The organism is Clostridium sp. AF28-12 (assembly GCF_003435225.1).
GTDB classification, from domain to species: domain Bacteria; phylum Bacillota; class Clostridia; order Lachnospirales; family Lachnospiraceae; genus Pilosibacter; species Pilosibacter fragilis.
Map to the genome: position 1 here is coordinate 57,672 of NZ_QWGJ01000013.1, position 51,852 is coordinate 109,523.

A 51,852-nucleotide genomic window follows, 5' to 3' on the forward strand; every position below is an offset into this window, starting at 1 on the left:
CCTGCTGCCCGGCATGGTCCATGATGGCGAAAAAACTGTTCCCGGACTACGCGAACTGTATCTCCATGGCGCTGACGCCGATGACGCTCACCGCGCGACTCATCAAGAAGAAGCATGAGAAGGCGAAGGTGGTCTTTATCGGACCCTGCGCGGCGAAAAAACTGGAAGCTATGAGAAAAACTGTGCGGAGTGAGGTGGATTTCGTCCTGACCTTCGAGGAGATGGCGGGAATCTTTGACGCGAAGCATGTGGATATCGAGAATATCGCGGAGGATGAGGGCGGAGTCAGCGCGGCATCCAGGGACGGAAGAAACTTCGCGGTTGCCGGCGGCGTCGCGAAATCCGTGGTGGACGTGATCGCCCAGATGTACCCGGACAAGGAGATCAAGGTGGCGAACGCCGAGGGCTTAAAGGAGTGCAAGAAGCTGTTACAGCTCGCCAAGGCAGGAAAGTACAACGGATACCTGTTGGAAGGAATGGCATGCCCGGGCGGGTGTGTGGCAGGCGCCGGAACGATGCAGCCGGTGAAGAAATCCCAGACGGCGGTCTCCTTATATGCCGCGAAAGCCGGTCATGTGACCAGCGACAGGACGGAATATGTAAGCGAGCTGGAGAAACTGGTGGACTAAGTGCGTGGCAGCTTGTTCTGCCGGTTCAGAATGCAAAGCAACAGATTAAAGAGTTATCAAATAAAAGCGGCTTCCTTGACGGAAAGCCGCTTTCATTGTAAAATACGTACTTGACGCGTCTTTTCGTGGAAAGATCCAGCAAAGACATGTCACAGTGAGCAGGAAAGGAGGAACTTTAAGATGGATCAGAAGATGGGAAGAAATAAGAACAAAACAGGACTTGTGCTGGAAGGGGGCGGTATGCGCGGCATATACACGGCGGGAGTTCTGGACGTATTTCTGGATGAGGGCCTTACCTTTGACGGGGTGATCGGCGTTTCGGCGGGAGCGGTTCATGGGTGCAGTTTCCTTTCGGGACAGAAGGGAAGAAGTATCCGGTATTATAAAAAATACTGTGCGGACAAGCGGTTTATGAGCACCGAAAATCTGATCAGGACAGGAAATTTTGTGGATGCTGATTTCTGCTACCACGAACTTCCAGAGATCTTGGATGTTTATGATTATGACATGTTTAATAAAAATAAAGAACACACCGATTTCTACGCGGTCTGCAGCGATGTTGAGAAGGGAAAACCGGTCTACGCGAAGCTTCACGATATGAAACGTGATATCGACTATATCCGTGCATCAGCGTCGCTTCCATATGTGTCAAAGTTTGTGGAGCTTGACGGCAGAAAACTGCTTGACGGCGGATGTACGGACAGTGTACCGGTGGAAACATTCCGGAAACTGGGATATAAGCGCAATGTTGTGGTCCTCACGAGAGATTCAGGGTACCGGAAAAAACCGGAAAATCCCTGGATGGCGGATATTGTGTACCATAAATATCCGAAGTTCGCAGAGGCGCTTAAGAACAGGGCTGTTGAGTACAACATGAGTATCCGAAATATTGAAAAGCTGGAAAGGGCGGGCGAAGTTTTCGTGATCCGTCCGAGCGTTCCTCTTACGATCCCGAGGATCTGCAAGAGCGCCGAGGAGATCGAAAAGACATATCAGATCGGTGTCATGGACGCGAAGAAGATGATGGCGGATCTGAGAAAATGGCTGGAAACGTCAGATGGATCAGAAGGGTGACGGAGCAGTCATGAAATGGTGAAGCCACCAGAGAAAAATAATTATGCGGGAGCGCCCGGTCTGCTTTATGGGCAGATGACAGAGTGGAAAACAGACTGATAAGGGGGAGAAAGATATGGCAGCAGGAAAAAAAGAAAATCAGAACGCGGACCATATGATCCGACCGGTGGCGTATATCCACACGGATTTCCCGACAAAATTCGGAATTCCGAGACAGAGCGGCCTGACGGGTGATCTGGAGGCGAAGATCGTTTTTGAGCCGGAATTTTCCAATCCTGAGGCCATCCGGGGAATCGAAGAGTTCTCCCATCTCTGGCTGATCTGGGAGTTTTCGGAGAACGTCAGAAAGCCGGGAAACTGGTCAGCGACGGTGCGTCCGCCGAGACTCGGGGGAAACATGAGAGTCGGTGTGTTTGCCACGAGATCCCCGTTCCGTCCGAATCCCCTGGGACTTTCCGTCGTGAAGCTTAAAAGAGTGGAATACCTGGAAAACGGCGCTCCGGTCTTAGTTGTCACGGGGGCGGACATGATGGATGGGACGCCTGTCTTTGACATCAAGCCCTACGTCCCCTTTGCGGACAGCCACCCGGAAGCGAAGGGCGGCTTCACGGACCAGACGAAAGAGTACGGGCTTGCGGTGGAGATCCCGGAAAAACTTCTGGAGTTCCTGCCGGAAGAAAAGCGGGATCCGCTCCGCGCAGTTCTGGCCCAGGATCCCCGCCCGTCCTACCAGGAGGATCCGGACCGGGTTTATGGCATGGAATTTGCCGGATATGAGGTGAAGTTTACCGTGTCGGAGAAGGTTCTCCATGTGAAAAGTGTGGAGAAATGTACTGTTTGAGCAGTGCAGAAAAATGATTTAGAAGAAAAAAGTTATGGACAATGATCGTGATGACGATCTTTGTTGTCGCCATCGGTTCCCTTGGAATCGCAGGTATCCCTGGAACAGCGACCATGGCTGCTTCCGTCGGACTTTCCGGTGTCGGCATGGGCGCCCAGTTCGGTATGGTCAGTCCGATCTTAGCCATAGACCCGATCATCGACATGCCGAGAACCATGATCAACGTCACCGGTTCCCTGACGAATGCACTTGTTGTAGATAAGATGATGGGAAATCTGAATCTGGATGACTACAATGATATGAGTTTAAATACTCTGGACAGCAAAGCAAACAAGGAAAGCGCAGAGAAATAAAATAGCTGCAAAGAAGCGTAAATTCCCCGTGTGTATCTGTAAGGCAGGTATGCGCGGGGGATTTTTTGCGGAAAAACAGTGGTGATTTCCGTAAAATGGGCATTTAAGTATGAATTTAACATGCAAAAATGTTAAATTCATAACTATATCCGCTAAAAATTCGAAAAAACTGGACAGTCTCATATTTTCCTGTATAATAAATACTCGTGGTCTTTTTTCGGGACCAGACAGTTACTTTTACACACACAGGTAAGAAAAAGGAGAATATTGAGTATGGAAAAAATACGTCCAATGTTGTTCACAACATTGAAGAAGTATTCCGGTGCCCAGCTGATGTCTGATGTGGTAGCAGGTATCATCGTAGCCATCATTGCCCTTCCGTTGTCCATCGCGCTGGCACTGGCGTCCGGCGTAGGTCCGGAGCAGGGAATCTACACGGCCATCGCGGCAGGCTTCGTGATCTCATTCTTAGGCGGCAGCCAGGTACAGATCGCAGGTCCGACAGCAGCCTTTGCTACGATCGTAGCCGGCATCGTGGCGAGAAGCGGCGTGGAAGGTCTGGCAGTCGCAACGATCCTGGCAGGTATCATCCTTGTTATCATGGGATTCTGTCAGCTTGGTTCCTTGATCAAATTTATCCCGTTTACGATCACCACCGGATTCACCTCCGGTATCGCGGTGACCATCGTGATCGGACAGTTAAAGGATTTCTTCGGTGTCACATACCCGGCAGGTATGGAGACCATCGAGACCATGCAGAAGTTAAAAGCTTTTGCCGCAGGTTTCGGAACCATGAATGTTCATGCGTTGATCGTAGGTCTTGTCTGCCTGGCGATCCTCATCGTAATGCCGAAGATCACGGAGAAGATCCCGGGATCCTTAGTGGCAGTCATCGCAGGTATCGTGATGGTAAAATTCCTTCCGTTACAGGTCAACACGATCGGAGATCTCTACAGCGTCAGCAATGCACTTCCAGCCTTCCATATGCCGGCCTTCAGCTATGACGTGATCCAGGGATCTTTATCCGACGCATTCACGATCGCGATCCTGGCAGCCATCGAGTCCCTGCTTTCCTGCGTTGTCGCGGACGGCATGATCGGCGGAAAGCACCGCTCCAACACAGAGCTTGTGGCCCAGGGTGCAGGAAATATTGTTTCTGCTTTATTTGGCGGAATCCCGGCAACCGGTGCGATCGCACGTACAGCGGCAAACATCAAGAACGGCGGACGCACTCCGGTAGCCGGAATGGTCCATGCTGGCGTTCTTCTTCTGATCCTTGTGATCCTGATGCCGTACGCAAGCTGGATCCCGATGCCGACCATCGCGGCGATCCTGTTTATGGTTGCCTACAATATGTGTCAGTGGAGAACATTCGCAAGACTCGCAAAGACGGCTCCGAAGAGCGATATCGCAGTTCTTGTGATCACATTCTTCTTAACAGTAGTCTTCGATCTTGTCGTAGCCATCGAGGTGGGCATGGTGCTTTCCTGTCTGCTGTTCATGAAGCGCATGAGCGACGAGATGGGAGTCAGAAGCTGGCTCCATGTGGAGGAACTTGAGGAGCAGAAGCGCGAGGAAGAGGAAGCTGCCAAAGGCGCGAAAAAGGCAAATGCGATTCCTTCTGTAGAGGAAGCGCAGCTGAAGGCGGCGGCAGAGGAGATCAACCCGGCAGATTTACGCCAGATCCCGATGGAGCTTGCGGTCTACGAGCTCACAGGACCGTTATTCTTCGGCGCGGCTGACCGCATCAACCAGATCACAGTGGGGGAAGGCACAAGATGCCTGATCCTGCGCATGCGTGCGGTTCCGGCAGCCGACAGCACAGCCATGAACTCCATGACAGCCCTCTATGAGCGCTGCAAAAAGAACGGAGTCACCCTGATCCTGTCCCATGTCAACGAGCAGCCGATGCGCGCAATGGAGAAAGCCGGATTCGTGGATCTCGTGGGAAGAGAAAATTTCTGCAGGAATATTGAGGAAGCCCTTGACCATGCGGACAAGATGCTTGAGAAGTAAATAAGGACGCGGAGGAAGATTTTTCTGCGCAAAGCTGAAAAGAGCTGTGTGACTATATTTGGGTCATCAGCTCTTTTTGGCATATGTAGGGAAGCATAGACTGCAAAAATTAAATTATATTTTTGAAAAAGTCTGTTAAGATGACGCAAAACGCAAAAAATACATACAAAAGTTACAAAAATCCTGACGAAATATATTGTACATGTTATTTGCAAAATTTGTGTTAAGGAGAAAAAATAAGCGATTAAGCGGCGGCTAAAAAGCAGGTAAAAAGGTAGCGGGGATAAAAATTCTGTGATATATATGGTTCGACTTAAAAACAGGAGAGAAATTTCATCCTGTCAGATTAAAACCATCCCGAAAAAGAAATTTGGCAAAGATTCTTTGCAGGAAACAAAAGCGGGGTGGATATAAAAGAAGAGTTTGGGAGGTCTATATCATGGCTAATTTATTTTCGATCCTTTTCATCATCCTTGTTGCGATTGTAGGCGGTATTCCGACCATCGTGATCACGGGTTATATTCCGGTCATGATCGCTCAGAAGATTTATAGAAAAGTGAAGTACGGATATTCTTTATATCGTTAAAATAAAGGGATGGTTGACTGGCTGTTTGAAAAAACGGCAGTGAAATCTGAACAAATATCATTAAGACGGGTGACTTTTCGGGAAATTATCTGCAATCTTAACACGATTTTAGCAGAAATTATGTTATAATGAATCCAAAAGAAGAATAAGTGATAAGAATGGCAGCAGTTGTTCTTCATGGATCATAAAAAAACCGGAGGTTCCCCTATGAGCACAAAAGTCAGATCAGTGTTAAAGAACAGCGGGATCGCGTTCGGGATCCTGGGAATCGCGACGGCATTTTGTTTTCTTGTCCAGCGGATCTCAGAATCAGACACGCACGTCCCGCTGTTGTTCGTTTTGGCGGTGCTGTTTGTGTCCCGCTTTACGGATGGATATGTTTATGGAATCGTCGCATCGATCATCGCTGTGTTCGGCGTGAACTATGTATTTACGTTCCCGTATTTCAAACTGAACTTTGCGATCACAGGATACCCGCTGACCTTCGTTGCCATGCTGGCTGTGGCCTGCAGCGTCAGCGCCCTGACGACCCAGATTAAGAAACAGGAGCAGATGCGGCTGGAGGTTGAGCGGGAAAAGATGCGCGCGAACCTTCTGCGGGCGGTCTCCCATGATATCCGCACCCCGTTGACGTCGATCGTCGGCTCCGCGTCCGGGATCATCGACAACTATGACGCGCTATCGAAGGAAAATATCCTGGAACTCCTTGAGGACATGAAATCCGAGGGTCAGTGGCTCGTCCGGGTGGTGGAAAACCTTCTTTCCATCACGAGGATCGGGGATGGAACCGCCAGGATCGATAAGGAAGATGAACTGGTGGAGGACGTGATCAGCGGAGCGATCACGAAATTCAGAAAACGATTCCCGGATATCGAGGTAGTCCCGAAAGTGCCGGAGGATGTCCTGTTTGTGCCTATGGACGCGATCCTGATCGAGCAGGTGATCGTAAATCTCCTGGAAAACTGCGTGCTCCACGCGGACGGTATGACAAAGATCTGGTTGATCGTGACGGAGGACGGGGACCAGGTGAAATTCTCTGTTGAGGATGACGGTGCCGGAATCAAGGAGTCCGCTCTTCCGAGAATGTTCGACGGAAGTTTCCAGTCGGAGGACGGAAAAGAGAGCGATTCCAAGCGAAATATGGGAATCGGACTTTCGGTCTGCATGACCATCGTAAGAGCCCACGACGGAATCATGAAAGCAGAAAACAGAAAAGAAGGCGGTGCCAGAGTGATGTTCTGGCTGCCGAAAGGAGTGGACACGGAATATGGAGATTAAAGACAGAGTGCTGGTCGTGGAAGACGACAAGAGGATCAGCAATTTCATCAAGACAGTGCTGGAAGCGAACAATTACGATGTGATCGTTGCGCAGACGGGAGCGGAGGCATACAGCATGGTGACCTCCCAGTGTCCGGACGTGGTGATCCTGGATCTCGGTCTTCCGGATATGGACGGCATGAAGATCCTGCAGGGCGTGCGGGAATGGTCCGCGATGCCGGTGATCGTTGTGTCGGCGAGAACCCATGAGAGGGATAAGGTGGAGGCACTGGATCTCGGAGCCGACGATTACATCACGAAACCTTTCGGAACATCCGAGCTTCTCGCGAGGATCCGCACTGCGATCCGCCACACAAGGTCTGGGATCCCGAATCAGCCGGGCGGACAGACGGGAGTTTTTAAATCCGGCGGATTGACCATCGATTATGACAAGCACCGCGTGTTTATCGACGGTGTGGACGCGGGGCTGACCCAGAACGAGTATAAGATCGTGAGTCTTCTTGGAAAGTATGCCGGGAAAGTCATGACTTATGACTATATTATCAAAGAAATCTGGGGACCGAACATGAAGAACGACAACCGGATCCTGCGCGTCAATATGGCAAATATCAGAAGAAAGATCGAGAAGAATCCTGCGGAGCCGCAGTATATTTTTACAGAGGTCGGCGTCGGATACCGGATCGTGGAGCCGGATTAGGACAGGATGGCGTGTTGCAGCGGAAAGTGAATAAGCTATGGTAAAACACCTGCTGTGTCCTCTGTAAATTTAGAGGGCAGCAGGTGCTTTTTGTGTAATAGGAAATTCCGAGGAATTCCCTATTACACAAAAGGCACTAACGTGCCAATGATGCGCATTCTATTGTGTGGCAGCAGCCTTCTGGACAAGTTCATCCAATGTCCCGAACCGGTAGCTCATCTCCTCCCACTTCGTCAGCAGCTCATCGAGGATCGCCGCGTTTGTGGAGGAAGTACTGTGCAGAAGCACGATGGCACCAGGATGGATGCGCCCGAGAAGCTTTTTGAATGCTTCCTCCTTTGTGGGCTGTTTGTCCTGATACCAGTCCACATAGGCGAGACTCCAGAAGAAGGTCTGATAGCCGAGAGCTTTTGCCATCTGAAGATTCGCTTTGCTGTACTTTCCCTGGGGCGGCCGGTAGTATTTCCGCATGTTCTCTCCTGTGATCTCTGTGTAGCTTGTTTCGAGGCTTGAGAGCTCTTTCGCGAAGCTTTCCGGATCGCTGATCTTCGACATGTCCGGGTGGTGGTATGTATGGTTTGCGACAATATGCCCCTCGGAGACCATGCGTTTTACGAGGTCCGGGCTGGTCTCCAGGTAGTTTCCGACGACGAAAAACGCGGCGGGAACCTGATGCTTTTTCAAGGTGTCCAGGATCATGGGGGTATTGCCGTTCTCATATCCGGCGTCGAAGGTCAGGTAGATGACTTTCTCGCCGGAAAGATCGGCGTACCAGGCATTGTACTGCTTTAATTCATCTGCCGTGGCGTTAGCGACAGGCGGCTTTCCCTCCTGCTGGAATGAGAGGCCCCAGTTTCCGTCCGCAGATGCCGGGACTGACGGAATGACGGTGGCGGCGAAAGCGCCGAGGACGTAGGAGAGGGGGAGTAGGATGAGAGCCAGAAGAAGTGTGGCTGGACGGCTTCCTGCGAAAGCCTGGTCATGATCGCGCGGGAATTCTTTTAAAAGACAGAAAAATGGAAATTTCATGAAATGATATCCTTTTCAGGTGGTTCCAGAGACGTGCAGATGTCTCATGGAATTGCTTTTTATAATATATTCCACCCCGGATATTTGTATTCCATCGCAAAATGTGGTAAGATGTGTTGGTGCGCGTAAAGCTGCCGGTTCGGCAGTATGAAAGGAGAGAAAAAATTGAAGATCAGGATCCGGAGGATTCTTTTTCCAATACTGTTCTGTCTGGCGGTAGCATGTATCATTGAACTTCCACTTGCGCAGACAACGATTTTCGGGGACGACGTGATCTTATGGGATACCTTGTTCCGCTCAGTCATCGCGGTTCCGATGCTGGTACATCTTTATAGAGAGGATTCGGTGTTCAGGGGAAAAGAACACTGGAACGGAAAAATCGCGGCTGCGGCATTTTTCAGTGGCGCAGGAATATCCCTGGCGTTCGGCCTTGCGGTGAGAGCGCTTCAGATCTCTGGCGCGGCCCTGGCAGATGAGAGCCTGTTCACAGGAAATCTGTGGCTGGAGGCTGTGGTGCTTTTGGCGGCATCCCCGATCCTTGAGGAATATTTTTTCCGCGGCGTTCTCTATGGAAGATGCAAGGAGCTTGTATCCGCCCCGGCGGCAGCATTTATGACCGCGGCGTTTTTCGGTGTGTTCCACTGGGACCTTGTGCAGGGAATCTACAGCTTCTTTATGGGGCTGCTCCTGGCATATCTTATGGAAAAAACGAACACGGTGAAGGCACCGGTGGTGTTCCATTTCGCGGCGAATCTGGCGGCACTTGTTCTGGAGGTTTTTTAGCATGACGGAAAGAGTGTGCTTATATTTTGTATCAAAATCGGTCGGTTCCGGCGGTCCTGATGCCGCAAAGATGGCGAAAAAGGCGGCAGATTGCCGTAAAATCGTAAGGGAATCGTAATTGAATCATCAAAACCCAGATGATAAAATAGTTTAGGCAAAAAAGAAAGGCGGGAAAACGACATGAAAAAAAGAACATTATTCCGCAGCGGTGCGGCGTTTCTTATGGGACTTCTGATGACCGCGGCGGTGGGATGTTTCACAAGCTTTGCTTATGACAGCGCAAGGCTGAAGGCTTGTTCAGTAGAGAACGGAAACAGCATTTCCGTCACAGGAACAGCCACGGCCGGCGCTTTAAATGAGGGGGAAACTCCGGATGATGGCTATTATTATCTGTTCGAGCTTCACCCATATGAGTCTGAGATAGGCTCCAGAACGGACTACATCGCATGGAGCAACAAATCCGACAAGTTAAAATTCACCTTAAAATACAGCGGTGATTCCACGGATACGATGCTCTATTCCAGATTCGTGGTTGCGTTAAAGACCGGCAGCACCTACACCCCGATCAGCAATGCGATCTATGTGACGAACCCGGGCGATGTGGCAAAATATCGCGAGGATTACCCGGAGCCGATGAGCAAAAAAGGACTTCTGATCCAGCTCGATATGCTCGGCGACGCGCTGAACCTGGGCGTAAAGCACACGACGGTCAATATCCCGTATCACCAGCTTGTGGGCGGTAATTTAAAATACAAATACAACGGAAAGACCTACAACTTCAACGGTGATCTCATCAAGGATTATGATAAGATGATCAGTGCGTTCTCCGCGAAAGGAATCGTTGTGACGGCGATCCTTTTAAACGGACGGAACGACAACTACCCGGAGCTTCACGAAGCCGGGCTTGCGAAGAGAAAGGAAGCTTTCTACTACGGTTTTAATGTCTCCACGGAGCAGGGATATGAGACGACCCGCGCGCTGCTCTCCTTTATGGCAGAGCGCTATTCCGGTGCCCACGATGACTATGGCCGTGTCAGCAACTGGATCGTCGGAAATGAGATCAACAACAACTTAAACTGGAACTACACCGGTCCGATGGACATTGATTCCTATACAAAGCTCTACTCAAAGGTATTCCGTGTGGCCTACACGGCGATCAAGAGCCAGAGCCGCAACGCGCGGGTCTTCTTCTCCACGGACTATGAGTGGAAGCGCGCAAACTCCAACCTGATGTATGGCGCAAAGGACTTTATTGACCGCTTCAACGCCGATATCCGTGACGAGGGGAATATCGAGTGGGGACTTGCCTACCACCCGTACCCGCATCCGATGACGGAGCCGGAGTTCTGGGATGATGATCAGACGGGAGCTGTCAATAATACCGAAGATTCACCGGTCGTAAACTTCAAAAACCTCAACGTCCTGACGGATTACTTCCAGAAGGATATCATGCGCGATGCAGGCGGAAATGTCCGTCATATCATTCTCTCTGAGGAGGGCTTTACATCAAAGAGCGCGACCCGGGGAGATGTCTATGATATCCAGGCAGCCGCTTTCGCGTATGCATATTATCTTGTAGATAATAACCCGTATATCGACGCGTTTATCTTAAACCGTCAGGTCGATGCGGTGATCGAGGTAGAGCAGTCCTGCTCATTCGGCCTCTGGACGGTGGATATGTCAAGTCCGGATCGGGTGATCGCTGTTATGCCGAAGAATATTTACAACGTATTCAAATATATTGATACAAATAAATCTCTGAAGTATACGGAATTTGCGAAGAAGATCATCGGAATCAACAAGTGGAGCGATGTGATCCCGGGATTTAAGCTGCAGGAATAATTCAAAAAATAAAGCTGGTATTTTGATTCGGCAGGATACTTTCGGATATGTGTTCTGCCGGATCTTTTTTGCTTACAAATACCAGTTTTACGGGATTTTATTGACAAAATCCTAACGAGGGCTTATAATGCGCTATGACGATTATTTAGTACGACAACTCAGGAAATGACAGGAAAACAGTTTTGTGTGTCAACATTTTTCAGGAGGATATCATTATGGCAAAGAAGAATCCAATCGCAGCCGCAGCAAAGAAAATGGCTGCAGCACCGGTTAGCAATAGCACTGTAGAAGTAAAGGCAGCAGAGACAAAGACAGTAAAGGCAGAAGCAAAGGCAGAGGCTCCGAAGGCAGAAGCTAAGAAAGCAGAAGAGCCGAAGAAAGAGACAGCAAAGAAAGCTCCGGCAAAGAGAACAACAGCAAAGGACATCAAGACATCCGTAGTTGTACAGTTCGCTGGCAAGGAAGTTACAGAGAAAGACCTCATTGCAGCTGTTAAGAAAGCCTACACAAAGAAAGGCAACAAAGTCGGCGATATCAAGACCATCGAGATCTATGTAAAGCCGGAAGAGAGCGCTGCTTACTATGTAGTAAACGGTATCGGCGCAGACGATTACAAGATCGAGCTGTAAGTTGAGATGATAGTTTAGCTATGTCCGGATGGACATATGGCTGGGCAAATGTGTTTAGACACAGTCTTGCAGATGGATATATCCTGGATGTGTCGCCTGCAAAAGAACAGAAACTAGGACTTTAGGAACTTGAGCGCCCGCTGGGATCATCCCCGGCGGGCGCTTTTGAGATCAGGAGATTATGGAAAAAGAAACGAAGAGAGAGCTGCCGGAAGCGTTCGTGGAGAAGATGAAAAAGCTTCTCGGCAGTGATGCGGAATCATTTTTTAAAAGCTACGACGCGGAGCGGAAATTCGGTCTGCGGGTCAACCCATTAAAGCAGAAGAGCGGGGAGATGCCGGAGGAAGGAGAACCCCTTGGAGATTACCTGAAGGGACTCGCAAGAGTTCCCTGGGCAGAAGAGGGATTTTACTACGAGGCAGACATGCGCCCGGGACGCCACCCGTTCCACGAGGCTGGGGCATACTATATCCAGGAACCAAGCGCCATGTCTGTGGCAGAAGTACTGTCTCCAAAGCCCGGGGAGCAGATCCTGGACCTCTGTGCGGCGCCGGGAGGGAAATCCACTCATCTTGCCGGAAAAATGGGAGGACATGGGCTTTTAGTCTGCAATGAGATCCATCCTGCCCGCGCAAAGATCCTGTCCCAGAATATTGAGCGCCTCGGTGTGGAGAATGCCGTGGTGACGAACATGGATCCGTTCCGGCTTGCCCCGGAGTTTCCGGAATTTTTTGACGGGATCGTGGTGGATGCCCCGTGTTCCGGCGAAGGAATGTTCCGAAAGGATGAGAATGCCAGAAATGAGTGGAGCCCAGATCATGTAAAACAGTGCGCGGGGCTGCAGGACGGGATCCTGGACTGTGCGGCGGCGATGTTAAAGGGTGGCGGGCGGATCGTTTACTCTACCTGCACATTTTCGCCCGAGGAGAACGAGCAGAGCATAGCAGGATTCCTTGAGCGCCATCCGGAGTTTTCAGTGGTGCAGCCGGAGCTTGCAAAATATTTTTCCGCCGGTCACCCGGAATGGGCAGATGGGAACGAGGAGCTGAAAAAGACCGTGAGGATCTGGCCGCATCTTGCGGACGGAGAGGGGCATTTCCTGGCGCTGCTTGTGAAAGGTGAGAGATCCTGGGATGCTGTGGAACGTACAGAGAACGCAGACGGAAAGAAAAACAGCAAAAAGGGCGGACGTAAAAACGGACGTGCGAAAGAGGATGCGGCGCTCACGGAAGCGGTCGCTGCGTTCCGGGCATTTGAAAAAGAGAATTTGAAAGACATGGAACATCTGGAAAATGGAAAGAAATTTCTGATGTTTGGAGAGAACCTGTATCTCGTCCCGGAGGTGATGCCGGGTCTTATGGGGCTTAAGGTATTGAGACCGGGCCTGCACCTTGGAAGCGCGAAAAAAGACAGATTTGAGCCGTCCCATGCGTTGGCTCTGGCACTGAAAAAAAGTGATGTGAGACAGAGTGTGGAGGTCGGATCGGAGGATCTTGCGCTGCGGTATCTCCGTGGAGAGACATTGCGGGCGGAGGATCTTGAAGAACCGAACATCCCGGCAAAAGGCTGGGTTCTTGTGACTACCGGCGGCATGTCACTGGGGTTTGCGAAGGCGGCTGGCGGGATGCTGAAGAATCACTATCCGAAAGGACTTAGGATTCAGGGTGGTTGATGATACGCATTAAGAGATAAGTTTTTGCTTTTACATTACTGTAAAAAGGATATAGAGCCAGAAAAGAACCGGACATGGAAACAAGCGAAAACACGCTTCGCGAGTTTCCCCTTGTTATCGCGACAGTCGCCAAGGTCCCGCGCATGCGCGGACTTTGGCTCGTTGTTCGCGTAAATAAGATCCGCCGGGATCTGCCTTAATAAAAGACAGGACCTGACGGATCTTTTATGTTTGGAAACAGTTTCCTCATGTCCCCCGGCAGCGGGGCGGAGAACTCAAGCTTTTCTCCGGTCACCGGATGGGAAAAGCTTAAATATGTGGAATGGAGCGGCTGACGGTCGATAAAACGGTAGTCCGGGCAGTAGAGAAAATCCCCTGGCAGCGGATGCCCGATGGCTTTCATATGGACGCGGATCTGGTGTGTCCTTCCTGTCTCCAGGAGGAGGCGGATGAAGGAGAGGTCAGCGTTCTTGTTGTAGGCAAATGTCCGGTAATGGGTTACAGCGGTCTCACCCCGCTCTGGATCCAAGACCCGCTCGATGGTGGAGCCGTCCTTTCTTGCGATCGGAAGATCGATGGTGCCGGATGCGTCCGTCTTCCCGGAGACGATGGCGGCGTACTCCCTGTGAATCGTGTGGTCCTTCACGGCATCAGAGAGAACGCAGGAACTGTAGGGATTCTTTGCGAGAAGCACAAGCCCTGATGTGTCCCGGTCCAGCCGGTTTACGGCCCGGAACACGAAAGGAGACTCCTCATTCCTGTAATACCATGCAATCCCGTTAGCCAGGGTATTCTCATAGTGTCCCTGGGATGGGTGGACCGGCATTCCGGCTGGTTTATCGACCACAAGAACATGTTCATCTTCAAAAACGACGGAGAGTTCCATGGGAACAGGAACAATCTGGTCAGAAATTTTTTTCTCTGTAACATGGACGCGTAACCGATCTCCCGGCTGAAGGACTGTGTTGGAAAAAACAGTTTTTCCGTTTAGGAGAAAACTGCCCTCGGTGTTCCGAAGATGAACCACCAGGCGGGAAGAATAGCCGGAATCCAGGAGAAAGGCGGCGATGGAACGGCCGCTCTCAGCTTCTTTAATTGTGTAAATTAAAACTATATTCATGAAAAATCCCTTTTTATTAAAAAATAATAATTCAATACGCTAGATGCCCGCAGATATTTCGGCTGCATAACACCGCGGACATGTAGAAATGATCTCTAAAATTATTTCAGCACCTTTCATTGTATCATAGGAAAAATTGTCCGGCAAGTCTCAGAAAACATCCGCATATGCTGTTACAAATATGCGGCGGAAGTTCTGAAAAATGTGGAAAAATAAAAATATAGCAGGAATGGTGCTGGCGCGGCTCAGTGAATGGACCTTGGGGAAAGAAAAGGAAAAACGCAGACCCGGACCATCCCCGATTCTGCAGTTGTGCCTGGGGGGACTCCTGCTTTTGGCAGCGGCAGTTCCCGGAGATCATTTATACAGGGAAAGCAGCGGGCTGCAGGCTGCACAGGATCCGGTCGTATCGGTGATCCGGTCCGAGAATGGGGAGACTCTGGAATCAGCGGTGGTGCGATCGAAGGTGAAGACCGATCCGCTGAACCTGAATTCTCACTCCGCTGTCCTGCTTGACGGCGATACAGGGCGGATTCTGTACGAAAAAAACGAGATGGAAGTCCTTCCCATGGCCAGCACCACGAAGATCATGACCTGCATCCTTGCCCTGGAGAATGCCGGGCTGGACACGGAAGTCGGGATCTCAGACCGGGCGGCGACCATGCCGGAGGTGAAGCTGCATGTGAGAGAAGGGGAGAAATACCGACTGGAAGACCTTCTTTACTCCCTGATGCTGGAATCCCACAATGACACCGCAGTGGCCATCGCGGAAGCGGTCGGGGGCAGCGTGGAAGATTTCGCGGACATGATGAACAGGAAGGCAGCGGAACTTGGCTGTGATGATACATATTTTCTGACGCCCAACGGGTTGGATGCGGAGGATAAGGAGAGTGGGAAGATTCATTCCACCACTGCGGCAGACCTGGCGCGGATCCTCAGATACTGCATCGTGCTCTCCCCGGCAAAAGAAGAGTTCCTTGCCATCACAAGAGCACCGTCCCACGCCTTTTCCGACCTTTCCGGGATACGGAGTTTCTCCTGCGTCAATCATAATGCTCTCCTGACATCCATGGAAGGTGCGGTCAGTGGAAAGACCGGATTCACGGGAAAGGCTGGATACTGTTATGTTGGTGCAGTGAAAAAGGGGAAGAAGCTGTTCATAGCGGCGCTTCTGGGCTGCGGGTGGCCGCCCCACAAGACCTATAAGTGGCAGGATGTGCGGAAACTTGTGACATACGGGGATAAAAACTTTGAGTATAAGGAGATAGAGAAAAAGGGACTCGGGGAGGAAACTGCAGTTCCGGTGGAAAATGGCGTGGGGTACAGGGTTAAGGTAGAGATCGGGACTGAAAACGCGGATAAGACCCCTCTCCGTGTTCTGCTGGGAAACGATGAGAAGGTCCAGGTAAGGACAAAGATCGCAAAATCGCTCCATGCTCCGGTCCGGGAAGGAACGCCGGTGGGACAGCGGGATTACATGGTCGACGGGATCGTCATCGACAGTGATCCGGTGGTGACAGCCGGGAATGTTGAACTTTGGGACTTTGAGTATGCGGAGAAGATCGTGATGGAAAAATTCTGGATGTAGAGGTCTATTTTTCCAGACATGAATCGATGAATGGGCCTGTTTTAAAATGTTATAAAAATCCTACTATCATACTTGAATTATAGGAATATTCTGTTATACTGATAAGAAAGATAATTGGTAACTATGAAGGTACATATCAGTTACAGAAAATTTATAAGTACGGAGGCATAAAATCATGCAGACAAAACTGACGAGAGAGGACGCCATCGCGCTCCTCAGAAAATACAACAAAGAGCCATTCCATATTCTCCATGGCCTGACTGTCGGGGGCGTTTTAAAATGGTACGCGAATGAACTCGGATACGGAGATGAGGCCGGATTCTGGGAAATCTGTGGAATCCTTCATGATATCGATTTCGAAGAGTATCCGGAAGAGCACTGCCTGATCGCGCCGCGTCTTTTAAAAGAGGGCGGAGCCGAGGATGAGGTGATCCATGCGGTCTGCAGCCACGGATACGGAATCCACGAGTGGATCGACGCGAAGCCGGAGCACGAGATGGAAAAAGTCCTCTTCGCGGCAGATGAGCTGACCGGTCTGATCTGGGCGGCAGCGAAGATGCGCCCATCAAAGAGTACGAAGGACATGGAAGTGTCCAGCTTAAAGAAGAAATTTAAAGATAAGAAATTTGCTGCAGGATGTTCCAGGGACGTCATCACAAAAGGTGCCGGGAATCTCGGCTGGGAACTGCCGAAGTTAATGGAAATGACGATCCTCGCCATGAGATCCTGCGAGGATTCCGTTGCGGAAGAGATGAAGAAGATGGGGTTGGCGGAGTAAGAGCGTATTGCTGACCAGTATAATAAAAACCTGAGGAGCTGTGTTGAGACCTCTCAGGTTTTTTGCCTTCCGGCTTATGTTTTCTTACAGTCAGCGCAGTAAGTGCGCAGACCTGCAGAACAGTCACAATTTCAGACTAATTGTTCAGCAATTTTGCACGCTTACCGCACTGACTGCACTGTCTATTTTCTGCTCTTGATCTGTGCCGTCATCTTATTGGGCAGGCAGACGATGATCTCGCCGTCCAGATGGATCTTTCCCTGGTGGACACAGATCTTGTCGGGGCATGTGGCCTCGGAGACCCACGCCTCCCTATCTTTGATGATCAGGTGGTTTGTGCCGCCGGACACGCTGTCTATAGTGAGTTCCTGATCTTTTGCGAGATCGAGGGTTTCGACTACTTTTCCATCGACGGAAACTTCAACGATCTCCGCAGGGCTTTTATGCATCAATTTTGCCCCGAGAAAAAGAAGAACGGCTGCCGCAAGTATTACGGCGATCAGGATCATATCCTGTTTTTTTAAAAGTTTCTGTTTCGTATCTTTGCTTTCTGTCATAAAAAATCCCTGAAAATAGTGTAATGGTAATTGTTTTGTGTTTTGCATCAGCGCCGGGCAAAAAATCCGGGAGACTGTCTGATCTAAATACTACTGTTTGATAATAAAGTCTTCCATTCCATCCGAATAGGAAACATTGTAATCCTCATCGATAAAGCATGCATAGATTCCATCCAGGGAATTCGCAAGCTCCAGTCCTTTTTCCAGGCCAAGGGAAAAGCAGGTGGTGGAGAGACCATCCCCGTCCACGGACTCCTCGGAGAGGATCGTCACGGAGATCAGTCCATTATCGTAAGGATATCCGGTTGCCGGGTTTAAAATGTGATGGTAATTCTTTCCGTCGATCTCAAAATGCCGCTCGTAGACACCGGATGTCACGACGGAGAGATCATTGATCCCAAGCACCTCAAATGTCTCATCCCTGTCCGCAAAAGGTTTCTGCAGCCCGATGTTGAATTTGCTTCCGTCCGGCTTTTCGCCCACGCAGAGGACGTTTCCGCCGAGATTGATAATGGCGCTCTCCACACCGGCATCCAGGAGCTGTTCCTTGATCCGGTCGGCGATATAGCCCTTCGCGATGGAACCCAGGTCGATGGTGGTATCCGGGGAGAGGAATGTCAGCGTATTTCCGGAGAGGACGAGGTTGTGGTAATCCACCTTCGGAATATCTGCTTCGATGTCTGCTTCATTCGGGATCACGGCCTCGCCACTTGTGAAATTCCAGAGGGAACTCAACGGCTCGATCGTAATGTCAAAGGCACCGTCAGATTTCTCGCAGTATTCCAGACCTTTTGCCAGAAGCGCTGCCATGTCGTCGGAGACCGTGACAGTGTCGGAGGTCCGATGGTTGATCTTGTAGAGCTCGCTGGTCTCTAAGGTCTTGCTAAAAATATTCTCATACTCTTTACAAAGTGCCATCGAATCGTCTAAGATAGAGGAGTCGTCGGAATCGTAGAGCGTGATGGTGACGAAGGTGTTGAGCAGAAAATCGGAACGGCTGAGAGGAGTCTCCTGTGTGAGAAGTCCCGGTCCGCTGCTTGTTCCACACCCGCTCAATGTCATGCTGGAAACAAAGAGGAGACCGGCGGCACAGAGGCCAAATATTGTTTTTTTATTCATGTGTTATATACTTCCTGTACAATAAATATTATAAGCTCATTCGACAGCGGAAATTTTGTATATTAATACGAAAACGCAGACCGCAGCAGGCACTCGTGCCTGTCGTACAAAATATCAGAAGCTGCACTGCCGGATATCCGGTTTATTCTAACAAATGAACTTTTGAAAGTCAAGAAAGAGGAGAATAGATCCGATGAATCGAGAAAAAAAGGCAATAACTGTGGCATTGTATGGGCTCCTGATTGCCCTTGCCATGGTGCTGAGTTTTGTTGAGACAATGATTCCCATCCCGATCCCAGTCCCAGGCATAAAGCTGGGACTGGCGAACCTTGTAACGGTGGTGGGGCTCTATTTAATTGGAATCCCCGGAACCATCGCCGTGACCCTGATCCGCATCGTTCTTGTGGGACTGTCATTTGGAAATCCCTACAGCATGATCTATGGGCTGTCTGGAAGCTTTTTAAGCTTGTTTGTGATGGCGGTATTGAAGGAGACCGGAAAACTCTCCCAGGTCAGCATCAGCGTTCTTGGCGGTATTGCCCACAATATCGGCCAGATCACCTTTGCGGCAGTTATCGTCCAGACACCAGGGGTATTTTATTATCTGCCATTTCTTCTGGCAGCCGGATGCATCGCGGGAACACTGATTGGAATCGTCGGCGGAATCATTACGGAGCGGCTTCAGCGTGCGATGCGGGGGATAAAAAAATAAAATAGCGATTGTATTAGGGTGGTAAATTTATTATAATAAAATGTAACAGGTTGCAGGTGCGGCAATTTGTTCTGCAAAAAACGCGCTGCAAGTTTACTTGTATAAGTGTTTTTGCAGAGCAGATTGATATAGGGCGGCCGCCCTGTGCTTCTTGTTTTTGTGCAGCGAAAACAAGAAGATACGCACGTTATACTTAAATCTGTCAATATACCGTAAAAAAACGGAGGAATTCGATCATGATTGAAATGTCAATAAAGAAACTGGTTCAGTACGGCAGAACGACCGGACTTATCGAAGCCGAAGATGAGATCTACGCAAGAAACCAGATCCTGGAAGTACTGAAAATGTCCGAATACGAGGAGCCTGGCGAGATTACAGACGAGATCAGCCTGGAAGATACCTTAAACGCACTCACCGACTACGCTGCAGAGCAGGGGATCCTTGAAAACAACAGCGTCGTATACCGGGATCTTTTTGACACGAGACTCATGAACTGCCTGATGCCGCGCCCAAGCGAGGTTGTAAAGAAATTCCACGGGGAGTATGAAAAGTCCCCGGAGGACGCAACGGCTTATTTCTACAAACTGAGCCAGGACTCCGACTATATCCGCCGCTACCGTGTCTGCAAGGACTTGAAGTGGATCACAAAGACGGAGTACGGCGACCTGGACATCACGGTAAACCTCTCAAAGCCTGAGAAAGACCCGAAAGCTATCGCCGCTGCAAAAACCATGAAGCAGAGCGGATACCCGAAATGCCTGCTCTGTATGGAAAACGTGGGCTACGCGGGCCGAATCAACCATCCGGCGAGAAACAACCACCGGATCATTCCGCTGACCTTAAACGGCGAGTCCTGGGGCTTCCAGTATTCCCCGTACGTCTACTATAATGAGCACTGCATCGTCTTCAACGGAAAACACACCCCGATGAAGATCGACCGGAATACGTTCAAAAAGTTATTTGATTTTGTGACCATGTTCCCGCATTATTTCCTGGGATCCAACGCGGATCTCCCGATCGTCGGCGGTTCCATCCTGACCCACGACCATTTCCAGGGCGGAAGATACACCTTCGCGATGGCGAAAGCACCGGTGGAGAAAAGTTTTACAGTGAACGGTTACGAGGATGTGGAAGCAGGAATCGTAAAATGGCCGATGTCCGTGATCAGGATCCGCAGTGAGAAGAAAGAACGCCTTGTGGATCTTGCGGATAAGATCTTAACTGCATGGCGCGGATATACAGACGCGGACGCGGATATCTACGCGGAGACAGACGGGGAGCCACATAACACGATCACCCCGATCGCGAGATTCCGCGGCGGAAAGTTTGAGCTGGATCTGGTACTGAGAAATAACCGCACCACGGAGGAACGTCCGTTAGGTCTGTTCCATCCGAACCCGAAACTCCACCACATCAAGAAAGAGAACATCGGACTCATCGAAGTCATGGGCCTGGCAGTTCTTCCGTCGAGATTGAAGGATGAGCTTGCCCTGCTTGCCGACTATATCGTGGAAGGAAAGGACATCCGCAGCGAGGAATCCATCGCAAAACATGCAGACTGGGTAGAAGAGTTCCTTCCGAAATATGAGAAGATCACAAAGGATAATGTGATGGAGATCTTACAGGATGAGGTCGGCCATGTGTTCGCGAATGTCTTTGAGGATGCGGGCGTTTATAAGCGCACAGAGGCGGGGCGTGAGGCATTTGGAAAATTTATCGAGACATTAAACAGGTAACAAAATTGTTGCCGGAACCGTTACATTTTCCTTAAAATTTTCATAAATGTAGGGACTTCGTCTCGCCAAGCGCGGGAAAGTGTGTTATATTGGTATTTGTTTCATAACTGCTAAGATTCTTCGCAGTTACAAGCAAAAATCCATTCCGGATCGGCTTTGCCGATGGGATTTTTGCTTTCCAGCCCATACTTTTTACGGTCAGCGCAGCAAGTGTGCAGATCTATTGTGCAGCTGCTGGGCTTTAAATGATGGAAAAAGGAGACTGCCATGTTAAATGAGGAGAAGATCCGGCTGATGACGGGTATCGCCATGTTTGAAAAGAAAATGATGAAGGAATCCATCCCGGCAAACCGGTATTTCAAGAGCGACTACGTTGGAAGCCATCTGATCCGGTCTTTTATCGCGTACTCGCTGACCGTGTGCCTGTGCCTGGTGCTGTGGGTCCTTTACCGGTTCGATGATCTGCTCAACGCCATGGCGGTGGATGACCTGATCTCTCTCGGGGTGCGCCTTGTATTCTACTATGCTGCGGGACTTCTCGCATATCTTGTTGTGACCTGGAAGATCTATTCGAGACGTTATGACGAAGCAGCCGGAAGACTGAAGATCTATCAGGCAAAGCTGCGGCGCCTTGATAAAAAATATGACCAGTAGCCTGCAAAGGAAAACGGGGAGGAAAAGAGTAAGTGATCGGACTTTTAGTATTCAAGGAAAAACTGAAACAATTTTATGGAAAGTATAATATTTACATCGTACCGGTCGTAAAATTCCTGGTGGGATTCCTTACGTTCTGGCTGATCAACGCGAATGTAGGTTTTATGTCGAAACTTAAGAATCCGCTGATCCCGGTGGTGATGGGACTGGTTGCCTCCTTTATTCCATATGGAGTGACAGCGTTTCTGGCCGGTGTTTTTATCCTGATCCATGTTGCCCAGGTGTCTCTGGAGATCGCTCTGGTCATCTTTGTGTTCGTGCTGGCGGTGACCGTCCTTTACTACGGATTCCGGCCGGGTGACGGATATCTGCTTCTCCTGACACCGTTACTGTTCTTCCTGCGGATTCCGTATGTGGTGCCGCTTGTGGTAGGACTTTCTGGAAGCCTTGTGTCCATCGTTCCTGTGTGCAGCGGTGTCTGCATCTACTATATTCTGATGTATTTAAAGCAAAATGCGGGAACACTGACGGGAAGTTCGATGGCGGAGATGGCAGACCGGTTTATCCAGATCGTAAAGAATGTATTTGGAAATGAGCTGATGTGGGTCATGGTGGCTGCATTTGCCGCTGCGATCCTTGTGGTTTTCATCCTTAAAAATCTTTCAGTAGACTACTCCTGGTCCATCGCCATCGTTGCGGGAGTGATCACACAGCTTGCAGTGATCTTTATCGGTGATTTCAATTTCAACCTTCCGGTATCCGCAGGTTCCATGATCTTTGGAATCGTCGCATCGGTGGTGATCGCCCTGATCTACCAGTTCTTTGTGTTCGCGGTGGATTATACGAGAACAGAGTATCTGCAGTATGAAGACGATGACTACTATTACTATGTGAAAGCTGTCCCGAAGCTCACGGTGTCTGCACCGGATGTGAAGGTACAGCGGATTTATTCGAGAAAAAATGTGAGACATGAGAAGAACGAAACTCGTGAATAATTGTACGGAGGTAACAAAATGACAGAATTTCTTGGGAATATGTATTCCTGGTTTACATTTATTCCGAAGATCACATTGTCGAATCTTTTTGAAATTCTGATCCTCACAGTTCTGATCTATGAAGTCCTTTTATGGGTGAAGTCGACGAGAGCGGGAGTGCTTCTCCGCGGTGGTATGATCATTGTTGGTTTTTACCTGCTGGCGGCGATGCTCCATTTAAATACGATCACCTGGATCATCAACCATATGGGCCAGCTCGTATTGACAGCCCTCATCATTATCTTCCAGCCGGAGCTTCGAAAAGCGCTGGAGCAGCTCGGAAGCAAAAATATCATCACAGACCTTTTTATTTCTGAGAATTCCAGACAGCAGGAAGGATATACAGAGAAGACCGTAAATGAGATTACCCGTGCAGCCTTTGAAATGGGAAAAGTAAAGACAGGAGCCCTGATCGTCATCGAGCGCGACACTCCGCTTCCGGAGATCGAACGCACGGGAATCCCGGTGGACGGAATCGTCACGAGCCAGCTTCTGATCAATATTTTTGAACACAATACGCCTCTTCACGACGGCGCGATCATTATCCGTGGAAACCGCGTGACCTCTGCGACCTGTTATCTGCCGCTTTCTGATAACCTGAGCATCAGCAAAGACCTGGGAACAAGACACCGTGCGGCTCTTGGAATCAGTGAGAGCACGGACAGCCTGACCGTTGTAGTCTCCGAGGAGACTGGACGGGTATCCCTGGCGGCGGGCGGAAGTCTCAGAAGGATCAACAGTCCGGAAGAGTTAAAGCTTGCGATTGCTGCAAAGCCGGAGGAGGAGACGGTATCCGGCCCGTTCAAACTCTTGAAGGGATGGCATAAAAATGAAAGAAAAGCAGAATAGACGATGGGGACTTTTGCTGATTTCCTTCCTGTGTGCCTTTTTAGTCTGGCTGGGGGTCGTCAATGTGGCGGATCCGGTCATGACGGATACTGTGGAGGTGCCGGTAGAGATCATTAACAGCGACGTCCTCACGAAGAACAACCTGACATATGCGGTTGTCGGAAAATCGACAACCACAGTTCAGTATGAGGTAAAGACGACAAATGCGTATCGGATCCGTTCCTCAGATTTCCGGGCGTACGCGGATATGACAGACATGTGGTCCGTGACAGGCGCGATCCCGATCAAGGTCGAGGTCCTAAACCACTCCGAATACCTGGTCTCCATGCCGGTGAGCCGGACGGGAACGATCAAGATCGAGACGGAACCGCTTCAGAGGAAGACATTTACCATCGGCGTCATGACGACGGGAATGCTTGAGGACGGCTACCAGACTGGCAAGGTGACACTGTCACCGGAGACACTTACGGTCGAAGGTCCGGAATCCCTGATCGGACAGATCAGCAGCGTCGGAATCGAGATCAACTTAGACGGAAAGAACGCGGATTGGAGCGATTCGGAGGAACCGAAGTTCTATGACGCGAACAAAAACAGCATTACGATCAGCGATCGTCTGATCAGTAACTGCAAGAGTGTCGATTATACCATGGAGATCCTGAAAGTGAAGAATCTGAGCCTGGATTTCGATGTCACCGGTGAGGTGGCGGGCGGTTATCGCTACACAGGTGTGGAGTGCGGACTTAAGAGTGTCCCGGTGGTCGGATTAAAGAGCGCTCTGGCATCCTTAAATACGATCACGATCCCGAAGGAAGAGCTTGATGTTTCCGGCGCGAGGGCAAATATCGTGAAGACTATTGATCTGAATGATTATCTGCCGGAGGGAGTTTCCCTGGCTGGGAAGGACAGTTCCGAGATCACGGTGACACTTACGGTGGAGCAGTTGAAGGAACGGGAATATACGGTCCGCATCAGCGCTGCCAGTTATGTTGGGGCGGACAGCTCCTACAGCTATCGGGCAGACCCGGGAACGGTCACAGTCCGGATCCGTGCGCTTCAGGAAGAACTTGACAGCCTGCAGCTTACGGCTGAGGACCTGAGTCTGAATGTCTCTGGAATGGGAGAGGGAAGCCACCAGGTTCAGCCGACGCTTAACAGGGAGCTTGATTCTGCCTATGATTTGCTGGGAATTTCCAGCTGTACGGTAACTGTCGCAAAGGAACAGGAGTCTGCGACGGAGACAGAGCCTGAGACAACTGAGAAAGAGACAACAAAAGCGTCGGAAACTGCCCCTGAGAGCAGCAGCGAGGCGGAGACAGAGGGGGAGACCGCTGCGTCTGCGACAAGACACGCGGTGATCGTCCCGCCGGAGACGACGGAAGCACGTCAGGCGACAGGTCTTCAGACCATATTTCGAAATTAGGAGTTAAAAATACTTATGGTAAAGCAAAAAGTTACGATCGAAAACCCAACCGGTCTTCATCTGAGACCGGCAGGGCTTCTGTGCAAGGAGGCACTGCGGTTTCAGAGTTCGATCAAATTTGAATATGGAAACACAACAGCTAATGCAAAAAGTGTACTGAGCGTGCTGGGGGCATGTGTAAAGTGCGGAGATGAGATCGAATTGATCTGTGAGGGAGCGGACGAAAAGGAAGCTCTGGAAACGATCACGGAACTGATCAATGGCGGTCTCGGAGAGTAGGCTGATATGCTGGTTTATGTGATTTGTTACGGCGCTGCCATGCTTTTTGCATTCAGCGCCCATTTTACCTTATCAGGAATGTCACTGATGTTTGCAGCACTATATCTTTATCTGTGGGAATATGGGAAAAGCGGCAATCCGCTTCATCTCCGCGGACTGTTTTCCTTGTTTTATGTGGGAGGAGAAGGAATCTCCTGCCTGAAGCTGTCAAACCTTCAGAAGGACTGGAGTTTAGAGACCTGGGCGTGCTTTTTTGTAGCTTTTGCGGCATTCTGGAATGTGTACGCACTGGCAGAAAAGAAATTTGGATATGAGAAGGAAAAAAAGACAATAGATGGATTTTCCCTGAAGTTTACGGGGGAGACCCCGGAGAGATACGGGACAAGAATTTTCATTGCACTTACCGGGCTGACAATCCTGTCCCTGACTGCCTTTCTGTTTGAGGCATTCCGGTTGGGATATGTGCCGTTTCTCCTTCGGGGAGTGCCGCATGCCTACTCATATTTCCATATTTCCGGGGTCCATTATGTGACGGTGTCATGTGTACTGGTCCCGTCCATGGAAGTGCTGTTATGGTTCTATGACAGGGAGATGGGGAAGGCGAAAAGAATCGTTTCCCTCATTATGACAGGGATCGCGCTCCTGATCCCGGTGCTTTGTGTATCGAGATTTCAGCTGATCTTTGCGGTGATTCTCGCAGTGCTGACATTTATGATCGTCAGCGGATACAGGAAAATCAGGTATCTTTTCATGGCAGCGGCGGGACTTGTTCCACTCTATGTGATCTTAACGATTGCCAGAAGCCATGATGTGACGTATCTGAATGGAATCTTTGAGATGAAGAATGCGGCTACGCCGATCTTTATCACGCAGCCTTACATGTATATTGCAAACAATTACGACAATTTTGACTGTCTGGTACGGGAGCTTCCGGCCCATTCTATGGGACTAAAGGGAATGTTTCCGCTCTGGGCATTATCGGGGCTTAAGTTTATAAAGCCTGCATTAGTGGACTGGCCGATCTACGTGAATAAGGAGGAGCTGACTACGGTTACACTCTTCTATGACGCGTATTATGATTTTGGAATTGCCGGTGTATTTCTGTTTTCATCAGTATTGGGAGCGGCTGCCGCATGGCTTTCTGCAAGGACATACCCGGGAAGAAATCCGGCGTGGTACCTATTCTATTCTCAGGGAGCGCTCTATTTTATGCTCTCGTTTTTTACAACCTGGTATTCCAATCCTACGACCTGGTTTTACTTTGTGGTGACCGGTGCCTTTGGAATTTTTTTAGAGATTAAACACAACAGACGGAGGAGACAGCTATGATATCAGAAAAAATGAAACCATTTATGGCTAATAATTCCGCGATCCGCGCAATGTTCGAGGAAGGGAAAAGAATGGCTGCTGTTTACGGCAGGGAGAATGTATATGACTTCAGCCTTGGAAACCCGAATGTTCCGGTTCCGCAGGTGACAGAGGCGATCCTCGACGTGGTGAAGAATGAGGATTTCATGACACTCCATGGATATATGAGCAATGCAGGCTATGAAGATGTCCGTCAGACTATCGCAGAGTCCTTAAATAAACGGTTCGGAACGAATTTTTCCTTTAAGAACCTGATCATGACAGTGGGTGCGGCGAGCGGATTAAATATCATTTTAAAGAGCATTTTAAATCCGGGCGATGAGGTTATCGTGTTTGCACCGTATTTTGTGGAATATAATGCGTATGTGAGAAACTATGACGGAAATGTTGTGGTCATTTCTCCGGATACTGAGACGTTTATGCCGAAGCTTGATGAGTTTGAGGCGAAGATCACTGCTAAGACGAAGGCTGTTATCATCAACAACCCGAACAACCCGACGGGTGTTGTGTATGATGAGGCGACGATCAAGGCTATGGCTGCGATCCTGGAGAAGAAGGAAAAGGAGTTTGGCACATCGATCGTGCTGATCTCTGATGAGCCGTACCGTGAGCTGGCTTACGGCGGGGTTGAGGTTCCGTTTGTGACGAAGTATTATCACAATGCAGTTGTGGGATATTCTTACAGTAAGTCCCTCTCTGTTCCGGGTGAGCGTATCGGCTATGTCGTGATTCCGGATGAGGTGGATGATTCTGCGGCCCTGATCGGAGCGGCTACGATCGCGAACAGGGTGATCGGATGTGTGAATGCGCCGTCACTGATTCAGAAGGTGATCAAGTATTGCATTGAGCATGAGGTTACAGTGGATCTGGAGACTTATGAGAAAAACAGGAATCTGATCTATGGTGCGCTGACGGAGTATGGATTTACCTGCGCGAAGCCGGACGGAGCGTTTTACTTGTTTGTGAAGTCTCCGGTGGAGAACGAGAAGGAATTTTGCGAGGTGGCGAAGAAACATCATGTGCTGGTGGTTCCGGGCAGTTCGTTTGCTTGTCCGGGGTACGTTAGACTGGCTTACTGTGTGTCCTATGAGCAGATCGAGAGGTCGCTGCCGGCATTTAAGGAGATTGCAGAGGAGTACGGGCTTTGTAAGTAGTGATGGCGAGAAAACCGGTGAAAGGAGTACAGATCATTAGCCGGACTTTGTTTGAAAGCATATAAAGCCGTATGAGATCATGTGGAGTACTGAAAAAGGGGGATCGACTGAGTAAAATACTGCGGATGGAATGCAGCAGGATTTTTACAGGATTAGGAGGTCCATGGAATGAATTTCAGAAAGTATGCAGGGATTATTTTAAATATTCTGGTTCCTTTGCTCACAGTTTATCTGGTCTGTGTCTGGGGACTGAGACTGGTGGTGTTTTTTCTTCCGTTTGTGATCGGATGGATCGTGGCAGCGATCGCGAATCCGGTGGTGCGCTTTTTTGAAAAGCGGCTGAAGATCGTCCGCAGGCACGGCTCGATGGTTCTGATCGCAGGTGTGCTGGCACTGGTGATCTTTGGCATCTATGCGCTGTTTTCCTGGGTGTTCCGGGAAACGACGGAGTTTGGGCAGGCACTGCCCGGAATTTATGCGTCGATCCGGGAGGAGGTCGATCTGGCCTGCGAGCGGATCGGGGGACTTTTGAAGTATCTTCCTGCAGACACGGAGATGACGATCGTTTCCGATCTGGAGAATGTGGGTGGATATATCGGTGATTTTGTTCAGAAGATCGCAGCTTCCGCAGGCAGCCGCGTAGTGCGGACGCTGCCGGAGGTCTTTGTGAATACGATTATTGTATTTCTTTCTTCATACCTGTTTCTGGCAGATCATGATAAGCTTGTGGAGACGGTACGGAAGGTTATGCCGGAGCCTGTGATCAAGTATGGACGGATGATGAAGAACGATATCCGGACGTTGATCGGCGGGTATTTTCTGGCGCAGTTTAAGATCATGTTCGTGGTCGCAGTGGTGTTGGTGATCGGAATGTTATTCCTCAGGGTTCCATATGGAATTTTTCTTGGAATCGCGATCGCGATTCTGGATTTTCTGCCGATGTTCGGCACAGGAACGGCATTGATTCCCTGGGCAGTGGTGAGACTCTTTACCGGGGAGTACGGTTATGCGCTCAGCCTTATCGTTCTCTATGTTTTAACACAGGGCATCCGTCAGGTGATCCAGCCGAAGATCGTCGGTGACAGCATGGGACTTCCGCCGCTTGCAACACTATTCTTCCTCTATCTTGGTTTCAAGTTCCGCGGTATTGCGGGAATGATCATCGCTGTACCGGTCGGCATCCTGTTTATCCGGTTTTACGGATATGGGGCATTTGACGGCCTGATCAGGAATGTGAAGCTTCTTGCAGAGGAGATCAGGAAGCTGATGGAAGAATAGAAAGTAAGAAAAAGAGACAGGCATTTGGAAGCTTATCTAAATTTCCGGATGCCTGTTTTGGTATAAGAAAACAAAATTTATTCAGCAGATGAGCCATCGGCGGGGACAATAACGATATTGACGTCCGGGATATTACAGGATGCCGTGATGCTGGCATTGGATATCCGGAGGAAGATTTTCTGAAAAACTTTGCGGGTTTTAAACTCTGCATTTAAAGGTCGAAAATAAGTGTAGGAATGCATCAGGTGTGCATCCGCTGCATAAAATAGAACGATATTCAATCGAGCGAGGAAATTATGGCACAGGGATATTTGCAGGTGGATGTTGTGTCGGACGCGAACAGTTTTCCGGTACAGGATGCGGATATTGTGATTGCAAGGACGGAGGAACCAGATGAAATTATTGAGGAGACGAGAACGAACAGTTCCGGACAGACGGAGAATCTTCCATTAAATGCACCACCAGTAGAGCTTTCATTGTCACCGGAGGAGACGGAGCGTCCATATGCAGAATACACGATCCGAATCACGGCACCGGGATTTGAGCCATTTGTCGTTTCAGGAACGGAGGTTCTGGCGGACGTGACGGCGATCCAGGGGATTCGTTTGCGGCCTCTTTCGAATGCCTCGGCCGGAGAGCAGATAGAGACCGTGACGATTCCGGATCACACACTTTATGGTGATTACCTTCCCAAAATCGCGGAGAGCGAGATCAAGCCAGTTGTAGAGACAGGTGAGATCGTTCTGTCCAGAGTGGTCGTCCCACAGACGGTCGTGGTACATGACGGAGTTCCAACGAACACGTCCGCAGCCAACTATTATGTCCCGTATCGGGATTATATCAAAAACGTAGCCTCCAGTGAGATATACGCGACCTGGCCCCGCTCCGCGATCGTCGCGAATGTGCTGGCAATCATGTCCTTCACGTTAAATCGTGTCTATACGGAATGGTACCGCAATCAGGGATATGATTTTACGATCACATCATCAACCGCGTATGATCATAAATGGATTTATGGGCGGAATATTTTTGAGTCCATCTCTGTCGTGGTGGATGATATTTTTGATAATTATCTTTCGCGCCCGGGAGTGAAACAGCCGATCCTGACACAATACTGCGACGGGCGGAAGGTTCGGTGTCCGGGGTGGATGACGCAATGGGGCAGCTGTGAGCTCGGAGAAGCGGGGTACAGTCCCATCGAGATCCTGCGGAATTTTTATGGAGATGATATGTATATCAATACGGCAGAACAGATCTCCGGCATCCCGGCATCGTGGCCGGGATATGATCTGAAGATTGGTGCCACCGGTGATAAGGTGCGGCAGCTGCAGGAGCAGTTAGATGCAATCTCCAGCGTGTATACCGCAATTCCGGATATTTCCCCTGACGGGATCTATGGTCCGGCTACCGCGGAAGCTGTTCGGAAATTCCAGTCGATTTTTGGACTTCCCCAGACCGGAGTGGTAGATTTTGCTACATGGTATAAGATTTCCCACATATATGTGGGGATTACAAGGATTGCGGAATTATCGTAAATGAAATATGGATAGAAAGTGATATGTTGCCGGACATGGTGACAGGAGATGCCTGCCGATCCTGTCACCATGAATTCAGGAGCAGGCTTTTGCGGGACGGAGAAGTGAGGATTAACTGATACTATGAATAAAATGCAGTCAGAAGTCAAGAGACGGATATAGATATGTTGAAACGGTTGTCGGAAAAAAGAGAACGATTTCCTCGGATTTACCAGAAAAATCCTTGTAGAATCCACAGAAATGTGCTATGATATGAGTGTCAGAAAAATACATGCGCAGATATGGTTCATCGGTAGAACGCTAGCTTCCCAAGCTGGAAAGGCGGGTTCGATTCCCGTTATCTGCTTCCATCGGGGGATCCTTAGAAATTAAGGATTCCCTTATTTTATGCGGCTTTGCGGGATTTTTGGAATAAGCTTATCCTTTCGAATAAGAGGGTAAAAGTGCATATTTCCGGGGAAAGTATCACACGAAATATCACACGGGAAAACTGATTTCGTGTAATCCTACTGATAGCGATAGAGTGAGGCGATGATAATGAAGGAAATGGAAAGAAAATTTGAACTGACCTTTTTTAAAATGTAGTTATGCTGTCGGAGTAATCATATAATAATCTGATGGAAAATGTTTATATTATAGGCAGCAAGAATCGTTATGATTGGCCGATGGAATCCAAGACGCAGTTAGAATGGGGAAAACGTGTACTGCACGATTTTATATAGGATGAAATTGCTGTGCAAAGTAATCAGTGAAACTGCCGGATTCTTCGAAAAAAGAAGATCCGGCAATTTCGCTGTTTACAGACCGATTTTATTTAATGATGTCATGGAGAACAATAGAAAATTGCCTATCGTGCACTGATAAAACTTCCGCATGACGCTCCTGGAATCATGGAAACATTCCCGAATGCCAGGCAGTTCCCGCCAGTGCAGGAATTTAAACCGCAGTTTATTCCGGAAGAGCAGCTGCCTCCATTGAAGCCGTTTGCGCAGCTGGTGCCGCAATTATTTCCAGTCCCCCAACTTGGATATCCCTTCCCGGATACCGTATAAAGACCAATAGCATTTCCATTGGAAATCACGCATCCGCCCTGCGTCCGGACCATAGAAATGGCGTTGGTGTCAGTTGTGTATCCACAGTTGTTTCCCGGACGGAAGCCGGTCTGACAAGAGCGGGACGCAGCGAAGGACGCGAAAGGCATTGCGAGTGTCATCATGGCGGAAACTGCGAGAGCAGTCATCATCTGTTTTTTCATGGTAAAACCTCCTGTTATGTAAAAATGTTACAAAAATATTACAAGGAGGATTCTACCACAAAATTCCGCGCATAGAACTGGGAATGAATGGCAATATATTTTGCGATAAGAGCTGTATGATGAGAGGCAAAGCGCTTATTTCGCAGCAAGCGCCTCCCGGTCTTTTTTGATCAGCTTCCTCATCGCCTCCACCGCTGTAACAACAGCGGCTTCCGTATCATAGACCTGCGGATCCTCTAACCCAAGTTCCCGTCTTGTCTGGTTCGCGATCACGAGCATCACGGAACCGGTGCGGACTCTGCGGACGCAGCCGACGATGAAGAGGGCAGCGGACTCCATCTCGGAGGCGAGGGCACCGCATGCAATCCAGGCCTTCCATTTGGAGTTTAATTCATCTGCCACTGGCATGGAATCCGGGGAGTGCTGGCCGTAGAAGTTGTCCTTGCACTGGACGACACCGAGGTGATGGCGGTAGCCGAGTTCCTCAGAAGCTTCCTTTAACGCAGCAGTGACATCGAAATCCGGAACCGCCGGATACTCGATGGGTGCATATTCCTTTGTGGTCCCCTCAAAGCGGATCGCGCCGGTGGCGATCACGAGATCTCCGCCGAGCACTTCCTTCTGCATGCCGCCGGAGGTGCCCACACGGATGAAGGTGTCCGCACCGCAGTGGATAAGCTCTTCGACCGCAATGGAGGCGGACGGTCCGCCGATCCCGGTGGAGACAACGCTGACTTTTTCTCCGTCGAGATAGCCGGTGTAGGTGGTGTATTCCCGGTTCTGGGCGATTTTTACCGGGTTATCGAAATGTTTCGCAATCTTCTCACAGCGCCCTGGATCGCCCGGCAGGATCACATAGCGTCCCACATCCCCGGCGCCGACGCCGATGTGATATTCTTTTCCTTTTGTATAGACAAGTTTACTCATAAGCTGCCTCCTCGCATAAGAAGTTTATAAGCAGGAAAAAGCATTTACAGCCGATTTTCGGAATAAGAAAGGTACCTTCCGTCTGTATCAGGGCTGTTTTCAAATCTTTCCTTTATTAATATTCATTTTACCATTTTTCCGCAATAGAGACAACTCTTTATAATATCTGAACAGATACTTCCAACAAAAAATAAATCCAATATCAGAAGTCAGAAAAGTACGAGATACCGGTTGCTGATACTTATCTGGAAGAAAGACATCACGAAAAAATACAGAATATATTTTTGCTTCGCAGCAAGAAATATACCCATCAGTCGAGTTAACATAATTCAAAATTTCACTCCCGGACAACGCTGGTTAGCCTGTCATAACTTTCACAAACAATTTCTTGAAAAATTTCAAAAAAACCAGTTGAAAAATTTCTCACCGCATGATAGAATAGTGAAAATTTGGGCTGAAATAAATTTTCAATCCCAGATAGGAAACGAACACGAACACAGAAGAAAGGGTGGCGTCATGAAAGCATATTTAATACTGGAAGACGGAACCGTGTTTGAAGGAACAAGCATCGGCTCTACCAGGGAAGTAATCAGTGAAATTGTTTTTAACACATCCATGACCGGTTATTTAGAAGTCCTTACCGATCCGTCTTATGCGGGACAGGCAGTGGTAATGACTTATCCGTTAATTGGTAATTACGGTATTTGTAAAGAAGATATGGAATCCGGAAGAGCATGGCCGGATGGTTATATTGTCAGAGAATTATCTAGGATCCCCAGTAATTTCAGAAGTGGGGACACGATTCAGCATTTCTTAGAAGAACAGGATATTCCAGGTATCAGTGGTATCGATACAAGAGCCCTCACAAAGATTTTAAGAGAAAAAGGAACCATGAACGGCATGATCACAACGAACGGATCTTTTGATCTGGAAGAAGTGAAAGAGCGGATCAGTGCTTATCAGGTAACAGGCGTTGTATTAAAGACAACCACAAAAGAGAAATACGTTCTCCCGGGGGAAGGAAAGAAAGTTGCACTCATGGACTTTGGCGCAAAGAAGAATATCGCCAGAGAGTTAAATAAGAGAGGCTGCGAAGTGACCGTATATCCGGCAGATACTCCGGCTGAGGAAGTCTTAAAGACAAACCCGGATGGGATCATGCTTTCCAACGGCCCTGGAGATCCGGCAGAAAACACGGAGATCATCAAAGAAGTCAGAAAGTTTTATGAATCCAATGTTCCTGTTTTTGCCATCTGTCTCGGACACCAGCTCATGGCTCTTGCCACAGGCGCAAATACATATAAGCTGAAATATGGCCACCGCGGCGGAAATCACCCGGTAAAAGACCTTGAGACGGGCCGCGTCTACATTTCCTCCCAGAACCACGGATACGCGGTAGACGAACACAGCATGAATCCGGAGGTTGCCGTTCCGGCGTTCGTGAACGTGAACGATAAGACGAACGAGGGATTAAAGTACGTGGGCAAGAATATCTTCACCGTCCAGTACCACCCGGAAGCATGCCCGGGACCGCAGGATTCCGGATATCTGTTTGACCGCTTTTTACGCATGATGGAGGAGGAAAGATAATGCCTAAGAATCCAGAGATCAAGAAAGTACTTGTAATCGGTTCCGGTCCGATCGTTATCGGCCAGGCCGCAGAATTTGACTACGCGGGAACACAGGCCTGCCGTTCCTTAAAGGAAGAAGGCATCGAGGTCGTTCTCTTAAACTCCAACCCGGCAACGATCATGACAGATAAGGATATCGCGGACCGGGTATATATCGAGCCGCTGACGACTGAGGTTGTTGAGCAGTTGATTAAGAAAGAAAAACCGGACAGCATCCTCCCGACCCTTGGCGGCCAGGCCGGCTTAAACCTTGCAATGGAACTGGAGGAAGCAGGTATCTTAAAGGCAAATAACGTGCGCCTTATCGGTACAACAGCCCTCACGATCAAAAAAGCCGAAGACCGTGAAATGTTCAAGGAGACAATGGAAAAGATCGGCGAACCGGTGGCTCCGTCTGAGATCGTTGAGGATGTGAACACAGGTCTTGCTGTTGCAAAAGAGATCGGTTATCCGGTCGTTCTCCGTCCGGCTTATACCCTTGGCGGCTCCGGCGGCGGTATTGCCTATAATGAGGAGCAGTGCGCAGAGATCCTGGAGAACGGACTCCGGTTATCCCGTGTGGGCCAGGTCCTTGTAGAGCGCTGTATTGCGGGCTGGAAAGAGATCGAATATGAGGTTATGCGTGACGGCGCAGGTAATGTGATCACCGTCTGCAACATGGAAAATATCGACCCTGTGGGCGTACATACCGGTGACAGTATCGTTGTTGCCCCGTCCCAGACCCTTGGAGATAAAGAGTACCAGATGCTCCGTACCTCCGCGTTAAAGATCATCACAGAACTCGGTATCACCGGCGGCTGCAACGTACAGTACGCGCTTCACCCGGAGAGTTTTGAGTACTGCGTAATTGAGGTAAACCCGCGTGTAAGCCGTTCCTCCGCCCTTGCGTCCAAGGCGACAGGATATCCGATCGCGAAGGTTGCCGCGAAGATCGCCCTCGGCTACACACTGGATGAGATCAAGAACGCTGTTACAAAGAAGACCTACGCAAGTTTCGAGCCGATGCTTGACTATGTGGTAGTCAAGATGCCGAGACTTCCCTTCGATAAATTCATCAATGCGAGTCATAAGTTAGGAACCCAGATGAAAGCGACCGGTGAGGTCATGAGTATCTGCACAAGCTTTGAGGGTGGCTTAATGAAAGCGATCCGCTCTCTGGAGCAGCATGTGGACTCCTTAATGTCTTACGACTACAGCGGACTCACAGATGAACAGTTAAAAGAGCAGCTTTGCAACGTGGATGACCGCCGGATCTGGGTTATTGCAGAGGCACTCCGCCGCGGTTTCGATTACGAGCTGATCCATGATATCACGAAGATCGATATCTGGTTCATCGATAAATTAATGATCCTCGTTGAGATGGAGAATGCCTTAAAGAAAGCCGGGAAGAACCTCGACGCGGATCTTTTAAAGGAAGCAAAGCGCATTGAATTCCCGGATCATGTGATCGCGAGACTCACAGGTCTCACGGAAAACGAGATCAAGGAGATGCGTCATGCAAACGGCATCCGTGCTGCCTTCAAGATGGTAGATACCTGCGCGGCCGAGTTTGCAGCTGAAACCCCGTACTATTACTCTTGCTTCGGCAGCGAGAATGAGGCAGAGGGCGAGACTGAGAAGAAGAAGGTTCTCGTTCTCGGTTCCGGACCGATCCGCATTGGTCAGGGTATCGAGTTCGACTTCTGTTCTGTTCACAGCACCTGGGCCTTCGAGAAAGAGGGCTTTGAGACCGTCATCATCAACAATAACCCGGAAACTGTCAGCACAGACTTTGATATCGCTAACAAACTGTATTTCGAACCGCTGACTCCGGAGGATGTGGAGAGCATCGTTGATATTGAAAAACCGGACGGAGCAGTTGTCCAGTTCGGTGGACAGACAGCCATCAAGCTCACAGAGGCTCTGATGAAGATGGGAGTCCCGATCCTGGGAACCGCTGCCGAGGATGTTGACGCTGCAGAGGACAGAGAACTCTTCGATGAGATCCTTGAGCAGTGCCAGATTCCGAGAGCAAAGGGACAGACTGTATTTACAGCGGAAGAGGCGAAAAAGGCAGCAAACGAGTTAGGCTATCCGGTACTCGTTCGTCCGTCCTACGTTCTTGGCGGACAGGGCATGCAGATCGCGATCTGCGATGAGGATATCGACGAATTTATCGGCATCATCAACCGGATCGCTCAGGAGCATCCGATCTTAGTTGATAAGTATATCATGGGTAAGGAGATCGAGGTCGATGCGATCTGCGACGGTACCGATATCCTGATCCCGGGTATCATGGAGCATATCGAGCGTACCGGTATCCACTCCGGTGACAGTATCTCCGTATATCCGGCGAAGAGCATCACCGAGGACAACAAGAAGACGATCGTGGAATACACAGAGAAGCTCGCAAGGGCGCTCCATGTCAAGGGAATGATCAACATCCAGTTTATTGTAAATGATGAAGGTGTATTCATCATCGAGGTAAACCCGCGTTCCTCCAGAACCGTCCCATATATCAGCAAGGTAACCGGAATCCCGATCGTACCGCTGGCAACCCAGATCATCTGTGGTCACACGATCCGGGAACTCGGCTACACACCGGGACTCCAGAAAGAGGCAGATTACTACGCAGTGAAGATGCCGGTATTCTCCTTCGAGAAGATCCGCGGAGCTGATATCAGCCTTGGACCGGAGATGAAATCCACTGGTGAGTGTCTTGGTATCGCAAAGACCTTCAACGAGGCCCTTTACAAGGCATTCCAGGGCGCAGGCATCAAGCTTCCGAAGTACAAGAACATGGTCATGACCGTCCGTGATTCCGACAAGGAAGAGATGCTCGACATCGCAGCGAGATTCAAGGCACAGGGATACCGCATCTTCTGTACCGCAGGAACCGCGAAGTACTTCAATGAGCACGGCGTAAAGGTGATCCCGGTAAGAAAGATCGAGCAGGAGTCTCCGAACCTTCTTGACCTGATTCTTGGACATGAGATCGACCTTGTCATCGATATCCCTGCACAGGGCGCAGAGAGAAGCCATGACGGCTTTATCATCCGCCGGAATGCCATCGAGACAGGTGTTACCGTTCTCACTGCAGTCGATACTGCGAGAGCGCTTGTGACAAGTATGGAAAATCGTGCAAAAGAACTTACACTGATCAATATTGCTGAAATCTGATATTGGTAAAAAATAGAAGAGCAGCCCGTTTCACGATGAAGTGAGATGGGCTGCTTTTTGCGATGTCCCCCGGCAGCGTATGCCGGAAATGTATGCTGGAAAATTGAAAGAGGTGCCGCGCTACGCAAAAAAAGAAATATTAACGCTTTACCAAGATAAATATATGCATTGATAATGTATAAAACATTGGAAAAACTGCATGAAACAATATAATTATACACTAAAAGTTGTATAAAATGCATAATATGTAAAAAAACATAAAAAAGTGCTTTACAAAAGAATAATTATACATTATAATGCGTATCAACATCACACATGTGAGACATAGAAAAAGATAGAAATGAAGAGGAGAGGATCGATTATGAAGAAGAACATCGTTTTAGCTATGACAACAGCAGCGGTCATTGCTGCTCTTACAGGTTGCGGAAGCTCCAAGAGCACTGAGACAACGGCAGCAGCAACAACGGCAGCCGAGACAACAACAGCTGACGCGACAACAGCTGCTGAATCAAAGGAAGCAGATAAGACAGAGGCAGCAGCCGCAGCGGAAGGTTCCTTAAAAGCGCTTGAGAACGTAGATCCGAACGGTCATCTCGGAAAAGTTCTCGCAGCAGGAAAGCTCACGATGGGAACATCTCCGGACTTCGCTCCGTGGGAATTCAAGGATGTCAGCAGCGGAACAACCGAGTATGTCGGCGCCGATGTAGAGCTTGCAAAATACATCGCTGAGAAGCTTGGTGTAGAACTTGAGATCAAGCCGATGGAGTTCTCCGCGATCCAGCAGGCAGTTACTTCCGGAAACATTGATATGGGTATCTCTGGTTTCGCTTACACAGATGAGCGTGCTGAGGCTATGGGACTTTCCGAGCGTTATAATGTAAACACGAAGAAAGGTCAGGGCCTTTTAGTTAAGAAGGAACTTGCTTCCCAGTACAATACAGCAGAATCCTTCGCAGGCAAGAAGGTTGCTACCCAGAACGCAACCTTACAGAACAAGCTTGCTACAGAGCAGCTTCCGTCTGACGTTCAGATCCAGTTAGTGACAAATATAACAGACGGTGTTATGATGTTAACAACAGGCAAGGTTGACGCACTCGCTGTATCCGGTGATAACGGTGAATCCCTTGCAAAGACATATGATGATATCGCAATGGCAGATTTCATGTTTGACTATTCAAGTGAAGGTAACGTTATCGCAGTCAAAAAAGGCGATGATGATCTCTTAAATGCGATCAACGAAGTGATCGTTGAAGTTAACGAGAAAGGTCTCTATGAGCAGTGGAGAGAAGAGGCGGTTGCCCTTGCTGAGAAGCTCGGTATCGAGACGAACTAATTTCGGAGCAGATCGTTTCGTTCCGTGATGGAAGATCAGCGCAGGACGGAATTGGTTATCACTTCAGGTTACAGAAAATACAGAGCTCGGTCTTTCCGGTGAAAATGCCGGAAAGACCTTTGTCTGTTTTCAAGTTTTATCTACGAAAGGAGTTTTCCAGATGGAGTTTCTTAACGTCATGTTAAAAGTCTGGATGAAGTACTGGAACTTATTCTTACAGGGTCTTGGAATGACACTGTTTATGGGTCTCCTCACCGTCCTCATCAGTACCGTTTTCGGTTCTCTGATGGCACTGATGCGCCGCAGCAACGTGGGCATCGGAAAATTTAAGCCGCTCCGGCTGATCGCTACCGTTTATGTCGAAATTATCCGCGGTACGCCGATCCTGCTGCAGTTATATTTCTTCTACTTTATGCTGCCGACCTGGCTTCCGTTCTTCAACTTAAGCGAGTTTACATGCGTTATGACTGCATGCTGCGTAAACTCTACCGCTTATGTCTGTGAGATCGTCCGCGCAGGTATTCAGGCTGTCGATGTCGGACAGACTGAAGCAGCACGTTCTCTGGGCTTAAACGCGCGTCAGACCATGATCCATATCGTTCTCCCGCAGGCAGTCAAGAATATTCTTCCGGCACTCTGCAACGAGTTTGTAGCGATCGTCAAGGAGACATCTCTGGCATCCACGTTCTTTATCGGAGAACTTATGACCCAGTTTAAGACCATCAACGGTCTTACATTCCGTGTACTTGAGCCGTTAACCATCGTTGGTATCATTTACTTCGGCGTGACATTTATCATGTCCAAGCTGATTGCTTTACTGGAGAGGAGGATGAACGCAAGTGAGCGCTAGTGAAAAAGAACTGATTCGTGTAGAAGATCTGCATAAATCCTTCGGCAGTCTTCAGGTATTAAAGGGTGTTACCGAGCATGTCAATCATGGCGAGGTTGTTTCTGTTATCGGACCGTCCGGCGGCGGTAAAAGTACATTTTTACGCTGCTTAAACCTTCTTGAGACACCGACATCCGGAAAGATTTATTTCGAGGGAACCGATATTACCGACAAGAATGTGGATATCAACCTGCATCGCCAGAAGATGGGAATGGTATTCCAGCACTTTAATGTATTCAATAATCTTACAGTTGGAAAGAACGTAACGCTCGCCCCGGTCCTTCTCGGAAAGAAAACACAGAAGGAAGCCGACGAGATGATGCGGGAGCTTTTAAACCGCGTTGGTCTTGCGGATAAGGAGAACCAGTTCCCAAAGAAGCTTTCTGGCGGACAGAAACAGCGTCTTGCGATCGTGCGCGCGCTGGCGATGGAACCGGATGTTATGCTTTTTGATGAGCCGACTTCCGCCCTTGATCCGGAGATGGTAGGAGAGGTTCTTCATGTTATCAAGGACCTTGTAAAGACAGGAATGACTACTGTGATCGTAACCCATGAGATGGGATTTGCGAGGGAGGTCTCCGACCGCGTATTCTTTATGGATGGCGGCGTGATCGCGGAGAAAGGCACTCCGGATGAGGTCTTCAATCATCCGCAGAACCCGAGGACACAGGAATTTTTAAGCAAGGTATTATACTGATGAAAGAACAGCGGGAAAAGCTGTTTTAACAGGAGCCATATCCCGCTCAGGCAGACTTTTGGAGTTTTGCCTGGCGGGATTTTTGAAAGGAGAACATGACATGTCAGCATCCAAACAGACAGCATTCGATTATATCGACGAGAAATCAGGAGTGATCACCGACGTATCCGATAAGATCTGGGACTATGCGGAGCTTTCCCTGAGAGAGTACAAATCCGGTGAACTTTACGCAAAGGTATTAAAAGAAGAAGGATTTACTGTCGAACATCCTTTTGACAACATTGAGACTGCATTCCGCGCTTCCTACGGTTCCGGAAAGCCGGTGATCGGTATTCTGGCTGAGTATGATGCTCTGACAGGTCTTTCCCAGATCGCCGGATCTAAGACCAGAAAAGAGCTTGTCGCAGACGGAAACGGCCACGGCTGCGGCCACAACCTTTTAGGCGCGGGTTCCATGGCTGCGGCTTTTGCTATAAAAAAATATCTGGAAGAAAAAGGTGAGGGAAGCGGTAAAGTGATCCTTTACGGCTGCCCTGGTGAGGAAGGTGCCGCTACAAAAGCATTTATGGCAAGAGACGGCGTGTTCGCGGAGTGCGACGCGGCTCTTACCTGGCATCCGGGCAATGTGAATCAGGTCACTTCCGGTACCTGCAACACCTGTATCCAGACAGAGTATAAGTTTACCGGTGTTGCCTCCCATGCAGCGGGCGCACCGGACAAGGGACGTTCTGCCCTCGACGCGGTGGAGCTTATGAACATTGGCGTCCAGTTCTTAAGAGAGCATATGCCGGACAGCGCGAGGATCCATTACTCCATCACAGATGCCGGTGGAGATTCTCCGAACGTGGTACAGCCGAAGGCACAGGTCCTCTATATGGTCCGCTCCATCTGGGTAAAGGACGCGCTGGAGCTTCAGGAGAGAGTCGACCGTATTGCTCTTGCGGCATCCATGATGACAGATACAAAGATGGAGAAGAAGTTTATCGACGGCTGCTCCAATACCGTTCCGAACAAGGTCCTGGAGTCCCTTATGTGGGATAACTTCAATGATCTCGGTGTCTGCCATTACACGGAAGAAGAATTAAAGTACGCGAAAGCCCTCTACGATTCCGTTGAGATGAAGTCTGATAAGCTTCCGGGAGATGCGACGGAGGACAGCAGCGATATCTACGAATATGTTGATGAGAAGTCCAAACACGGCACAACACCGATGAATGAGTTCCTTGTCCCGTATCTCTACTATGAGAAACCGAGAATGGGATCCACGGATGTCGGTGATGTGAGCTGGTGCATTCCGACGGCGCAGATCAATACTTCCACATTCCCGGCACAGGCACCGGGACATTCCTGGCAGAATGTCTCCTGTGGACGTACATCCATTGCCCACAAGAATATGCTGTTAGCGGGAAAGGTCATCGCGGCTACCGCAATCGATCTCATGGAGAAGCCGGATGTTTTACAGGCAGCGAAGGACGAGTTCAACAAGAAGATGAAACGTTATGGCGGCTATACCTGCCCGGTTCCGCAGGGCGCAGTTCCGGTCATCCCGGGTGAGAAGATGTAAGAGGCGACATGGCGGAGTCTCTGAAAGAAAAAGAATAGAATGACTGTAAGTCCGGCAGGACAGGGGAAGGCGGAGATACTCTGCAAAAGACCTGGCCTGCCGGGCTGTTTTATCTCAATGGGAGCTGAACGAAAAAATTTCAGAAATTTTACATATTTTTCAGTAAAAGGACAGGAATCGTGGTTCTAAAATGCCTTAAAATATGATATACTATAAAAGTATATTCTTAGGACGGAGAACAAATGTACGCCCGTGGGAATGACGGGCTGCGCCGGAAAAGGAGGCGGTCAGGTATGAATATCAGGGAAACGATGGAACAGTGGGAACGCCAGAATCTGAGTCCTTACGCGTCGTTAAGCAGTGAGACGCTGGGGCGTGACCGGGAGGAACCGCTCTGCGATATCCGCCCTGCCTATCAGCGTGATCGTGACCGGATCCTGCACAGCAAGTCATTCCGGCGCCTGAAAGACAAGACCCAGGTTTTCCTCGCTCCGGAAGGGGACCACTACCGGACGAGACTGACCCATACGTTAGAGGTATCCCAGATCGCGAGAACGATCGCAAAGGCACTCCGGATGAATGAGTCCCTGACTGAGGCGATCGCCTTGGGGCATGATCTCGGCCACACGCCTTTCGGACATGCGGGGGAATACATATTGAATGAGATCTGCGAGGACGGATTCGCCCACTATAAGCAGAGCGTCCGGGTGGTGGAGATCCTGGAAAAAAAGGGACAGGGGTTGAACCTCACAAAGGAAGTCCGCGACGGAATGTTAAATCACAGAACGTCCGGAAATCCGGCGACCATGGAGGGAAAGATCGTGCGGTTCTCCGATAAAATCGCATACATCAATCATGATATCGACGACGCGATCCGCGGAAAGATCATTACCGAGCGGGATATTCCGAGAGAATACGCGGATGTACTTGGGGATACCGTAAAGGACCGCCTGAATATCATGATCCATGATATTATTAATAACAGTATGGACAAGCCGTCGATCTTTATGTCCCCGGACGTAGAGCGGGCCATGCGGGGCTTGAGGGAATGGATGTTTGAACATGTGTACCGCAATCCTGCCGCAAAGGGCGAGGAGGGAAGAGCTCAGCAGCTGATCGTGACACTTTACGAATACTACCTGAAGCATGTGGACGAGCTGCCGGAAGAGTACCTGGCGATGATGGAACTTCGCGGGGAGAGGAGAGAGCGGGTCGTCTGTGATTATATTGCCGGGATGAGCGACGGATATGCCATCGACCGGTTTGAAGAATTATTTGTACCGAAAGGCTGGAATGTCTGAGAGACGGATCCGGCGGATCTGCGAGGAAAGTGCAGAGCGGTTTTGCGGAAAATACATATCGCGGGAGGGATGAAGCGTGTATTACCCGGAAGAAGTGATCGAGGAAGTACGAACAAGAAATGACATCGTGGACATCGTGTCCCAGTATGTGAATTTAAAGAAAAAGGGCGCAAACTATTTCGGACTATGCCCGTTTCATAATGAGAAATCCCCGTCCTTTTCCGTTTCACCGGGAAAGCAGATGTATTACTGCTTTGGCTGCGGAGCAGGCGGAAATGTCATCACCTTTGTGATGGAATATGAAAATTATACCTTCGTGGAAGCTGTGAAAATGCTGGCGGACCGGGCGGGGATCGCCCTGCCGGAGGTGGAATACTCAAAGGAGGCGAGAGCTCAGGCGGACCTGAAAAATACGCTCCTTGAGATCAACCGTCTTGCGGCGAACTTCTTTTATTATCAGTTAAAGCAGCCGTCAGGAAAGGTCGGATATGACTATTTTAAGGAGAAACGCCGCCTGACGGACGATACGATCCGCCACTTCGGTCTTGGGTATTCCAGTAAGGTGCCGGATGACCTTTACCGGTATATGAGGTCGAAGGGATACAACGACGATATTTTAAAAGAGACAGGTCTTTTCTTTATCGATGAGAGGGGAGCCAGAGATAAATTCTGGAACCGTGTCATGTTTCCGATCTTAGACGTCAATAACCGTGTCATCGGTTTCGGCGGCCGTGTAATGGGGGACGGGGAGCCGAAATATTTAAACTCCCCGGAGACGAAGATCTTTGATAAGAGCCGGAATCTCTATGGGCTGAATTTCGCGAGAACGTCCAGAGCGAAATATATGCTGGTCTGTGAAGGCTATGTGGATGTGATCGCTATGCATCAGGCGGGATTTACGAACGCCGTGGCATCTCTGGGGACTGCGTTTACGTCCCAGCACGCGATGCTGTTAAAGCGCTACACGGATCAGGTAGTCCTGACCTACGACAGCGATGGGGCGGGTGTGAAGGCGGCACTCCGCGCGATCCCGATCTTAAAAGAGGTTGGAATGTCCATCAAGGTTTTAAATATGAAGCCCTATAAGGACCCGGACGAGTTTATCAAGAATCTTGGGAAAGAGGAATTCCAGAAGCGGATCGACAATGCCGTCGGAAGCTTTATGTTCGAAATCTCCGTGATCCGGAGCCAGTACAACATGCAGGACCCGGAGTCGAAGACAGGGTTTTATAACGCCATCGCGAAGAAGCTTCTGGAGTTTCCGGAAAAGCTGGAGCGTGATAATTACACGGAAGCCGTTGCAAGGGAGTATATGATCCCGGAGACGGATCTCAAAAACCTCGTGAACTCCATGGGCGGACTCATCGGAGTGACCACAAGGGAGCGGGAGTACGATAAGGAGCGGATCCGCCAGAAAAAGGAGAAGGAGGACGGGATCCGGAAGTCCCAGAGACTGCTTCTCACCTGGCTCATCGAGCGTCCGCAGCTTTTCGAAAAGATTCGCGGCATTATCACACCGGAGGATTTTGACGACGAGCTTTACAGAGAAGCGGCATCCATGGTCTTCGATGAATATGAAAAAACAGGAAGCGTGAACCCCGCGCAGATCCTGAATCATTTCATCGAGGGCGAGGAACAATACAGGGAAGTGGCGGCCTTATTCCACGCGAGTCTCAGCGAGTCCTTAAATAATGAGGAACAGAGGAGAGCACTCTCGGAGACCGTCAAAAAGATAAAGAAACACAGTCTGGAGGTAAAGGGAAAAACAGCAGATATCAGAGAGTTACAGGAAATCATCAGGCAGCAGTCAGCACTGGCTGTCCTGAATATCACACTTGACTGAGAGAAGCAGAAGCAAAAAGGCAGACACGAGGAACGTCAGGTGCCGGGAAGGATGGAATTATGGAGGAAAAGACACTTACATTTGAAGAGAAGTTATCAAAACTTCTGGAACTCGCAAAAAGTAAAAAGAACGTCCTTGATGAAAAGGAAGTTCTGGATGCCTTTGCGGGGGAAGAACTGACACCCGAGAAGCTGGACCGCATATACGACTTCCTGGATAAAAAACATGTCGACGTCTTAAAAATGTCGAACGATGATGATATGGATCCGGATTTGTTTTCGGAGGATGAAGATGCAGATCCGGAGGATGAGATTGATGTGGAACATATCGATCTCTCCGTACCGGAGGGGATCGGTGTAGATGATCCGGTCCGGATGTACTTAAAAGAGATCGGAAAAGTGCCGCTGCTTTCCCCGGATGAGGAGATCGAACTGGCAAAGAAGATCGAACTCGGTGACGAGGAGGCAAAGAAGAAGCTTGCGGAGTCGAACCTGCGTCTTGTGGTGAGTATCGCAAAGCGGTATGCCGGACGGGGCATGCAGCTGCTCGACCTGATCCAGGAGGGAAATCTTGGACTCATTAAGGCAGTCGAGAAGTTTGATTACAGGAAAGGCTATAAATTCAGCACCTACGCGACCTGGTGGATCCGTCAGGCGATCACCCGCGCCATTGCGGATCAAGCGAGAACGATCCGGATTCCGGTACACATGGTGGAGACCATCAACCGTCTCGTGCGGACCCAGAGACAGTTAGTCCAGAAGCTTGGCCGTGAGGCAACACCGGAGGAGCTTGCGAAGGAACTCGATATGCCGGTGGACCGCGTCCGTGAGATCATGAAGATCTCTCAGGATCCGGTGTCCTTAGAGACTCCGATCGGCGAGGAGGAGGACAGCCACCTCGGGGACTTTATCCAGGATAATAATGTGGAAGTCCCGGCGGATGCCGCGACCTACACGCTGCTCCACGAACAGCTGATGGATGTGCTGTCAACGCTCACTGAGAGGGAACAGAAAGTGCTGCGCCTGAGATTTGGCCTGGATGACGGAAGACCGAGGACATTGGAAGAGGTCGGACGGCAGTTCAACGTGACGAGGGAGCGGATCCGCCAGATCGAGGCGAAGGCCCTTAGAAAACTGCGCCATCCGAGCAGGAGTAAGATCTTGAAAGATTATCTGGATGAGTAAAAAGATATGGGAAGCAGGAAAAGATCTGTGCAGGAAAAGGCAGTCAGGGATGGCCTGTCTGTGTGCTCCGGGGCGAAGTTAAACTGCCGGGAAATACAAAAAGACGGCTGCGAAATCGAAAAGCAGTCATGTAAAAGAGAAATGGAGAAATCAATATGAAATTATCAGAACGCCTGGAGCTGGTGCTCTCATTTGTGGAACCTGGGGAGTCCGCGGCAGACGTTGGGACGGACCACGGACATGTTCCGGTGGAGCTTGTCAGGAGAACGATCGTGAAGAAGGCCGTGGCTATGGATGTGCGGAAAGGTCCGTTATCCAGGGCGACGGAGAATATTGCCCTGGCTGGACTTGCCGATAAGATCGAGACGAGACTTTCTGACGGTGTCGCAAAGCTTCTGCCGGGAGAGGCAGATTCTGTCGTGATCGCGGGAATGGGCGGCGAGCTGATCATTAAGATCCTGGAAAACGGAAGACATATGTGGGATCCGGTGAAACAGTGGGTCTTATCACCGCAGTCGGAGATCTTTAAGGTCAGAAGATGGCTTTTTGAGAACGGTTTTGTGATCCGGAAGGAAGATATGGTCCTTGAAGACGGGAAGTTTTATACGGTGATGGATGTGCGGAGAGAGAAAGACGCAGATTCTGAGGGAAAAACAGTGGATCCGGATGTTTTAAGCCTTTCTGAGGACAGCCGCATGCTCTACGGCGATTATCTGATCCGAACGAAGAACCCTGTTCTTCTTACATATCTGAAGGAGGAAGAGGCGAAGCTTCTGCGGTTCATCGAGGATCTTTCCGCGAAAGCGGGGGATTCCGAACGGGCGGCAGAGCGGCTTTCCGAGTTGAAATTACAGTTAAAAGAAAATCAGGAGGTACAGCATGAAATGCAGGGAGATCATTGAAATCTTAGAGACGCTTGCGCCGAAGTCCTGTGCCTGTGACTGGGATAATCCGGGACTTTTAGCAGGGCGGATCGACAAGGACGTGAAGAAGATCCTTTTGACGCTGGACGCGGATGATGCGGCGGTGGAGCGGGCGAAGGAGATCGGGGCAGATATGCTGTTAAGCCATCATCCGCTGATCTTTAAGCCGGTGAAGCATGTTTCGGACGAGGATTTTATTGGAAGACGGCTTGTGTCCCTGATCCAGTCGGATGTGTCATACTATGCGATGCATACAAATTTTGATTCGGCGCCGGGGTGTATGGCAGATATTGTGGCGGACCGGTTGAATTTTACCGATCAGAAGCCGCTGGAGGCCATGGGAGAGATTTCCGGGACGGAGTACGGAATCGGTAAGACAGGATCGTTGAAAGTGCCTATGAAGGGCTTGGAGCTCGCGAGAGAGGTTAAGAACCGGTTTGGACTTCCGTTTGTGACTGTTTATGGAAGTGAGCTCTATGAGGATACTCCAATTGTGAAGGCAGCTACCTGCCCGGGGGCCGGCGGAAGTGAGCTTAAGGAGGCACTGAAGGCAGGCGCTCAGGCGTTTATCACCGGAGATATCAGCCACCATGAGGGGATCGACGCGGCGGCTCAGGGGATGATGATCATTGATGCAGGGCATTATGGGCTGGAGCATATCTTTATGGATTTTATGGAAGGTTTTTTGAAGGAGAAGCTGCCTGCTGATATTGAGGTCGTGAAGATGGCGGTGAAGTTTCCGGCGGTCGTGGTGTAGGTAATTGGCTTCGGGGACGCACCGGTCAGCCTCCGCCCCCGGGCTGAGATGATTTTCGGGGAGGTTTCTCTAAGCTTGCATGCGAATGCTAAGGGCGGAGAAAAGGTGACACAACTCGCTTTGCTCAGACAAGTGTCACCTTTCCTCCAACGCATTCACCTGCGAGCTAAGAGGAAGCCAATCCCCGAAAAACAGGCGCCCGGGATCGGAGGCTGACCGGTGCTATAGATCGAAGTGAAATGGCTGTTGCTGATGTTGTGAATGTCATCAGCGGAGAGGTTGTGTGAGGTGGTTTTATGGCAGTTGTAAAGGTGAATGGAATCGAAAAAACGTATCCGGAGGGAACAACCTATCTGGAGATCGCGAGAGATTTTCAGGATCAGTATGAGAATGATATCCTGCTTGTGCGGGTCAATGGAAAGCTCAGGGAGCTTGAAAAGACTCTGGCGGGAGATTCTGAGATTTCTTTTATCACAGCGAAGGAAAATGCAGGTTATAAGACGTATGAGCGCAGTGCGATCTTTCTGATGCTGAAGGCGTTTTATGAGGTAATTCCGCGAGAGAAGATCAAGAAGATCCAGATCGACTTTGCTCTGGGAAACGGGATTTATGGAGAACTTGTCGGGGATATTCCGGTAGACGAGAAGCTGCTGACTTCAGTGAAGGTACATATGGAGAAGCTTAGGGACGCGGCGATCCCGGTGAAAAAGCGGAGTGTCAATACAGATGACGCGGTGGAGCTTTTTGGAAAGCATGGGATGCATGATAAGGAGCAGCTGTTCCTGTATCGTCGGGCGTCGCGGGTGAATATTTACAGCATTGGGGAGTTTGAGGACTATTTTTATGGATATATGGTTCCGGACACAAGTTATGTGAAGTATTTTGACCTTGTTCCATGTCATGCGGGATTTTTGCTCCTGCTTCCGGTGAAAACGGATCCGAAACATGTGGAGCATCCGGCGATCCGGGAGAAGCTGTTTTCAATCCTGCATTCTTCCTACCGCTGGAGTGACAGCCTGGAGGTACCGAACGTCGGCGCATTAAATAAGATGATTGTGGACGGCAGAGGGCAGGATCTGATCCTGATGCAGGAGGCGCTGCAGGAGAAAAATATCGGTCAGGTTGCTGAGAAGGCAGTGAAGGATCCGGACCGCAGGATCGTGATGATTGCTGGACCGTCTTCTTCCGGTAAGACAACCTTCAGCCACAGGCTTTCAACTCAGTTTGCGGCGCTGGGATACAATCCGCATCCGATCTCCGTGGACAACTATTTCCGCAACCGGGAAGAGTATCCGCTTGACGAGAACGGGCAGCCGGACTTTGAGGCGCTCGGATGCGTGGATATTCCGCAGTTCAATGAGGATATGAACGCTCTGCTTTCCGGTAAGACCATTGAGCTTCCAAGGTTTAATTTTAAGACCGGTAAGAGGGAATACAAAGGCGAAATGCTGAAGCTTGGAAAGAAGGATATTCTCGTCATCGAGGGCATCCACTGCCTGAATGACGCGATGTCCTCAGAACTTCCGAAGGACAGTAAATTTAAGATCTACATCAGCGCCCTGACCCAGCTGAATGTGGATGAGCACAACCGCATCCCGACAACTGATGGACGACTGATCCGCCGGATGGTGCGGGACGCGAGAACGAGAGGAACCTCCGCGTTGGAGACGATCGAGCGCTGGCCGTCGGTGCGCCGCGGCGAGGACAAGAATATCTTCCCGTACCAGGAGAGCGCCGATGTGATGTTTAACTCCGCGCTTGTGTATGAGCTTGCGGTATTGAAGCTCTATGCGGAACCACTGCTCTTCAATATCCCGAGAGACAGGGAAGAGTATGATGAGGCGAAGCGGCTTCTCAAATTCCTGGACTATTTCCTTGCCATCGACAGTGAGTCGATTCCGAAGACATCGATTATCCGGGAGTTTATCGGTGGAAGCTGTTTGAATGTGTAAGAAAATATAAGTACATGTCTGGACAGCCCAAAAAAAATATGCTAGAATGAATGGGTTCTGAGTAAGACAGATGGTCGCTGCTGCAATCCTAAGGGATGCAGGAGAGGAAAGTCCGGGCTTCAAAGGGCAGGGTGCCGGATAACGTCCGGCGAAGGCGACTTCAGGGACAGTGCAACAGAAATAAACCGCATGGAAACATGTAAGGGTGGAAAGGCAGTGTAAGAGACTACCGCCTCAATGGTAACAGGGAGGGCACATGCAAACCCCACTCGAAGCAAGGCCAAACAGGAAGCATAAGGCGGCCCGTCTGCTTCCGGGTAGGCCGCTTGAGCCGTCCGGTGACGGACGGTCTAGATAGATGACCATCCAACGACATAACCCGGCTTATCGTCTTGCTCAGAATATTGAATATGGAAAATGATGAAGACCGCTTTTCAGGATCGAATGATAAGGTTTTGAAAAGAGGTCTTTTTAGAATATCGAATCAATTTTGGGGTACTATTATGATGACGCTTTATCTAGTACAATCCACTTTAAATAACAAACTATTTTAATTCACATTCCTATTTATGGTACAATTGAACCATCGGAGGTGTCAATTATGCCTAATACAATTAAAACTATTTCTTTAACAGATGATGATAAATCTTACTTAAATAAACTGCTGACTCAGAGCACTTTGGAAATTCGCGTTTATCAATGTGCCAGAATCCTTCTGCTCAAATCTGAGGGTGCATCTAACGAAGCAATTGCTGACAAACTGGATATTGGAATCGGTGTGGTAAAACGTTGCCTTAATAAATTTAAAGAGAACAGTGTTGAAGCTTCTTTACATGATAACAACGGCCGTGGAAGAAAAGCGGAAATCACCGATGACGATATCACCTGGGTAATCAGTAAAGCTTGCCAAAAACCGAAGGATTACGGCTATTCTGCTGAATTCTGATATCCCATGAGTTTCAGGAAATTCATCAACTCTATAGCAGAAGCGGAAGGACATCTTCGTAGGGCAACAGTAGCTGAAACAACGCTTCGGAAAATTCTGAGCAATGCAAGGATCAAACCATTTCAGGTGTCTTATTACTGCGAAAGACGGGATCCTGAGTTTGATGCAAAAATGCATGATGTCCTTGTTATCCACAAGCAGATTGAAATGCAGTTTGACAAGGATGGAAAACTGATTCCCTTTGAGAAAGATGCCGTACATACCCTGTCTTATGATGAAAAGCCAGGAATTCAGGCAATTGCTACCACAGGTGAAGACCGTCCACCGATTCCGAATACAGATAAAAGCAGTGGCTATCAGCGAGATTATGAGTATGTCAGGTTGGAGACCCTCTCTCTGCTTGCAGCGATTGATTTGCTCTCAGGAGAAGCAATTCCATTAGTAAGTGAAACTCATAAAAGTTCTGACTTTATGACCTTTCTAAAGAAGAGATTGATTTCATAGTGTATGAGCTGCTTCAGCAGAAAACAAAAACAAAAAAGCACCAAAACCAATTTCACGAAAGAGAAAGTCTATCCAGAATTAGCATAAAACGATAGTTTGAAATAGGCTTCTAATTTGCGTGAATCATACTAGTATGGAGGATTTAAAAACTTTTAAGGGAAAGATATTTTGGAAACTGGTTTATCCCGTCAAAGTAAATGTCGATGGAGTTGTTTATGAATTGAACTATTATGTTGATATAGATGCAATTTCTGGCAATATCTTGGAAATTGCACATGATGTATATTAAGGAATTCTTAGGAGGTAAGTATATGAAAAAGTATTTTATTGCCCTATCTATTATAGATTTGCATGACCGGAGTGTGATTGCCAGCATA

At 49.4% G+C, this 51,852-nt stretch carries 45 protein-coding genes, 1 tRNA gene and 1 other RNA gene (1 of these 47 cut by a window edge); 41 read left to right on the forward strand and 6 right to left on the reverse strand.

Going from position 1 to position 51,852, the window contains the following annotated elements; translation table 11 throughout:
- From DWY93_RS11615 to DWY93_RS11645, 8 genes are all read left to right on the forward strand, one after another.
- Window positions 1-629, forward strand: partial view of a 4Fe-4S dicluster domain-containing protein gene (locus tag DWY93_RS11615; protein WP_117469604.1) — the 3' portion only. Its footprint begins 895 nt before the window's first position; only the last 629 of its 1,524 coding nucleotides appear in the window; the start codon falls outside the window, past its left edge; it ends in the stop codon at window positions 627-629.
- Window positions 630-809: 180 nt separating this feature from the next.
- Window positions 810-1,703, forward strand: coding sequence for a patatin family protein (locus DWY93_RS11620; protein ID WP_117469345.1), 894 nt, complete (start codon window positions 810-812; stop codon window positions 1,701-1,703).
- 115 nt (window positions 1,704-1,818) lie between these two features.
- Window positions 1,819-2,544, forward strand: coding sequence for a tRNA (N6-threonylcarbamoyladenosine(37)-N6)-methyltransferase TrmO (tsaA, locus tag DWY93_RS11625; protein WP_015554121.1), 726 nt, complete (start codon window positions 1,819-1,821; stop codon window positions 2,542-2,544).
- 41 nt (window positions 2,545-2,585) lie between these two features.
- On the forward strand, window positions 2,586-2,897 hold the full coding sequence (locus DWY93_RS11630; RefSeq protein WP_252196394.1) for a cation:dicarboxylase symporter family transporter: 312 nt from the start codon (window positions 2,586-2,588) through the stop codon (window positions 2,895-2,897).
- A gap of 273 nt (window positions 2,898-3,170) precedes the next feature.
- Entirely contained in the window at window positions 3,171-4,913 is a 1,743-nt protein-coding gene (locus DWY93_RS11635) for a SulP family inorganic anion transporter (protein WP_117469346.1), read from the forward strand.
- A 439-nt stretch (window positions 4,914-5,352) separates the two neighbouring features.
- The gene (locus tag DWY93_RS17185) at window positions 5,353-5,499 is read left to right on the forward strand and encodes a hypothetical protein (RefSeq protein WP_015554124.1); all 147 of its coding nucleotides are present in this window, start codon (window positions 5,353-5,355) and stop codon (window positions 5,497-5,499) included.
- A 207-nt stretch (window positions 5,500-5,706) separates the two neighbouring features.
- Window positions 5,707-6,777, forward strand: coding sequence for a DUF4118 domain-containing protein (locus tag DWY93_RS11640; protein ID WP_117472310.1), 1,071 nt, complete (start codon window positions 5,707-5,709; stop codon window positions 6,775-6,777).
- Window positions 6,767-7,474 carry a response regulator transcription factor gene (locus DWY93_RS11645; RefSeq protein ID WP_015554126.1) on the forward strand — a complete coding sequence of 236 codons (708 nt, stop codon included), beginning with the start codon at window positions 6,767-6,769 and terminating at the stop codon, window positions 7,472-7,474. The genes DWY93_RS11640 and DWY93_RS11645 overlap by 11 nt, the downstream gene beginning before the upstream one ends.
- A gap of 159 nt (window positions 7,475-7,633) precedes the next feature.
- Here the strand turns inward: DWY93_RS11645 and DWY93_RS11650 are convergent, their stop codons facing one another.
- Window positions 7,634-8,503: a polysaccharide deacetylase family protein gene (locus tag DWY93_RS11650; RefSeq protein ID WP_242990603.1), complete on the reverse strand. Its 870-nt coding sequence runs from the start codon at window positions 8,501-8,503 to the stop codon at window positions 7,634-7,636.
- A gap of 165 nt (window positions 8,504-8,668) precedes the next feature.
- Here DWY93_RS11650 and DWY93_RS11655 point away from each other — a divergent pair, with 165 nt between their 5' ends.
- The 4 genes from DWY93_RS11655 to DWY93_RS11670 all read left to right on the forward strand — a co-directional run bounded on the left by DWY93_RS11655 (window position 8,669) and on the right by DWY93_RS11670 (window position 13,429).
- Window positions 8,669-9,286 carry a CPBP family intramembrane glutamic endopeptidase gene (locus DWY93_RS11655; protein WP_181968540.1) on the forward strand — a complete coding sequence of 206 codons (618 nt, stop codon included), beginning with the start codon at window positions 8,669-8,671 and terminating at the stop codon, window positions 9,284-9,286.
- A 180-nt stretch (window positions 9,287-9,466) separates the two neighbouring features.
- Window positions 9,467-11,128 (forward strand): DUF5722 domain-containing protein, encoded by a 1,662-nt coding sequence (locus DWY93_RS11660; RefSeq protein WP_117469349.1) that lies wholly within the window; start codon window positions 9,467-9,469, stop codon window positions 11,126-11,128.
- A gap of 215 nt (window positions 11,129-11,343) precedes the next feature.
- Window positions 11,344-11,757, forward strand: a complete 414-nt coding sequence (locus DWY93_RS11665) for a DUF6465 family protein (protein WP_015554129.1) — start codon at window positions 11,344-11,346, stop codon at window positions 11,755-11,757.
- A gap of 181 nt (window positions 11,758-11,938) precedes the next feature.
- On the forward strand, window positions 11,939-13,429 hold the full coding sequence (locus tag DWY93_RS11670; protein WP_117469350.1) for an RsmF rRNA methyltransferase first C-terminal domain-containing protein: 1,491 nt from the start codon (window positions 11,939-11,941) through the stop codon (window positions 13,427-13,429).
- Between the two features lie 196 nt (window positions 13,430-13,625).
- On the opposite strand, the gene DWY93_RS11675 is transcribed toward DWY93_RS11670, so the two are convergent.
- Complete coding sequence (locus DWY93_RS11675; RefSeq protein ID WP_117469351.1) at window positions 13,626-14,549, reverse strand: RluA family pseudouridine synthase; 924 nt, start codon at window positions 14,547-14,549, stop codon at window positions 13,626-13,628.
- Window positions 14,550-14,751: 202 nt separating this feature from the next.
- On the opposite strand from DWY93_RS11675, the gene DWY93_RS11680 reads away from it, so the two are divergent.
- Both DWY93_RS11680 and DWY93_RS11685 read left to right on the forward strand, forming a co-directional pair.
- Window positions 14,752-16,137: a D-alanyl-D-alanine carboxypeptidase family protein gene (locus tag DWY93_RS11680; RefSeq protein WP_117469352.1), complete on the forward strand. Its 1,386-nt coding sequence runs from the start codon at window positions 14,752-14,754 to the stop codon at window positions 16,135-16,137.
- Between the two features lie 175 nt (window positions 16,138-16,312).
- On the forward strand, window positions 16,313-16,915 hold the full coding sequence (locus tag DWY93_RS11685; protein WP_117469353.1) for a hydrolase: 603 nt from the start codon (window positions 16,313-16,315) through the stop codon (window positions 16,913-16,915).
- 182 nt (window positions 16,916-17,097) lie between these two features.
- On the opposite strand, the gene DWY93_RS11690 is transcribed toward DWY93_RS11685, so the two are convergent.
- A complete protein-coding gene (locus DWY93_RS11690) occupies window positions 17,098-17,472 on the reverse strand; it encodes a NusG domain II-containing protein (protein WP_117469354.1) in 375 nt (124 codons plus the stop codon).
- Window positions 17,473-17,562: 90 nt separating this feature from the next.
- On the reverse strand, window positions 17,563-18,591 hold the full coding sequence (locus DWY93_RS11695; protein WP_347466087.1) for an FAD:protein FMN transferase: 1,029 nt from the start codon (window positions 18,589-18,591) through the stop codon (window positions 17,563-17,565).
- Between the two features lie 193 nt (window positions 18,592-18,784).
- Here DWY93_RS11695 and DWY93_RS11700 point away from each other — a divergent pair, with 193 nt between their 5' ends.
- The 12 genes from DWY93_RS11700 (at window position 18,785) to DWY93_RS11755 (ending at window position 30,956) form a co-directional block, all read left to right on the forward strand.
- A complete protein-coding gene (locus tag DWY93_RS11700) occupies window positions 18,785-19,303 on the forward strand; it encodes a Gx transporter family protein (protein WP_117469355.1) in 519 nt (172 codons plus the stop codon).
- Window positions 19,304-19,539: 236 nt separating this feature from the next.
- Complete coding sequence (gene galT / locus DWY93_RS11705; protein ID WP_117469356.1) at window positions 19,540-21,039, forward strand: UDP-glucose--hexose-1-phosphate uridylyltransferase; 1,500 nt, start codon at window positions 19,540-19,542, stop codon at window positions 21,037-21,039.
- A 267-nt stretch (window positions 21,040-21,306) separates the two neighbouring features.
- Window positions 21,307-21,693: a hypothetical protein gene (locus DWY93_RS11710; protein ID WP_117469357.1), complete on the forward strand. Its 387-nt coding sequence runs from the start codon at window positions 21,307-21,309 to the stop codon at window positions 21,691-21,693.
- 32 nt (window positions 21,694-21,725) lie between these two features.
- Window positions 21,726-22,688 (forward strand): ABC transporter permease, encoded by a 963-nt coding sequence (locus DWY93_RS11715; RefSeq protein ID WP_117469358.1) that lies wholly within the window; start codon window positions 21,726-21,728, stop codon window positions 22,686-22,688.
- Window positions 22,689-22,706: 18 nt separating this feature from the next.
- On the forward strand, window positions 22,707-23,576 hold the full coding sequence (cdaA, locus tag DWY93_RS11720) for a diadenylate cyclase CdaA (RefSeq protein WP_117469359.1): 870 nt from the start codon (window positions 22,707-22,709) through the stop codon (window positions 23,574-23,576).
- Entirely contained in the window at window positions 23,557-24,996 is a 1,440-nt protein-coding gene (locus DWY93_RS11725; protein ID WP_117469360.1) for a CdaR family protein, read from the forward strand. Before cdaA ends, DWY93_RS11725 begins: the two co-directional genes overlap by 20 nt.
- Window positions 24,997-25,011: 15 nt before the next feature.
- Window positions 25,012-25,275 carry an HPr family phosphocarrier protein gene (locus DWY93_RS11730; protein ID WP_015554140.1) on the forward strand — a complete coding sequence of 88 codons (264 nt, stop codon included), beginning with the start codon at window positions 25,012-25,014 and terminating at the stop codon, window positions 25,273-25,275.
- 6 nt (window positions 25,276-25,281) lie between these two features.
- On the forward strand, window positions 25,282-26,604 hold the full coding sequence (locus tag DWY93_RS11735) for an O-antigen polymerase (protein WP_117469361.1): 1,323 nt from the start codon (window positions 25,282-25,284) through the stop codon (window positions 26,602-26,604).
- Window positions 26,601-27,797 carry a pyridoxal phosphate-dependent aminotransferase gene (locus tag DWY93_RS11740; protein WP_117469362.1) on the forward strand — a complete coding sequence of 399 codons (1,197 nt, stop codon included), beginning with the start codon at window positions 26,601-26,603 and terminating at the stop codon, window positions 27,795-27,797. Before DWY93_RS11735 ends, DWY93_RS11740 begins: the two co-directional genes overlap by 4 nt.
- A gap of 168 nt (window positions 27,798-27,965) precedes the next feature.
- Complete coding sequence (ytvI, locus tag DWY93_RS11745) at window positions 27,966-29,075, forward strand: sporulation integral membrane protein YtvI (RefSeq protein ID WP_117469363.1); 1,110 nt, start codon at window positions 27,966-27,968, stop codon at window positions 29,073-29,075.
- Window positions 29,076-29,350: 275 nt separating this feature from the next.
- On the forward strand, window positions 29,351-30,610 hold the full coding sequence (locus tag DWY93_RS11750; protein ID WP_117469364.1) for a peptidoglycan-binding protein: 1,260 nt from the start codon (window positions 29,351-29,353) through the stop codon (window positions 30,608-30,610).
- 275 nt (window positions 30,611-30,885) lie between these two features.
- Window positions 30,886-30,956, forward strand: a tRNA-Gly gene (locus DWY93_RS11755).
- 501 nt (window positions 30,957-31,457) lie between these two features.
- Here DWY93_RS11755 and DWY93_RS11765 read toward each other — a convergent pair.
- Together DWY93_RS11765 and udp are read right to left on the reverse strand one after the other, a co-directional pair.
- The gene (locus tag DWY93_RS11765) at window positions 31,458-31,865 is read right to left on the reverse strand and encodes a hypothetical protein (RefSeq protein WP_117469365.1); all 408 of its coding nucleotides are present in this window, start codon (window positions 31,863-31,865) and stop codon (window positions 31,458-31,460) included.
- 135 nt (window positions 31,866-32,000) lie between these two features.
- Window positions 32,001-32,792, reverse strand: coding sequence for a uridine phosphorylase (gene udp, locus DWY93_RS11770; RefSeq protein ID WP_117469366.1), 792 nt, complete (start codon window positions 32,790-32,792; stop codon window positions 32,001-32,003).
- Between the two features lie 516 nt (window positions 32,793-33,308).
- Between udp and DWY93_RS11775 the strand changes: the two genes are divergently transcribed.
- The 15 genes from DWY93_RS11775 (at window position 33,309) to DWY93_RS17510 (ending at window position 51,475) form a co-directional block, all read left to right on the forward strand.
- Window positions 33,309-34,382 carry a carbamoyl phosphate synthase small subunit gene (locus DWY93_RS11775; protein ID WP_117469367.1) on the forward strand — a complete coding sequence of 358 codons (1,074 nt, stop codon included), beginning with the start codon at window positions 33,309-33,311 and terminating at the stop codon, window positions 34,380-34,382.
- Window positions 34,382-37,582 carry a carbamoyl-phosphate synthase large subunit gene (gene carB / locus DWY93_RS11780; protein WP_117469368.1) on the forward strand — a complete coding sequence of 1,067 codons (3,201 nt, stop codon included), beginning with the start codon at window positions 34,382-34,384 and terminating at the stop codon, window positions 37,580-37,582. Before DWY93_RS11775 ends, carB begins: the two co-directional genes overlap by 1 nt.
- A gap of 361 nt (window positions 37,583-37,943) precedes the next feature.
- Window positions 37,944-38,915 carry a transporter substrate-binding domain-containing protein gene (locus DWY93_RS11785; protein ID WP_117469369.1) on the forward strand — a complete coding sequence of 324 codons (972 nt, stop codon included), beginning with the start codon at window positions 37,944-37,946 and terminating at the stop codon, window positions 38,913-38,915.
- Window positions 38,916-39,075: 160 nt separating this feature from the next.
- Window positions 39,076-39,765 carry an amino acid ABC transporter permease gene (locus DWY93_RS11790; protein ID WP_015554150.1) on the forward strand — a complete coding sequence of 230 codons (690 nt, stop codon included), beginning with the start codon at window positions 39,076-39,078 and terminating at the stop codon, window positions 39,763-39,765.
- 10 nt (window positions 39,766-39,775) lie between these two features.
- On the forward strand, window positions 39,776-40,501 hold the full coding sequence (locus DWY93_RS11795; RefSeq protein WP_117469609.1) for an amino acid ABC transporter ATP-binding protein: 726 nt from the start codon (window positions 39,776-39,778) through the stop codon (window positions 40,499-40,501).
- Window positions 40,502-40,601: 100 nt separating this feature from the next.
- Window positions 40,602-42,065, forward strand: coding sequence for a M20 family metallopeptidase (locus tag DWY93_RS11800; RefSeq protein ID WP_117469370.1), 1,464 nt, complete (start codon window positions 40,602-40,604; stop codon window positions 42,063-42,065).
- 293 nt (window positions 42,066-42,358) lie between these two features.
- Window positions 42,359-43,366: a deoxyguanosinetriphosphate triphosphohydrolase gene (locus DWY93_RS11805; protein WP_117469371.1), complete on the forward strand. Its 1,008-nt coding sequence runs from the start codon at window positions 42,359-42,361 to the stop codon at window positions 43,364-43,366.
- A 76-nt stretch (window positions 43,367-43,442) separates the two neighbouring features.
- Complete coding sequence (dnaG, locus tag DWY93_RS11810; protein ID WP_117469372.1) at window positions 43,443-45,209, forward strand: DNA primase; 1,767 nt, start codon at window positions 43,443-43,445, stop codon at window positions 45,207-45,209.
- A gap of 59 nt (window positions 45,210-45,268) precedes the next feature.
- Entirely contained in the window at window positions 45,269-46,393 is a 1,125-nt protein-coding gene (gene rpoD / locus DWY93_RS11815) for an RNA polymerase sigma factor RpoD (RefSeq protein ID WP_117469373.1), read from the forward strand.
- Between the two features lie 155 nt (window positions 46,394-46,548).
- Window positions 46,549-47,295 (forward strand): class I SAM-dependent methyltransferase, encoded by a 747-nt coding sequence (locus DWY93_RS11820; protein ID WP_117469374.1) that lies wholly within the window; start codon window positions 46,549-46,551, stop codon window positions 47,293-47,295.
- The gene (locus tag DWY93_RS11825; protein WP_117469375.1) at window positions 47,273-48,073 is read left to right on the forward strand and encodes a Nif3-like dinuclear metal center hexameric protein; all 801 of its coding nucleotides are present in this window, start codon (window positions 47,273-47,275) and stop codon (window positions 48,071-48,073) included. The genes DWY93_RS11820 and DWY93_RS11825 overlap by 23 nt, the downstream gene beginning before the upstream one ends.
- A 296-nt stretch (window positions 48,074-48,369) precedes the next feature.
- Window positions 48,370-50,025: a nucleoside kinase gene (locus tag DWY93_RS11830; protein WP_117469376.1), complete on the forward strand. Its 1,656-nt coding sequence runs from the start codon at window positions 48,370-48,372 to the stop codon at window positions 50,023-50,025.
- A gap of 58 nt (window positions 50,026-50,083) precedes the next feature.
- Window positions 50,084-50,428: RNase P RNA component class A (rnpB, locus tag DWY93_RS11835), an RNA gene on the forward strand.
- A gap of 198 nt (window positions 50,429-50,626) precedes the next feature.
- Complete coding sequence (locus DWY93_RS17505; RefSeq protein WP_242990604.1) at window positions 50,627-50,971, forward strand: hypothetical protein; 345 nt, start codon at window positions 50,627-50,629, stop codon at window positions 50,969-50,971.
- 6 nt (window positions 50,972-50,977) lie between these two features.
- On the forward strand, window positions 50,978-51,475 hold the full coding sequence (locus DWY93_RS17510) for a hypothetical protein (RefSeq protein ID WP_242990605.1): 498 nt from the start codon (window positions 50,978-50,980) through the stop codon (window positions 51,473-51,475).
- The last annotated feature ends 377 nt before the right edge of the window (window positions 51,476-51,852 follow it).

Excerpts from the sequence above, each read along its gene's own strand:
- DWY93_RS11685 (WP_117469353.1), top strand. The coding sequence starts at position 16,313 with ATGCAGACAAAACTGACGAGAGAGGACGCCATCGCGCTCCTCAGAAAA.
- carB (WP_117469368.1), top strand. The coding sequence starts at position 34,382 with ATGCCTAAGAATCCAGAGATCAAGAAAGTACTTGTAATCGGTTCCGGT.
- DWY93_RS11800 (WP_117469370.1), top strand. The coding sequence starts at position 40,602 with ATGTCAGCATCCAAACAGACAGCATTCGATTATATCGACGAGAAATCA.
- DWY93_RS11825 (WP_117469375.1), top strand. The coding sequence starts at position 47,273 with ATGAAATGCAGGGAGATCATTGAAATCTTAGAGACGCTTGCGCCGAAG.
- DWY93_RS17185 (WP_015554124.1), top strand. The coding sequence starts at position 5,353 with ATGGCTAATTTATTTTCGATCCTTTTCATCATCCTTGTTGCGATTGTA.
- DWY93_RS11650 (WP_242990603.1), bottom strand. The coding sequence starts at position 8,503 with ATGAAATTTCCATTTTTCTGTCTTTTAAAAGAATTCCCGCGCGATCAT.
- DWY93_RS11740 (WP_117469362.1), top strand. The coding sequence starts at position 26,601 with ATGATATCAGAAAAAATGAAACCATTTATGGCTAATAATTCCGCGATC.
- DWY93_RS17510 (WP_242990605.1), top strand. The coding sequence starts at position 50,978 with ATGAGTTTCAGGAAATTCATCAACTCTATAGCAGAAGCGGAAGGACAT.
- DWY93_RS11710 (WP_117469357.1), top strand. The coding sequence starts at position 21,307 with ATGTTAAATGAGGAGAAGATCCGGCTGATGACGGGTATCGCCATGTTT.
- DWY93_RS11790 (WP_015554150.1), top strand. The coding sequence starts at position 39,076 with ATGGAGTTTCTTAACGTCATGTTAAAAGTCTGGATGAAGTACTGGAAC.
- DWY93_RS11695 (WP_347466087.1), bottom strand. The coding sequence starts at position 18,591 with ATGAATAAAAAAACAATATTTGGCCTCTGTGCCGCCGGTCTCCTCTTT.
- DWY93_RS11635 (WP_117469346.1), top strand. The coding sequence starts at position 3,171 with ATGGAAAAAATACGTCCAATGTTGTTCACAACATTGAAGAAGTATTCC.
- galT (WP_117469356.1), top strand. The coding sequence starts at position 19,540 with ATGATTGAAATGTCAATAAAGAAACTGGTTCAGTACGGCAGAACGACC.
- tsaA (WP_015554121.1), top strand. The coding sequence starts at position 1,819 with ATGGCAGCAGGAAAAAAAGAAAATCAGAACGCGGACCATATGATCCGA.
- DWY93_RS11675 (WP_117469351.1), bottom strand. The coding sequence starts at position 14,549 with ATGAATATAGTTTTAATTTACACAATTAAAGAAGCTGAGAGCGGCCGT.
- DWY93_RS11775 (WP_117469367.1), top strand. The coding sequence starts at position 33,309 with ATGAAAGCATATTTAATACTGGAAGACGGAACCGTGTTTGAAGGAACA.
- rpoD (WP_117469373.1), top strand. The coding sequence starts at position 45,269 with ATGGAGGAAAAGACACTTACATTTGAAGAGAAGTTATCAAAACTTCTG.
- DWY93_RS11725 (WP_117469360.1), top strand. The coding sequence starts at position 23,557 with ATGAAAGAAAAGCAGAATAGACGATGGGGACTTTTGCTGATTTCCTTC.
- DWY93_RS11640 (WP_117472310.1), top strand. The coding sequence starts at position 5,707 with ATGAGCACAAAAGTCAGATCAGTGTTAAAGAACAGCGGGATCGCGTTC.
- DWY93_RS11820 (WP_117469374.1), top strand. The coding sequence starts at position 46,549 with ATGAAATTATCAGAACGCCTGGAGCTGGTGCTCTCATTTGTGGAACCT.
- DWY93_RS11785 (WP_117469369.1), top strand. The coding sequence starts at position 37,944 with ATGAAGAAGAACATCGTTTTAGCTATGACAACAGCAGCGGTCATTGCT.
- DWY93_RS11665 (WP_015554129.1), top strand. The coding sequence starts at position 11,344 with ATGGCAAAGAAGAATCCAATCGCAGCCGCAGCAAAGAAAATGGCTGCA.
- DWY93_RS11660 (WP_117469349.1), top strand. The coding sequence starts at position 9,467 with ATGAAAAAAAGAACATTATTCCGCAGCGGTGCGGCGTTTCTTATGGGA.
- cdaA (WP_117469359.1), top strand. The coding sequence starts at position 22,707 with ATGACAGAATTTCTTGGGAATATGTATTCCTGGTTTACATTTATTCCG.
- DWY93_RS11730 (WP_015554140.1), top strand. The coding sequence starts at position 25,012 with ATGGTAAAGCAAAAAGTTACGATCGAAAACCCAACCGGTCTTCATCTG.
- DWY93_RS11620 (WP_117469345.1), top strand. The coding sequence starts at position 810 with ATGGATCAGAAGATGGGAAGAAATAAGAACAAAACAGGACTTGTGCTG.
- DWY93_RS11765 (WP_117469365.1), bottom strand. The coding sequence starts at position 31,865 with ATGAAAAAACAGATGATGACTGCTCTCGCAGTTTCCGCCATGATGACA.
- DWY93_RS11690 (WP_117469354.1), bottom strand. The coding sequence starts at position 17,472 with ATGACAGAAAGCAAAGATACGAAACAGAAACTTTTAAAAAAACAGGAT.
- ytvI (WP_117469363.1), top strand. The coding sequence starts at position 27,966 with ATGAATTTCAGAAAGTATGCAGGGATTATTTTAAATATTCTGGTTCCT.
- DWY93_RS11830 (WP_117469376.1), top strand. The coding sequence starts at position 48,370 with ATGGCAGTTGTAAAGGTGAATGGAATCGAAAAAACGTATCCGGAGGGA.
- DWY93_RS11670 (WP_117469350.1), top strand. The coding sequence starts at position 11,939 with ATGGAAAAAGAAACGAAGAGAGAGCTGCCGGAAGCGTTCGTGGAGAAG.
- DWY93_RS11700 (WP_117469355.1), top strand. The coding sequence starts at position 18,785 with ATGAATCGAGAAAAAAAGGCAATAACTGTGGCATTGTATGGGCTCCTG.
- DWY93_RS11645 (WP_015554126.1), top strand. The coding sequence starts at position 6,767 with ATGGAGATTAAAGACAGAGTGCTGGTCGTGGAAGACGACAAGAGGATC.
- DWY93_RS11735 (WP_117469361.1), top strand. The coding sequence starts at position 25,282 with ATGCTGGTTTATGTGATTTGTTACGGCGCTGCCATGCTTTTTGCATTC.
- DWY93_RS11630 (WP_252196394.1), top strand. The coding sequence starts at position 2,586 with ATGATCGTGATGACGATCTTTGTTGTCGCCATCGGTTCCCTTGGAATC.
- DWY93_RS11805 (WP_117469371.1), top strand. The coding sequence starts at position 42,359 with ATGAATATCAGGGAAACGATGGAACAGTGGGAACGCCAGAATCTGAGT.
- DWY93_RS17505 (WP_242990604.1), top strand. The coding sequence starts at position 50,627 with ATGCCTAATACAATTAAAACTATTTCTTTAACAGATGATGATAAATCT.
- udp (WP_117469366.1), bottom strand. The coding sequence starts at position 32,792 with ATGAGTAAACTTGTCTATACAAAAGGAAAAGAATATCACATCGGCGTC.
- DWY93_RS11680 (WP_117469352.1), top strand. The coding sequence starts at position 14,752 with ATGTGGAAAAATAAAAATATAGCAGGAATGGTGCTGGCGCGGCTCAGT.